Raw genomic sequence first — 48,219 nt, forward strand, 5'->3', positions numbered from 1 at the left:
GATCATTATATTCGGGTACCACAACATGACAAAGGCGTATGATGCAAAATATCGTTATGAAATGAGGCGACGCTGTGCAAAGAATGGACAATAGAACAGAACGTATATTCTCAATGCTTGCTTATAGATATCTTCGGAATAGACATGATAAGGCTATAGTGAGTACATATTATTCTTATTATGAGGAAATATCAGATGGTTTAGTAAAATGCAAAAGGGCAGAAATAACGTACCGAAATAGAATGCTTGTCAGAATAATGGTCAAAAGGCGGTGCAAATTATGAAAAAGCCTGAAATAAAGTACGTAGGCTGGTGCCATGAGTGTAAGCATCTAGGAAGTTTTATTTGTGGTAACTGTAAGCCTAATGAGAAATACAGTTTTGCTAGACCTTCTGAATTTATGCCTAAGGACAAAAAACGTTGGGTAAGAATGGAGGAATAAAAAATGAAATACTTAGACTATTGTTATTTATGCATTAATAACAGAAAGGACAGTGAGTTGAGCGAAACCCCAGAATGTAGCAACTGTATTCAGCTTACTGTTATGTCTATGCCAACTAAGTTTAAATCGCGTAGGATTCCTTGGGCTGACAGAACGGAGTTAGAAAAACATGAAAATAATTAAATTGGCTAACGTAGTAGTACAGATACACGTTAGAGATGAATATTCAAAGCAGAGAGTACTATATTGTCCGTGGGTTAATTGCAAGCATTATAGTAATGGGGAATGCACTTATAAAGATAGCTATAGTTATAATGCCTGTCATTTTGTGCTAATGAACGGTTTTGCTTATTGTCAAGATTACGAGGGGGATGAAAAGAATGATAGCAATTAAAGGAATAGACATGCCTGCAAACTGCGATGAATGCCCGTTGATATATCCAGTTGGCTTTTATAGGAATCTACCATTTTCTATTGATAAGAGCAAAGGCTGCTGTATTCTTGTTCGTGAAATTGAAGATCCAAACATTAGGCTGATAGATTGCCCATTAATTGAGATAAAGGGGTATGAAGAAACGGTAAAGTTTATTTCTTATGACGGCGCGTATCCAAACCTTTGTAGAGGAACTCTTGTTTTAGAGTTTGAAGGTGTGAGATATGAGATTGAGGATTGCTTATTGTCTGGTGGCAGAGTTTGGTTTGATGTTGATTGGAAGGAATACGTCGAAGAAGGTCTATGGAGCGTTGATGATGATAAGTTGCCAGAAATTCTTAAACCTTACGCTAAATACATTGAATGTTTAGTAAATGAAAACGTGCCACTTGGTTGTTGTGGCGGTTGCATATAAGGAGTGTAAAGAACAGTGAATAGCATGGATTTTATTTATTTACTAATGAATTGTGTCGTTACAGCATCTATTATTGTGGCTATAGCGTCAGCTCTTTGGTCTATATTGGTACGTCTGACTGACAGCAGTGACAGACATAGCCGCTTATATGTCATTACTCACATTATAGGGGCTATAACACTTATGTTATTTGGAATAGCATTGCTCACAGATAAGGGAGTGTAAAGAACAATGAAAAAACGTGAACTTTGCGGCATTTATTTCAGAGTAAAGCGAGATGGTAAGTATGAAAATATCTGCTTTACTGATATGACAGAAGAAGAACAAAAAAGAGCAATTTATGATTTTTCGCCAGAATCTCTGCGAAATATGTGTATGGTTTTGGCGGGAGTTGTCAGAAATTTAGGCGATATGTTTGATATTAGTGCTGAGAAAGGTGAAGAACAATGACTAAAGCAGAGCTAATAAAGGCAATAGAAACTTTATCTGACGATACAGAAATTTATATGATTGAAAACTACGAAGATCTTGATAGTTCAGATGAATATCGTTTGCATAGCGTCGCGGTCATTAGCAAAATGGATAGTAGCCCGATTATTTGTTTGAGGTGAAGAAAAATGACTAACGAAAAAATGGAACAGATTGTGAAACTTTTAAAGGATAGCGGCGAAGATTATATTTTGTGTTACCCCATAAAAATTGACGGTGAAGATGGTTGCGATGTTTGTAATAAATCTGCCAGTATTTCACAAATCAAAATGCTTGAATGTATTTTAAACTTTATAATCAGCACTGGTAAAGACAATGGTGTTGATGATATCACCGCTAGGGTGTATTTGCGTCAAACACTAGATAACATAATTGACTATGTGTATAGGTTGGGGTGAATAGATTATGCGATTAATAGACGCTGATAAGGCGAAAGCTGAATTATTAAGAATAGCTAGAGATATACACGGTTGGGGTGAGTTTTTCGACGGAATTAGAAGCGGTTATCAAAGTGCTGCTGATAGGCTTGATACAATGCCTACAGAAGAACGTAAAAATGGGCATTGGCTTACTAAAAAAGCATGGCACGTAGAGTGTTCCGAATGCCATCATGTTTTAGAGTTTATTTGCGACGTTAAAAAATATTGTCCGAACTGCGGCGCAAAAATGGAAGGTGAATAATATGGAATTGATAGATAAAAATGCTTTAGTGGAATATTTAGAGAGAATGGGAAATGAAATATATGCAGGCAATGACGAATATTTTATAGGACAGAAAGCGGGTTTGATGAAAGTCGTTGGCGTTATAATGACCTTTCCTACTGTAGAGGAACGTAAGCACGGACGTTGGGAAGGGGGCGGTGCTTACTACTGTTCTAATTGCAACTCATATGCCGCAACAGATGTATTTGGCGGCGGGTTGGATATTACTGAACAGCATTATTGTTATAATTGCGGGGCTATTATGGACGGTGAACCCGAATGAACATACTAAAGTTAGAAAGATCAATAGCTTTATTAAAACCAATCATTTGGAAAATGCCTATGAATAAGAAAAGAGAGGCTTATATGACTTTATTGACGGCTGCTCAAAAGCAGATACCGCAAGAAGTAAATTTGGTAGTCGAAGAGCATTTTATACCAAACTGTCCTTTTCCACAACAAATACCTAAAGGCTGGGCATGTCCTGTATGCGGACGTGAGGTAGATGATGGTGCTCACTACTGTAAATACTGCGGCCAAGCTATATGTAATGATTAAGGAGTGAAGACATGAATTATCCTGATCTAATAAAATGGATATTTGAATTTGTATATGAACATTGGATATTAACGTTTTTGTTTATATTAGTTTTAAGAAGGTTTAGTATTTTTACAATAAATCTATCAGATAAGAAGGGCGATACAAATGTTATTAACAATAGAAAGCAAGTTTAATATAGGTGATAATGTACATGTGCCTAAGGGAGAACGTAAAGTACTTGGTGTTAAATTAGATTCTAAAGGTATCTTATATTTGCTTGAAAGTGCAGACGGTACGAGAGAATGGGTGCGAGAATATTGGATTGTTGTGGGCGAACAAGAACATAAACACGGAGAGTTTGAGGAGGCTATTTTGAACCAACTCGTAGAAGACAGTATGAATCCTTTTGGAGCATTATTTAGGCGATTTAGAAAGCAAAGCTAGAAGGAGACTGATATGCTAATAGAACAGTATATTAAGCATGTAGAGCGGTACTTTTGGGATCGTAAGCAAATACAAAAAGTTGTTGATGAAGAAAAAGAGCAACGTACTGCAAGGAAAGGGCATACTGGCGGTGGGGGGCATGCTTTTATCAGTAATCCAACAGAAACAGCAGCGTTAAAAAACATTGAGCCAGTACGTATGATATCATTTGGATATGGACCATATCAGTCGATAATAATGAACCCGGAGCTATGGCTTGAAGTTGTCACAGAAACCTATAAGATACATGAGAATCAGCTTACTGGTAAAGTTATGTATCAAAAATATGAAAAAAGGAAGCCGATGAAAATAATTGCAGAATTAACCGGCGTAAATAGAGATACCTGTTATGAATTTCGTAAGGAGTTTCTCCGAGATGCTGTTGGTTTGGCATTGAAAAAAGGTTTGATAAAATAAAAAAGTTTCCGACATATTACCTGTTTTAATGAGTTAAAATAGTATTGTAAGTTAGTAGGCTTACAACAAGCTTGGTGAAACGTTCAAGCTTAGCGCTTGGACATTACCCTGCCGTTGGGGTAATACAGCGGCTTATTTATTGGAGTGTGATTAAATGCTAGTAAAAGAACTAATAGAAAAGCTCAAGGAAATGCCCCAAGATGCACTAGTGATGTATGATTATGATTGTGAACTTGTTCCTGTAGATAAAGTGGAAACGTATCCATTTGAAGGAACTATAGCTGTGGAACTGTCTACAGATTGGAATAAGAATATACGTTAGTCTACATGAATAATTCGGCGTTAAAAAGTCGATAAAACACGGTAATATATATCAAAATTTAGCATAAAGCTTAATATAAAGGCACTTAACTTCGGTTAGGTGCTTTTTTATTTGCAAAGGTGGTGAGTATATGACAAAAGAAAGAACATTAACAGAGAAGGAAGAAAGATTTTGTCTTTCTTTTGCCAAAACAGCGAATGCAACTGCAGCAGCTATAGAAGCTGGATATAGCAAGAATTCTGCAGGAGTAACAGCATCAAGAAAGCTAAGAAAGGCTAATATTAAAGCTCGACTAAAAGAACTTGCAGCAAGGAAAGACAAGAAAAACATAATGGATATAAATCAGCGACAGGAATTACTAACAAAGATCGCCACAGAAGAACCTGATCCAAATGCAAGGATAAGGGCAATAGATACTTTAAATAAAATGGATGGTCTATACATACAAAAGCATGAGGTCGAAATAAAGAAAAGCCTTGCGGCAATTATTGAGGAAATAGATGATGCTTAGCCAACAAGACGCCGAATTTTTGAAAAAGAAAATCCCACAATGGCGAAAAGATCCTGCTCGTTTTGTAAAAGAAGTATGGAGAGTTGAGCCAACAGATCAACAAAAGGAATTTCTGCAGGCAATAGCTAAGCCGGGAGCTAAGGTTAGTGTTAAGTCTGGACATGGTACAGGAAAGACTACTTGTTTTGCTTGGATTATTCCTTGGTTTTTAACGTGCTTCGCAAAAGCTAAGATTCCTGTTACAGCTCCCACAAGCGCACAACTTAAAGATGCTTTATGGGCAGAGCTAAAAATGTGGTGGAATGCTATGCCAGTGCAACTGCATGATTTATTTGAATGGACTAATGACCATTTTACTTGTGAGACAGGGAGCTTTGCTATGGCAAGAACAGCAAGCAAGGATAGACCAGAGGCATTGCAAGGTATACACGCTGATAATATTTTGTTTTTGGTAGACGAGGCGTCGGGCGTGTTTGAAGAGGTCTTTGTAACAGCAGGAAGTGCTTTGTCGGCAGAAAATGCAAGAGTAGCAATGGCGAGTAATCCTACAAGAGTAACTGGTTATTTTTACAATAGCCACAATATAAACCGCCACTTTTGGGAAAAACTTACATTTAATGGCGAAGAAAGTCCAAGGGTTTCAAAACAGTATATAGAAAGTATTGCAAATGAATATGGACGAGACAGTGATGTATATCGAGTTCGTGTTCTTGGTGAATTTCCTAATGCAAGTGATTTACAATTTATTAGCTTAAAAATTGTTGAAGAAGCTAAGAACAGAAATATTAGGAAAGAACAGTTTAACTTTGCGCCTACTATTATTGGGTGCGATCCAGCATGGACTGGACCTGATGAGTTGGTAGTTTACTTGAGGCAAGGCCTCTATAGTAAACGATTATATACTTGTTTAAAGAATGATAACGATATTGTTACAGCAGGTATTATTGCTAGATTTGAGGACGAATATAATGCTGATGCTGTATTCATAGACCAAGGATATGGAACAGGTATATGGAGTGCGGGCGAAACAATGGGCAGATCTTGGAATCTTATTGCATTTGGTGGAAAATCTTCTGATTTGGGTTATGCTAATAAACGGGCTGAGATGTGGGGAAATATGAAAGAGTGGTTAATTAATGGTGGTGTAATTGAAGATGATGAAATTTTAACTAATGATTTGATAGGCCCTGAAGCTGGTGTTAATTTAAAAGGACAAATACAGCTTGAATCTAAGGATGATATGAAGAAAAGAGGTCAACCATCTCCTAATAGAGCGGATGCATTGGCCTTAACTTTTGCCTACCCTGTAATTAAAAAAGAATGTTATTTGGGGAATAATAGGCAGCAGTCGTATGATCCGTTTGCCGGTATGTGAAGGGAGGTGAGACTATGCATAAGATTATGATGCAGTTACACGGTGGCGGCGGTGGAGGTGGCAGTGTTGAGCCTATAAAACAAAGCGCACCTGGCAGTACAGCAGCGGCCACTATTGATAGTGCGACAGAGGGAGAGAGACAAAGCCTGCTTGAAAAACTCTCTAAAGCTCGTGGCAGAAGCTTTACCAATAAGACTGGCGGGCAACTTACTTCTGATAGTGTCAAGAAAATGTTGTTGGGAGAATGATTATGGATATCAAAGATATGCTGCGTGACAGCGATAAATTAACACGAAAACAACATACTATCTCCCAGCTTTATACATTGCGCAGCCAATATGAGCCAACGTGGAGGATGCTTAGCCGGTATATAAATCCGACAAGGGGCAGGTTTGAAGAAGATATCCAAAGCACAGAAGGGCATAGACGTGATGAATACCTTATAGACCCACATCCCCAAAAAGCAGTTGGTAAATGTGCGGCTGGTATCCACAGTGGGTTGACATCGCCGTCAAGGCCTTGGTTTGAGCTTGGTCTGCAAGATGAAGAAAAAGCTAATTACCACGCTGTAAGGATGTGGTTAGATGATTGCCAGGAGATTATGAGCAGCATTTATTCTAAGAGTAATGCTTATAATATGCTGCAGCAGATTGAGGCTGAAATGGCTCAATTTGGTACAGGGGCTTCTCTGATGCTGGAAGACTACAATTATGGCATATGGATGCGGCCGTACACCTGCGGTGAATATGCTGGTGGTGTAGATGCAAGGGGAAGAGTTTATACGTTCGCTAGACGCTTCAGGTTAAGCGCAGACCAAATCGTTAAAGAATATGGTATTGATAACGTATCGGAAAGCGTGAAATCTGCTTATAAGAACGGAAATATCACAACATACTTTGATATTGAAATGCTTATAGAGCGTAATGATGATTATGATCCTAACAAATTGGCTTTAGGCAATTTCCCCTGGCGCTCGTATCACTATGAAAAAGGTGCTAATGACAAATTCCTGAAGATATCAGGGTTTAGGGAATGCCCGTTCCTTATGCCACGCTGGACCTTGATTGCAAATGGTGTATATGGCTCTGGACCTGGACATAATGCTTTGGGCGATTGTATGCAGCTACAGAAGATTGAGAAGAATAAACTTAGGGCTATTGATAATGCTGCAGATCCAGCGATGGCATTTCCTGCTTCAATGAAGAAGCTTGACAGAATGCCAGGAGGACTAAATTTTTATCCTGATGGAACTGTACAGCAGGCTTATCCACTTGTAGACCCAAGAGCAAAGGCCTATGAAGGCATAGGAGCATTGTCTGAGGAGAAACGGCGGTCGATAGCTGAAACGTTCTATAATGATTTGTTTATGATGATTACATCTCAGGACGGACCTCAAATGACTGCGCGTGAGATTGCAGAGCGGCATGAAGAAAAGCTCCTGATGTTGTCCCCGGTACTTGAGCAAATGCACAATGAGGTTTTAGAACCTATGACGCTTCGCACTTTTGATATTTGCTTGAGACATGGGTTGTTTCCGCCTATGCCGGAGGAAATTGACAAAAGCGAATTAAAAGTATCCTTCATTTCTATCTTGGCCCAGGCTCAGAAAATGGTTGAAATACCTGCTATTGAGCGTACAGTTGGATTTGTTGGTAATCTTGCTGCTGCTCAGCCTGAAGTGCTTGATATCATCAATCTTGATGAAGCTGTACGAGGTTTCGCAGAATCTACTGGCGTCAAAGAAAAGATAGTGCGTGATGAAAACGAAGTAGCTGAACTTCGCAAACAACGTGCTCAGGCACAGCAGGAACAAATGCAAGCTGAACAGATGGCTGCTGCTGCGCCTGCTGTTAGGGATTATGCTGATGCGGCCAGGTTGATGAGTGAAACCCCTGCTAATGGTGGCAATGCATTAGATCAATTGCTGGGAGGCGGGATTTAATGAAAAACAAAAAAATGAATATGCTTGCACAACAAGCGCTGGACGACTTGGACGTTATTATGCGGACCGAGAACGGACGGCGTTTTATTTATGCCATTTTGGAAAGCACAGAGGTCGAAACAGCGGTTTTTTCAGCTGAGCCATACTTCAATGCTTTCTTATCAGGTAAACGTGCTGTAGGCGTTGATTTGTTAAAGAATATCCGGATGCTGAACGATGGGCATTCTTTAGAGATGCTGATGCGTAATGAAGCAGAGAGCGCTAGACACCCTCCTGATTTAGAAGATGATGACCTTTTTAAAGTAGATAACGACATAGCGGAGGTAAGACATGAATAAGTTTACACAAATGTTTTTTGAAGCAGATGGTGCTGGTGGAGGCGGTGAACCTGCTCCTTCCGGTGACCCGTTTGTAACAGAACCTGCTCCGGTAGTTGAGCCGAGTGGAGAGCCAACGCCTGCAGGTGACGGTGACCCTGCAACTACACCTAAAAATGTATTTGATGATCTTGTGCAAGAGCCTGCTGTTCCTGATAAATATGAATTCAACCTACAGGAAGGGCTGGAACTTTCGCCTGAACTGGAAGCTGATTTTACAGCGATTGCTAAAGACGCAAAGCTTACTCAGGAGCAGGCTACTAAGCTGATTGATTTGCATAGCAAAGTAGTTTTAGACGTTATGCATAAGCAGGAGGAAATTGTAGACGGTTGGACTGCTGAATGTCAAAAGCAGGGGCTTATTTCTCGTGAGAACATTGCTGCTGCTAAATTAGCTGTTAATACTTTTGGCGGTGGTGAGGCTATGCAGGTACTTGTAAATACAGGTGTAGCCAATCATCCGGCAATACAAAAAATGCTGCAAAACATTGGAGGCTTGCTTATGGAAGACCAACCGCCTGATGGGCAAGCACCTAAATCTAAGGAACTGGACGACGCCGAGTTGTTTTTCCCCGGCGGCGGGTTCAAATAAAAATATTAAGGAGTGGTAAATAATGCCAGATTTGACAGGTTTCGCAACCCTTCAAGACTTTGCGTCTCGTCAAGGGTTCGACAAAAAGTATCAAAGAATTATTGAACTGCAAACCAAAACAAATAAGATTTTAAAAATTATGCCGTTCAAAATGTGTAACTCTAAGGACTATGAGGAAGCTACATTGCGTTATTCTCTGCCGGAAGTAGCGTGGAGAATGATTAACCGCGGGACTAAGCCGAGCAAGTCTAAAACTAAGCAAGTATCTTTTACTTGCGGTGAGATGGAAGCGCTGGCTGAAATCGACGAAAAGCTTGCACGAAAGAATAATATGCAGGCTTCTTGGATGATGAGTGAGAATGCTGCTTTTCTTGAAGCAATGAACCAAGAAATGGCGACTACGCTTTTCTATGGCGATGAGAAGATCAACCCTGCAGGATTCACTGGTTTAGGCGCTTATTTTTACAGTAAGACCAATCAGGAAGATATTTGGGCAGACCAAATCATTGATTGCGGCGGCACAGGTGATAATCTGACTTCTGTATGGTTTGTAGGCTTTGGAGAGCAGCAGGTATACGGCTTGTTCCCAGAAGGCGATACAGCAGGTTTTACGCATGAATATTTGGGTAAACAAAAAGTAACAAATGATAAAGGCGAGGTATTCTTTGCTCATACCAATAAATATAATTGGTCCATGGGCCTTGCGGTTAAAGATCCTCGTTATGTTGTGCGTTTGGCCAATGTTGATTTAAAAGATCCTGCTACTACTACAATCTTCGACAAATTGATCGAGGGTTATTATCAGATTGAAAATCCTGATAATGTCAATTTGCAGATCTTCTGTAATAAACAGTTTGAGGCTTTTATGGCCAAGGCTGCACGTAATGACAAAAATACTATGCTGTCTATTGATACAGTTGAAGGAAAACCTGTTGTTAATTTCTGGGGCGTTCCGTTCCAGCGTTGCGCAGCTATTCTGAATACTGAATCTCAGCTTGTTTAAAAAGGAGGAATATAAAATGGCACGTATTGATGCTCAATTATTGCTGTCTGAGAATCAGGCCGTTACCGGCGCAAGCGCAAACAGCAATGTTATTGATTTAGGAAGTACAGGCGGGTTTATGCATCCGCTGTACTTTGACGTAAAACTGACCACACCAATGACTTCCGGCAAGATTACTAAGGTTAAAGTACAATCTTCTGCAACTGAGGGATTTGATAGTCCTGCTGATGAGGTTGAGGTAAGTGTACCTGATTCTCTGATTCAAACAAGGGCTTGTACTGTGGCACAATTCTTTTCTCCAATCAAATATGGTAATCGTTATATTAGATTGGTTTACACCGCTAGTGAGGCCGTGGGCGGCAAGGTCTTTGCTTATATGACTGACGGCATCCAGGTAACTTTATAATGGCTACTTACAAAGTAAAGCGTAATTGTTTTACTTTGGGTCGTATGTATAGGCGTGATGATATTGTAACGCTTGCAGATAATATTAAGGTTCCTGAACATTTTGTGAAACTTAATAGACCAGCAGCAGTATCTTCCGGTAATGACGATCCGCGTTATCTCCAATATGAAGCAATGAACTTTAATGATTTAAAAGAATTGGCCAAAGAACAGGGAATAAAAACAAGTCAGAAATCCAGGGAAGCTATTATTAATGAATTAGTGGCACTGGCGCAAGATTAAATCAGCCGGGGGCATATGTCCCCGGCTTTCTTTATAACAGAGGTGAAATTATGGATAAGGTTGAGATTTGTAATATTGCACTTAATCATATAGGCGTAGCTACAATAGAACGACTTGACGAAGCCAGCGAGCCGGCACGAGTATGCCGTCGCTGCTATGACTATGTTAGACAGGCCGTGTTAAGGAAATTCCCCTGGACATTTGCTACAAGAAGTGTACAGTTAGCTGCGCTTCAAGATGTGCCTCCTAACTGGAAGTATGCATATCGTTATCCTGCTGATGCAGTATGCCTGAGAATGATGTATAACAAGCATTTTTGTGGCTTGCCGAGGGATAACCAATATAAAATCGTTTCGGATAAACAGGGGAAAGCTATTTATACTAATATCGGCAATGCCTGGATTGAATATACTGTAGATGTTACTGATGCAGATTTATATGATGCTCAATTTGTAGAAGCATTTGGATGGAAGCTCGCTGCAGAAATTGCTTATGCGTTGACTGGCAAACTGGATTTAACGCAGATGTGTATCCAGGCTTATAACGCTTATTTTGCAGAAGCCAGCTCTACTGACGCTGATGAAGAACATTTGCTGGATCCGCACATTGACAGATTAGCGGCAGCAAGATTTACGGGGGCATAATTATGGCACTCTATCAATTAAAATCAAGTTTTGCCGGCGGTGAATTGTCGCCGTCTATGTATGGACGTACTGATATTGCTAAATATGACAGCGGAGCTGCTGTTTTAAGAAATTTTTTCGTTCTGCGTTATGGTGGCGCTGCTAATAGACCAGGCTTTAAGTTCATCGCGCAGACTTATAATAATAAAAAGGCTGTGCTAATACCATTTATGTACAGCACAGATCAAAATTATATTGTTGAAATTACTGCTGGCAGATGCCAGTTTTATACAAATGGTGGTATTGTTGTTAAAGAAGATGGCACACCATATAGCATAGAAAACTTTTTTTCTGATAAAGATTTAGAAGATGCCGCAAAAATAAAATATACACAGAGCGCTGATGTTCTTTTCATTGTTCATCCTGAACATGCGCCAATGACACTTGCAAGATATGGCAGTTTAGACTGGCGGTTTGAGACAATGGATATTACAGGTGGACCGTTTGATTTATCTAATTATAGTGGGTCAAGTGTAATAACTAAAACTTTAAAGTGGTCAGCACCAGGGAAATATACACTTAATATTTCTGATAAAACAACTACAATGAGATTAATTGTTGCTGGTGGTGGCGGCGGTGGGGGTGGTTTTTCTCGTTCTACAGGCGGGACTAATGCAGGCGGAGGAACAGGCGGTAGAGGTGCTTTGATTATAAAAGATGTTTCGGTGGTTCCAAATACATCGCACGAAGTTATAGTGGGTGCAGGTGGTAAGGGTGGAACAGGAACTGTTAGTTATGAAGGAACATGGTCGTCTCCTGGAACTGATGGTGAATCATCATCTGTATTGGGGATTGAAGCTAGAGGTGGTGGGGGCGGCAGCGGCGCACTTGGCGGAAGAACTGGCAGTGATGATTCGCATGATGTCGTATATGGAACTGATGGTATTTCTTACGGAGACGGTGGAGCAGGTGGTGTTACAGGCAGTAAAGGAACAGGGGAAACTTTAAATGGTAAAAATGGTTCGCCGGGGTGGGTTATAGTTGAGTATGGTTTTCCTATTGGTGATAATACTACAGTAAAAGCTTCTGATGTTTATGGAGATATAACTGTAACTTCTACCTCTAGTATTTTTTCAGAAAGTGATAAAGGACAACTTTTTGCCCTAACTCATTTTTTAAAAACAGACTACAAAAAGGGTATTCCAAGTAATAATGGAGAAAATTTACAGGTTAGTGTATTGCCAAAATCTAATGTCTATGTAGAGAGTTTCGGATTTTGGAATGGTAATTTTAGTTTGGAAAAATATGATCCTGTTTCTTTAAAATGGGTGAACATAAGAACACAAAGCGGGAACAGAAGCCAGAATTATAGCTTGACTGAGAAGAACACGTCTGAAAGTATTGCTAACTACAGAGTTACTTCTACTGAATTTAATACAGACGTTTGGAGCGGTGAAAATGAGAAGCAGAGAGGCTATATAACCATTCAAAGCATCGGGGGAGATTATACGGGGCATGTATTGATTACTGAATATGTTAGCCCTACAGTAGTGAAAGGGACTGTAAAAAAACAGTTGGCTTCTACAGATGAAACCCGTGATTTTGCTTTTGCTGCTTGGAATGGTGAAAAAGGGTATCCTTCTGCAACAGGGTTTTATGAAGACAGGTTAGTCTTTGCGGGAAGTAAAGGATTTCCGCAGACATTCTGGACAAGCAAAACAGGAGACTATTATAACTTTGGAACAAGCATACCATCTGCCGATGATGATGGAATTACGGCTACTTTAAACGGTGGACAAATGAATGGCATTAAGGCAATTATAGCTTTTGGTGAAATGTTGCTGTTAACAGCCGGCGGAGAATTTAAAGTAAGCGGCGGAGGCAAAGCCATTACAGGAAGCAATGTTTTAAGTCAACCGCAGGAATATAGGGGTGTGTCAGATGTTAATCCTGTCACTATCGGCAGCAGGATTATTTATGTGCAGCACCAGGGCAATATCATACGTGACCTTGCTTACAGCTATGATGTTGATAAATATACCGGTGATGATTTAAATTTATTGGCTTCACACTTGTTTGAAGGGCATAAAATAATATCTATGACCTATCAACAGATACCTAACAGTATTGTTTGGTGTGTGCGTGATGATGGTTTGCTGTTAGGGCTTACCTACATAAAGGAACAGGATATCTACGCATGGCACCAGCATACCACGGCAGGCGGGAAGTTTGTTAGTGTATGTAATATTGGAGGAGCAACAGAAGATAAGTTATATGCAGTAATTGAGCGCGGCGGGCAGTATTATGTGGAAATAATGGAAAGCCGTGATAAAAGTACTAATGTAGAGGATCAGTTTTTCGTAGACAGTGGTATAACCTATGAAGGAGAGCCGACCGATGAAATATCAGGGCTTGAACATTTAGAAGGGTATACTGTGGCTATATTGGCTGATGGAAATGTACTTCCTCAGCAAACTGTAGAAAACGGTAAGGTTCTTCTTGGAAATAAGTATAAGAAGGTACATGTAGGACTGCCTATAGATGCGGAAATAAAAACACTGCCTATAGATTTTACAGCTCAAGATGGCACATATTTAAGTCGGAAGAAACGAATTGCTACAGTTACATTATTACTTAAAGATAGCCGTGGTGGATTGTTTGGAATGAAGGAGAATGAGTTAGATGAATTTAAATGGCGCAGTAATGAAGACTATGGGGAACCGATTAGTTTACAAACAGGTAAGTTTAAAGTAACGATCAAGTCTGCTACTTATGATGAAACTCAGCAGATAATAATTAAACAGCCTGATCCGCTGCCAATGACTGTATTATCTTTGATTCCGGAAATAGAAGGGTAAGGTGTATTATGGCAAAGTATGAATTTGTAAAGCCAACAAGGGCAGATGCGGAGTATATAGCGACTAATCTTAAACCAGATAATTACAGTGAACTATTTTGTGCTATTGGCCCTAATGCTCTTGATGATATTTTAGATGGATTGAAGCACAGTGATGAAATCGGCTGCCTGCATATCAACGGCGTACCCGCTGCTGTATATGGAGTGAGAAAAGCTTCGATAATGAGCGACGAGGGGCGCGTATGGCTGCTTATGACGAAGGAAACGGAGAACCATAAGGTATTTGTCGGAAGGCAGACTAAAAAGGCTGTAAGAGGGCTTTTAAAGAGATACGACAGGTTATATAACTGGGTCAACGTTGGAAATTATAATATAATGCGTTGGCTTAAATGGCTTGGCGCAGAAATACATGAACCAGCGCCACATGGAGTTTATAATCTGCCGCATCACTTTTTTGAGTTTAGAAAGGATGATGAATAATGGGCGTAGCGGCAACAATAGGCGCCACTCTTTTGGGTGGCTTTATTTCGGGAAGAGCGCAGCAGCAGCAATATAACGCTGCCGCTCAACAGGCAGAGGTAAATGCTCAGATAGCGAATCAGAACGCAGATAAACTGCAGGCGCAGGCTGAAGAACAGTCTAAGTCAAATACTATCAACGAAGAAAACAAACGCCGTCGTATGAACGCTATGTTAAGCCAGCAGAGGGCTAATATAGGTGCTTCCGGTATAACAGCTTCAGGCAGTGCGGCAAACGCTTTAGCTGACAGTGCGTATAATATGGAAACAGAGCTTGCTATCGAACGCTATAATTCAAGGCAAGGCGTTGAGAATATTTTTCAGCAGTCTACTGACCTTGTTAATCAACGTGATATCTATAATCAAAATGCACGCAATTACCGTAAAGCCGGTAAGCGTGCACTTATGAATAATATGCTTATGAGTGGGTTATCCCTTGCAGGTAGTTTATACAGTCCTAAGAGCGCAGGAAAGCAAGGTGCTTCCTCCGGTTCTTCAACTCCTAGTGTAACAACAGGTGCTACATATCAATTCAACAGTAGTGGAACTGGCTATAGACAAGGCAATTACAGTTATTTCCCGATGAAGCCGAAAACTTACTTCTAAAGTGAGTTGATGAAGAGAGCATAGTTAAGTAATACGGACTGTACTTGCATTAGTACGAAATGTATTATATAATAAACAAAAAGAGATAGCTTGATATTGGCGTGTCAGCTCTCTCCTGAATAAGTTAAAACTTGAAGAAAAGGCCGACTACACCGTTAGTGGGTCTTTTGTCTTATATAAGTAAAATTATTTACTTTTAGACAAAATGATAGCAACGAGTGTACCAAAGGTTACCATCAAAGATAATGCTTCGTATACAGTCATGCTATCACCTCCCTTGACAGGGAGAGAATCCGACTATCAAACTATCTCGGACAACATTATAACACACCTTTAAGCGCTTAACAATTTGTTAAAGCGCTTTTTCTATACCCAAAAGGAGGCTGGAATATGGCAATCGACATTTTTCAAGTAGGTGCGCAGTTAGGAGCACCGGCAAGTAAAGTATCTAATGTCCGCTATGATAACAGTGGGCAGCAGGCTGTTGTAAGAGAATCATCTCAGACCGGTAGAATTATTCAGGCCGGTGTTGAGCATGTGAGAGAGCAGATCATAAGAACCGACGTTCTGCAGGCTAATAATGAGTATGTAAAACGTACTAACGATCTAAGAATGCAGTTGATGCAGAAAAAAGAAAAAGGTGCTCTTGACATTGTCGGTGAGTATGAAGCTGGTGAAAGAAAGATCCGCAGCGAACTTATGGCTCAAAGTCCTCAAAGCGTAAAGTACGGCAAAGGTGCTATGTTATTTGATTACAGCACCCAGCAAACTGATAATGCTAATCGCAGAGTTTTGGGGCAATACAGAGCGCAGCAGTTTGAAGCTTGGCAGAATACTACTTTTGCTAATTCTATAAATAGTTCTGTTCAAAAGGCTGTTTTATCTCCTAATGACCCTGCAGTTATAGCCGATGTACAAAAAGAAATTGATTACGCCATAAATTCCAGATATGGAACATATGGAAGAGAAAGGCTTGATTTAGAGTATAGAAAATGGACTGGAGTATTAGGTCAGGCGTTGATAGACAGAAGTTATGCTAATGGCGATATAAATACGGCCGAAGCTTATGTTGAAAAATATGGTCCTTATATGGATCCGGGCGTAACAAGTGCCTATGCTAAAAATGTTTATGCTCGCAAACAAGAAGAACGGCTGTTTAACATGGGACAGAACCTTTATGCTACTTTTGGCGAGGATGAAGGCGCTGCACGTGATTATATCTTTGGCGATAATTTTAAAACAGAGGTTGATGGTAAGGCGATTGTAAAAGCAGCTAGTGCAGATATAGGTAATAATTATGGTGAGAATACTTGCACTATTAGTATCAATAAATGGTTGAGATCTGCTGGAGCTAAAGAAGGAAATACGTGGGCGCCAACCAATATGGAAGATGCAAAGGACAATGGAGTATTTTTTACCCAACGGAATCAGCTTCGAAATGGTGATATTGTTTATTGGGATTGGGAAGATAATGACGACAGCGATCATGTAGGGGTTTATGATGCTTCTACAGGAAAAGTAATTCAAAGCGGTACGCATGGAGTTGCTGCTTTGGATTTAGATCATTATAAAGTTTTAGGTTTTGCTCATCCGATAAGCGATGCGCCTACGTTGGAAGATAGGCAGAAGGCCTGGAACAATTATGTGCAACAGAAAAATATTAATGATGCCATTAAAACTAATCAGCAAAATATGATCATAAAAAATATAGAACAAAGATTATGGGACAATTTTAAAACAGGTATTATTGATTCGCAGGATATGAGAAATATGGTTTTTAGTGCTTCTGGTGGAGATGCGGATGTAGAACGGACGCTATTAAAATTCGGTGATGATTTAATAGGCATTCAGACAAAAGCTGCCGCTGCGGTATCTAATAGTGGCATTTATAAATCAATCAAGGATGCAATTACGAATAGCACTGTAACACCAGCCGAAGCAGTATCATTAATCAACCAAAACGCAACAGTCTTGGGTGAAGCAGATAGAAGCAGGTTATTGGCTTTTGCTAGAAATCAAGATCCAAGAAATAAGGATGTTGATAAACGTTTAGCTATTATAATTGATGAAACTATTGATGATAAAGTGGAACGCGGAGATTTGCAGGCTTTTCTGGATAATGCATTGCAAGATATTACTGACCCTGATGCAAGATTTGCGACAGGGAACGAAGTTCTAAAAGAGGCGTTTAAAAATCGTGCTATTTATAAAAGCTTCAATAGTAAGCAACTTGAATGGGGCTCTTTAAAGAGTAGCCTTTCACCTAATCTTTCCCCTTATATAGATATTTATCAAAAACGTAACGGCAATAATATTGATTTGGGAAGTGCAAAAACATTTTTTGGAGCTATAAACCCTAATGATTTATATCAAGTATCGGCATTGAAAAAAGTTACAGAAGAAAATAGGCCTATGGATATCCAGGAGCTCAATAAGCAGATTGCTGCTATAGCTTTGAGCAATGGTGTAGATGCAGCTCCGCATTTACTGGAGATGCCACAGCAGAATGAAACCGCAGTACAGCAAAATGAAAGTGCTCCGTGGTTCAGTGATTGGGGAGCCAGTGAGCGCACTGGTTTGGCGGCAATGAATTTCAGTGATGCTATTGAATCTATCAAACAACGTCACTTAGCGGCATTAAGAGGAGAAATTAACGAGGAGTGGTAATATGGCAAGGTCTGTATTGTACGATGTAGCAGCGGCAGGAAAGTTTATACCAGACGATTTAAAGAATAAGGCATTACAAGGTGCTAATGCAAATAATATATCGCTTCAAATGGCAGCTCGTAATCCTGATTATTATTTACCTAAAAACTTTGATTATGACTGGAATAAATATGAGAAGATCGCACCGAGAACAGCAGAGGCGTTAAAAGACCCTGTGCTTATGAGCATTGCCGGTACTAAAGCTGCAGAATTTTGGGGCGAGCAAGAAAATAACTGGAAAAGTATTACAGCGCTAAAAAATGGTTTTAAGAATGTTGCTCGCAGCGGTTATGGTGCAGTTGCACTGCTTGCTGATTTGGGTGCAGATAAAAAAGATGTTGACTTGACAACGGAATCCAAGGTTTTTAGCGCAGATACAATAGGACGGCTTTTGTATGCTGTTGGTGGAGATAAGCTAAAAACTATTGGTACAGAAGCCAAACGTATTGGTGGCAGTGAAATATTTAAGCCAGAAGAAGTAAAGGCTGAAACTGCGGCAGGCCAGTTTTATTATGACTTACTGCAGAATGCACCACAATTAGCGGCCCAGGTCGGCGTTGCAATAAGTACTGGCGGCTGGAGTGCTGCTGCCTTTATGGGCAGTCAGATTGCAGGCGGACAATATTTAGACCTTACTGAAGCTGGGGTATCTAATGACAGGGCCAGAGCTGCGGCGTCGTTAAACGCTGTTGCACAGTCTGCTCTTGAAAAAGTTGGCTTGGGCAAAGTCATGGGAGCAGGAGCAAGAGCCGCTAAAATCGCAACTATGGGCGGTAAGACCAAAGAAGTTTTTAAAACTGCATTGACAGAAGGCATTACTGAATGGATTCAGGAATACCCGGATGCTGCTGCTGAAATATGGGCTAAAAATGCGAATCTTTCCACTCAAGAGCAAATACTTAAATTTTATCAGGAGTTTGGAGAAATCACTAAAAGAGGCGCTTATTCCGGTGCTATTGGTGCGGTGTTTGGTGGGCTTGGAGGTTCGGTAAGCATTGCCGTAGACCGTAATGCAAATAGAGTTATGCAGGAGCAGGCTGTACGTACTGCGGAAACGATGAAAAACAGTAAGGACGTAGATATTACCGCCAGCAAACTAGTACTGAACCAAACGACAGAAGAAAAGGCTTATGTAGATGCTGAAACCCTTTTTACATATGCGCAGGCAAATCCTAACCTGGATGTAAAAGATACCTTTGGTATAGAGGTTTCTGAACTGCAGGCGGCTGCTGTTCGTGGTGAGGATATTGAAATGCCAATGGGTACGTATTGTGCGGCAGAGGCTCAAAATCCTGGCTTTTTCCAGGCTGTAAGCAATAACGTAGCTTTTGAACAGGGTGGTTATACAGAAGAACGCGCCAGAAATAAAAAAGCTCTCCAAAGCGCTTATAAAAAAGCGTTGGAGAACGACGAGGAATTTAGAACTGCAGTTGATATTTTTAGAAATGAATTGACCGAAGCGGGACTAAATCAAAAGGAAACAGGTGACGTCCTGGCTATTTTAACCAGCCGTGCTATGATTGCTAATCCTGATGACCCTATGCAGTATTTCAGAGATAACCCTTTAAGCTTCAAACGAGTTGTCAGCACTACTAATGGCCGGTATATGCAAACTAAAAGTGCTAACGAAAAATTGCTTGAGGATGAAAATAACTTTTCTGGTATCGTAGATGAATATAAAGCCGGTACGTTGAACGAAACGAAACCATATAAGGTAATGACTACGCCGCTTGCGATAAACCTTGCAGGCGGTAAAATTTTGCCTGTAACTATTGACGGTGGCAGGATCAACCATATTTTTGAAAAACACTTTGATGGTATGACACCGGACCTTTTGAAACAATTACCACGGGCATTTGCTGATCCTATAATGGTATTAGATTCTTATTCAGGGCGGAAGGTGGTAGTGCTGGATTTGAAAGATGCACAAGGCTCTACTATCATTGTTCCACTTAATCTTGATGTAAGCCGTGACCGTTATAAAGTAAATGCCATTAACAGCGCTTATGGTAAAGGCGGTGCTAATGGCACAAATTATAATTGGTTTATTGAGCATAATATCAAAAAAGGCAGAGTTGCATATGTAAACAAAGAAAAAACCGCCAAGTGGTTACAGTCTGATAGCAGCGATTCCGCTATCAAAGGCACCGACCTTGACGGCTTTCTTAATAATAGTATACCAGATGAAAATGCACTCCGCAAGAGACGAGAAGAAATGCAGGGATACTACCAGTCCGAAGGGAAAACTAAAGGCGCTATCACCTGGGACGAAGAAGGCAAAGCAATTATCAGCCTGTTTGAAGGTGCTGATATGAGTACTGTTATTCATGAAGCTGTCGGACATTACTTTATTGAGAATCTCATGCGTGAAGGGGCTCTCCCTAATGCTACAGAGCAGATGAAAAAAGACCGTCAGACTATGCTTGATTATGCAGGTGTAACTAAAGACTGGGATAGCTTGTCGCAGGAAGAAAAAACAGCAGCACATGAACGCTGGGCAGAGGCCGCAGAAACTTATATGCTTGAAGGCAAGGCGCCCTCAAAAGAGCTGCAGCCGGTATTTAACAGGTTCAAAAAATGGCTGCTTGCTGTTTATAACGCCGTTTTTTCGGATAAGCGCAGTAAAAATGCTGTTCCAATCAACGATGAAGTAAGACAGGTTTTTGACAGGATGCTGGCAAGTGAAGAGCAAATATCAGAAATGGAGCGTATTGACGGTTATTTTTCTGCTTTGCCAGATGTTGTGTTAGATGCACTTTCAGAACCACGTAAGCAAATGCTGCGTAATTTTGCTGCTAAAGCTCACAATAAGGCAGTACAGTTATTAACAAAAGAAAGCCTTGTTAATTTCAATCAGGAGCGTAAAGACCGGATTCAAAAATATCGTGAAGATGTAGAGCCGCAGGTCAAAGAAGCGATTGCAAAACAGCCGTTATATATGGCTTCGGAGCAGATACTTGATATTGCATCTGATTTAAAAACAGCGAAGGGCGTAGCTAACAGATATTTAGAAGGCAATTTTGATGAAAGTAAAATGGCAACTTTTGATATGATCGCTGAAGCTAATGGTTTTACTTCCGGTGACGAGCTGGCTAAAACGATTATGTCAGAACCATCTTTTAATGGTGCGGTTAACAGACATATTGATGAAATGGTGCAAGACGCCTTCCCTGATATTTACAAAGAGAGAGGGCTTGCTGAAGAAGCTGCACGTGATGCTATGTATAATGACGAGAGCGGTCTTTTGATAAATACAGAAGCACAGCTTATTGAGGATAAAGCACAAGGCTTGTTAAAGGGTCAGCGTGATGCTGAAACTCTTAGAAAACTTGCTGTTGCACGCAGGCAAACGGCTAAAATACAGGCACAGATGGACCTGCAGAACAGAGTGAAATTAAAGGAGGCTTTGAATACCCAAAAGTATATTACTGCCGAAAGAAATGCTGCGGCTAAAGCTGCTGTGGCATTGGAAAATGATGATTATTCTGCTGCGGTCCGATATAAAAACGTCCAGGCGTTTAATCATGCTTGTGTAGTTGAAAGCGTAAGACTGCGTAATCAGTATGCTAAGTGGCAGAATTATTTCAGGAAGCAGGCTAAAGCTAAAAGGGAAACGTGGGGTAATGAAAGAAACTTTATTCAAGCAGCAGCAATTATGGAAAGGTTCGGTTATAAGCGTAAAGATTATTCTGATTTTGAAAAGACAGAAACTTTATCAGACTATCTGAATGATATGGATGATCTTTATGACAATGTTGCAGTTGCCGATTGGATAATGGATGAGGATGTTAGCATTACAAATCCTCGTGAACGTATGACGGCAAGCCAGCTTGAAGATGTAGTAAATGCGCTTAAAAATATCAAAGCGATCGCTAAACAGGAAATGAGTATCAATGCTTTACAGAAAGGTGCTACCTATGCTGAATTTAAAGCTGAAGCACAGGAAACACTTAATAAGCTGAAAACTATCTGGAAACCGCAGGTTGGCGTTGCACAGCAGCCTACAGTAATGGAGAAGCTAAAAGCATCTTTGCGCAGTACGGACAATCTTTTTGAAATGATGGACGACTGGCAGTATGGATTTTTCAGCAAACATTTTGGCGCAGCTATTAGAGAAGCGGCCGATAATGAAACAAGAAAAATTTTAGAATATGAGGAAAAAACAGCGCAGGCTTACAGGGAATGGCTGCCGGATAAAGCTGCAGAAAAGGCGGCCGATTATCAGGAAAAATATGACGAGCTAGGTACTTCTGTAGATAAGCATGTTTTATTAAAAATGCTTATGAATTTAGGCAACGAGAGCAGTGCCAGAGTATTGTGCAGCACTAGACCGGTAGGTTTTGAAAGTTCTGCTTTGTGGGTAGATGGCGATATAGTACAGACTAAAATCAATTTGCTTGACTTCTTAGGGCGTAATCTTACTGAAGCGGATATAAAATATGCACAGGCTAAGATAGATATTGCAGAGATGTACTGGTCTGAAATGGAAGCTCTTGAAACTCGTTGGACAGGTTTTAGTCCTAAGAAAGTAGAAGCGTCGCCTGTAGAGCTGACGTTATCAGACGGCAAGACTGTTGTTATGCGTGGCGGTTATTTCCCGCTGATGCGTGACGGTGATACTGGTTCTAAACACGCTGGGCAAGAAGTTATTTCTGATACTGACCCCAGACAAGGCCGCAATATTAGAACAATGAGCACCAGACGAGGCCATTTAAAAGAACGTGTTAAGGCTAAATATCCTGTTAATCTAAAACGTGGAGCAGAGTTTAATGTTGCTATGGATGCGATACATGATCTGTGCTTCCGTGAGGTTATGGGCGATTTCCGCAAAATTATGAACGATCAGGAAATGTATACTCTGATTAAAGAAAAATTAGGACTGGCCGATTTCTCCGCCTTTAAAGAATATCTTGAACGTGCGGCAAATCCTCAAGGTACTAACAGCGGTTCTGTTGGTGAAAGCTGGATGGGCAGTGTTGCTAACTGGCTTAGGGCTCGTACTGTAAATGCTGCTATTATGCTTAATCTTAAAACTGCCGTTCAGAACTTGGGTAATCCCTTGCTTTATGGTAATGCTGTAGATGGTTTTGGATATAGTGATGTCGTTGCCGCTGTGAGTAATTACAGTATGAATATGCAGCTTGCAGAGGGCTATAAATCGGCTAAGGAATTTGTTTACAGCAAATCCCCTTGGATGAAAGAAAGGTCTGTGCTTCCTGATATTTCCCTGCGGGATATGAAAGAAATGGAAAGCCTGAATCCTATAGAAAAGAAAGCTGTTGAATTTGGCACAAGATTGCTGGTCGCTACTGATAATCTTTCTGCTATTCCAGTATGGATGCAGGCGTATGGCAAAAAAATAAGGGCTGGTGCAGGCGAAGCAGAAGCTGTGGACTTTGCCAATACGGTTATTAGACGTACACTTGGCAGCAGCAGAGTTACGGAGGTTGCACCGCTTTTGCGTGGCGGACCTATGCTTAAACTGTTTACTACCTTCCAAGGCTTCTTCAATACACAATATAATCAGTGGGCCAGAGAGTATAATATCTTCTTAAAAGAAAAAGACATAATGCGTCTTACTTCGTTTGTGGGAGCTAAGTTTGTAATGTTTGCTTTTATAAACTTGATGTTGTCGGCCGAAGATCCATTTGAAGAAGATAAGGATGAATATCAAAAGATATCAAAAGAACTGCTTACTTACCCTATGAGTTTAGCCGGACCGGTTGGACAGGTTGGTAATGCTATCTGGAGCAGGGCTTTAGGCATGCAGACTTACGGGTATAGAATGACTGCAGTACAAGGCACGATAGAGCAAATGGAACGTGCTGCCGGTAAGGTACAAAAGGTTTACCAGGGCAAAGCAGATTATGACGAATTGGTTGAGCCTACTGCTACATTTGTTGGAACAGCATTAGGCGTGCCTGCACAGTTAAACAAATTATTCTTTAACGGATATGATATCTTGTTCAATGGTATGGAGCCAGAAGTTGGCGACATCTTTAGACGTCGGCCGAAAAAAGAACGGTAAAATAAAAAACCCCCTCAAATTTGAGGGGGTTTTTTTAGGTGCACAAACTTTTTAAACTTTTTTCTAGGTTTGATTTTATTCTTGCTATATCATTAGCAGTATCTTCTAATATTTTATTTGTAAAACCATCGTTCGGATATTGTGCTGGTAATTTGGCTAATGAATAAGATAAAATTCTAGCTTTTACTCTTGCTAAAACTAATTCTTGAGTTTGTTGAAGGATATGCTCACATAATATCTTATCTTTGATAGATGTAGATGGTGTAAGTTCAGCATTTTTTATAGCTACTTTCATGAGTAATGCCTCTGTATGTAAATTATCTAAAAATGTTATTGGCATGACCCATTCGTTATCAAAATAAGTCGTTTTAGAATCCATATTGTAGTTGAGTGATTTAAACGCTATTTTTATACTTGTATTAACGTCTTGATTTGTAAAATACAGTGATTCATTAGCTAGAACGATATTAGTAAAAGAGAATAGAATAAATAGCATTAGCAATATTTTTTTCACAATAACCCTTCTTTCATCTTTTTCACAATTATAACATAATTGTAATTTGTATGGTATAATCGTGTTGAAAACTGAAAAGCCAATTTTTAGGAGGTCGTTTATATGGAATTTAATAGATTTACTTCATATGCAAAATTTTTATCATCAAAAATGAAAAAAGAGTTTATAGAAGATAAAATAACTTTATCTTTATTAGATTATACAGATAAAGTTTTTAAAATGTATGCTACATCTCCAACGTATACTCCAGCAATGATGTTTGTGATATATGAAAATGTTTATAATAAATTAGGAAAATTGCGTTTTCCTAAAAATGCAGAGTATACTTTTGAAAAATATATGACAATTATATATATGTCATCCGTTGAGGAATTATATGATAGTATCCTTCGGGATTTAGTTGCTATAGATAGGAGCTTAGATATTAGAATAAAAGGACGGATATTTTTCTTTTTTTACTTTTTATATGATGGTGAACGAAAAAAATACTTGACGACAAAGTTTATAGAAGAACATAAAATAAAAATGTATAAAAAATTAGAAATTTTTGATAAAGAATTTGATGAAAGTTTGTTATATGATTAATTCGATAAGACGTACTTTAAAAATATTAGGGTACTTTTATTTTTATTCTTGACTTTCGGCAGACAATAATGTAATATGATTATGGCAGACAAAAGTGAGGTGAAGAAATGGCTGCAAAAATTGGTCGCCCTACTAATAATCCTAAAGAAGAGCGTGTTACTGTTCGGTTAGATCAAGAGAGCATAGAAATTTTAAATAATTATTGCCAAAAAACTGGAGAAAAACGCGCAGAGGCAATTCGAAAAGGGATTAAGGGCCTAAAAAATAAATAAGACTGGCCGCCGTCGAAAGCAAAAACCAGTCTTATAACCAGAAGCTTCAGCTTCTAAGAAATATTGTATCATAGAAGCTGACTTCTTTCAAATTGAAAGGAGTTAAAAAATGAACAATTTGCAAACACTAACTTTAGACAGCCGTGAAGTAGCAGTAATGCTTAACAAAAGACATGACCATTTATTGAGAGATATTGATACTTATATTAGCTATTTAGGTCAAAACCCAAAATTGGGTTCTGATGATTTTTTCAAAGAAACATCTTATAAAGCTGGTACTGGCAGACGTTATAAAATCTATCAAATAACCAAGAAAGGCTGTGAGTTTTTAGCTCATAAGCAAACAGGTCGTAAAGGATCGTCGTTTACCGCATCTTATATCAACCGCTTTCATGAAATGGAAGCACAGCTAGGCAAGAAGCCTTGGGTGTCGGTTAAAGCTACTCCCTTGCAGCAAACACTCATTGAAGAACCTTATAAGCCTACGGTAAAATACTGGAAAGGCGTACCGGTGTTAACTAAGTTAGACGTAGCTATGATTTTAAAGGTTGATGCGTCGTCGATTCAAAATTATATTCGTAGACCGTGGTTTATGACAGAAAACGTAGATTTTTACTTCTTGCGTGGACATGACTTGTTTGAGTACCGCAGAGAGAATAAAATCAAGTCTACAATCGCTGCCTTAATAGTACTTACCGAAAGTGGAGTTAGAAAGATATACGAAGCTAGAAATCGAAAATTTACACCTGCTGAATTGTTCCCAGTAAAATCGTCGTGTGAGCCACAAAGACCTATGCTTGTTAATGCGCCTATGAATATAGAGCTACAGAAGAAGATAAAGGATTTAGAAGGTAAGTTGATTGCTTTGCATGAGGTATTAAAACTTTATAACTACTGTAACACGCCTGAAAAATCGCAATGCTTCGCCACAACAATAAAAGACATAGGTATAAAAATATCGTGTGATGCACTTGATGTAATCAATACAAAGCTTAGTTTAATTCCTGCCGAGGGTGTCGGTTAAAGCTACTCCCTTCCTGTTGGGTATTTAAAATTTTAAAAAGTTTCCGACAAAATGCCATTTAACAAGAGTTAAAATAGTAATGTAAGGTTATTGGATATGAGAGCAGAGGCGATGTAAAAAATTAAAAATGTATCCGACAAAACCACTATAAAAATGAGTTAAAATAGTATCATAAAGTTAGTTAGAACTTAATAGAAAGCGCTTACTTCGGTAGGCGCTTTTTTATTTGGAAGGAGAGGCTTATGGAAACAAAACATAGTAACAAAGAGCAAGTTTTAAATTTATTTCAAAGTATGATTAATGAATTAAGAACTAAAAATTTTAAGAATGAAGATTACAGATTGTTTGGTGAAATTTTTGCAAGATTAGGAAGTATTTGCCATGATCTAAAAGAGTTTGAATCATCTGCAATGCTTTTAGAAAAAGCATTATCTAAAAATCGAGGCGATCTATTAAGCGAATCCGAAGAACATGATTCTTAATGTCATTAATTATTAAAACTGAAAATTTCTAGTATTAATAATTGGAGGTATATTTTTATGCAAAATTTTGCTGCAATCAAAAATGGTCAAGTTATAGGTTGGGCTAATGACAGAGACACTTTGATAAAAGATCTATTGAAAAAAGGGATATTAAAAAACTGTGATATAAGTCAGAAAGCTTTACCAGATGTTCTTAGAATTATTGAAGAACTGACAGAAAAAGTACAGGCTCTGCAAATTGAAAATAAACAACAAAAGCAGATTATAAATGAAATGCAACCTCGAATAAGCTATTGCGATTTTATCCTAAACAATAATATAAAGATGTCGGTAACGCAGATTGCAAAAGACTATGGTATGAGCGCAAAGAAAATGAATAGCCTGCTTCATGAGTTAGGTGTTCAGTATAAACAAGGCGGTATATGGTTTTTGTATGAAAAATATCAGTGTGACGGATATACCCAAAGCAAGACTTTTTCTACTGCTGACGGTGAAAATAGATTTCATACTTATTGGACGCAAAAAGGGCGACTGTTTATTTATCACTTATTGAAGAACAAAGGCGTACTTCCAGTTATAGAACAGGAGTGAAATTATGGATAAAGAGGCTATCATACAAGACCAAATAAATTTACTGTTGGAGGAGCAGAAGAAGGCTGCATCTTTGGACGAGAAGTTAAAGATAGCATCAACCATAGCCAGTATGTTAAATGCTACTGTGGTTAAAGATGCTCCGGCCTCAGCAAAAATATAGGGGGCGAGCATATGACTGTACAGAATACGACAGTTAAAGATATTTATGTTGGTAATGGAGCGACAACGAAATTCCCAATAACATTTCAGATGACGGATCATCCTGAATATATAAAAGTATATATTACAGGTGATGATAGCGTTGCCGTAGAAACGGAGAATTTTTCTGTCGATCTTGGAGCTAAAACAGTTACTTATCCAGCTAATGGCGATCCGCTGCCTGAAGGGCATAAAATAACTATTTATCGTGAGCTGCCATTGTATCAGCTAATGAACCTGGTTAATCAAGGTCCGTTTTTTGCAGAGAATATTGAATTGTCTTTTGACGATCTAATTTTTATATGTCAGCAATTAAATGAAAAATTGAATAGGACATTATCTGCTGGTATTGATGTAAGTAATTTTAATAATACTTTTCCGGTAAAGGCTGGAATGAGTTTTAGAATCAATGATGCTGGTGATGGGCTTGTACTGACGGAGGACCCTGCGAGGGTGTTACCTTTAGCTAAAGATGTATTAGAGCAAACGAAACAGGTCAAAGAGAGCGCCGTTAACGAAACAACAAATATTAAAAATACTGCAATCGAAGAGCTGACCGCTATAAAAGATGCTGCAGTAAATGAGACTACAGAAATAAAGGATGAAGCTGTTGCTGCTAAAAATACCGCTGTTGAAGCTGCGGCTACTGCGGCAGAAGATGCTGTCAATAACGTTCAAACGTTACTTGATGAAAAAGTGGCTGCCGCAGAAAACGCAAAAAGTGCAGCTGTTTCTTCTGCTGAATCTGCATTAGCAAGTAAAAATGCTGCGGCTGCATCACAGTCGTCTGCTGCTGCCAGTGCAGAAACAGCCCAGGCTTCAGCAGAATCAGCTTCTAGCAGTGCTAATGCAGCATTAGCAAGTAAAAATGCTGCATTAACAAGTGAGAATAATGCGAAAGCTAGTGAAACCAAATCTGCAAAAAGTGAAGAAAATGCTAAGGCTGCTGAAACTGCTGCAGAAAATAGTAAAAAAAGTGCTTCAGATTCCGCTAGTGCGGCTTCTAGTAGTGCTGAATCTGCATTAGAATCTAAAACGTTAGCTGCAGCATCAGCAAATTCAGCTTCTGCGAGTAAGACAAGTGCAGAAAGCAGTGCTGAATCGGCAGCATCTTCAGCAACTACAGCTACAAGAGAGGCAGATAGAGCACAGGATATTGCTGACAGCTTAGAAGGTTTAGCTGGCATTACTGGTATAGCAACAACAGATGAAGCTATCGCTGGTGTAGTTGATAACAAAGCAATGACGCCGTTAAAGACGAAAGAAGCTATAGAGCAAGGTACTAATGTTTTTACAGCTTTAAATGCTTTCAGAGCAAACATTATAGTATCAAACGGCACAGCGGCAGGCAGTCAAGGACAAATTGTTTTAGGCGTAAAACCCCGTACAGCAACAGTGCAAGCGAATATCATATCTAGCACAACAGGGGCGTTAAACTATAATGCAACAGAAACCACTGGTCATTACTTCAAAATTGGTAACAATATTGCGACTACATCAATAACTAGTAATGAAAGTGAAACAGCAATCTTTTCACATAATGCCTTTGAATTTGCGCGAATAACAAATGTCGGCGTTGCGAAATGGCTGGGCAATGCAAATACAGCTACGAAACTAGAAACCTCCCGCACAATAAACGGCGTGGCTTTCGACGGAACGAAAGATATAATTGTAGACTCCAACCCAGTGGGAACAATAATCGCCGTGGCATATACAGGGGTGCCGGAAGGATATATGCACTGCAATGGTGCAGCAGTTAACAGAACTACTTATGTTAATCTATTTAATAAAATCGGTACAACTTACGGTGCCGGCGATGGTAGTACTACATTTAATTTGCCAAATACTGTAGCTAGATTCCTAGAGGGCGGCATAGGTGCCGGAACTTACTACGAAGCTGGGCTGCCTAATATTACTGGTAATATTTCAGCATTTAAATCTAGTATTAGTGGTGCGTTTGTAGGAAGTAACAATACTAACAGATACGATGGTTGGAATGATAACGAAGATGAATATGCAGTATCTACCAGTTTTGATGCTTCTCGTAGCAATAGCATTTACGGTGCAAGTACTACTGTGCAGCCGCCTGCTATGACTGTAATTTACTGCATTAAATATTAAGGGGAGAACAAAGATGAAATTATATTATTATGACGAGAACGGATATTATCGTGCAATGTCAGAAGCGTTTTTAGACCCGCTTGAAACAGAACTGCAAGGGAAAGAAGTGTGGCTTATACCACCGCACGCAACAACTATTGAGCCACCATCAAGCGCAGATGGACACATTATAAAATTTAATGGGAAGACATGGGAACTGGAAAAAATGCCTGATCCGGAGCCGGAACCAGAACTTACGTTAGAAGAATTAAAAGCCCAAAAGCTTAAACTTGTTGATGCATGGACAGCAGATAAAATTACTGGCGGTTTTATTTCTCAATGCACCGGTAAACTTGTGAGGTATGATAGCGATAAAGATACTCAGCTTACGATGCAGGGAATTGCACTGAATGTCAGCACAGAACGTTTTGCAAACGAATATCCTTTGGGATGTCCAGTCCGGGGCTATAAAGAAGGAGAAACTGAAAAAACAATACAGTATCTTAACGCTGCTCAGGTATATACCTGGTGTGCTGATTTATCGTCTCATATAGGTGCTTGTAAGCAGCAAGGATGGATTAAACAGGCACAAGTAGAGGCAGCGTTAAGCAAAGAGGATTTGGACGCTATTATATTAGATTAGGCGGTGCAAAGATGGTTGAAATGGCAATGGCCTCAATAACAATCTTTAGCTTTTTATTTGGCATAGTAGGTTTTGTATTTAAGATTTGGATAATAAATCCTTTGTCTACGGCGATAGAGAACCTCCAAAAGACTGTTGACGCTTTAGCTAAGACTATTAATAGGGAACAAGAACGTACAACAGATTTAAAAATAAAATTTGCTGAGATTGATCAGAGGGCAAAATCTGCACATAACAGGATTGATGAAGTTGGTGAACGGCTATTGCTGGTAGAAAACAAATGTAATAACTGTTCATGTAAGGATAAGTGATATTTATGTTTGAGAAAATAAAAAACTTAATAGTAGGTGCTAGAAACAAAGTAGCCTCAATGTCGCCAAAAATAATGGCTGTCATTGTAGGCTATTTTATTGCAGTCGTTTTGCTGGTACTGACCTATTACGCTGCATGGATGTATATGTGGTTATGGCTAGATAAGATTATTATGTCTGACCTGCTGGCGTTGATACGTGAGATCACAGGTCCGGCTATGGTTGCATTTGTGACCTTTATAGCTACAAGTTTAGTAGATAAAGACGGGGACGGTGTCCCTGACAAGTTTGAACAGGAGGCAGAAAACAATGGTGACGAAAAGAATCACTTTAGATGAGCTGCGGCAGTTAGCAGTAAGGGGTAAAGGTAATATTGATAAAATCTATCTACACTGGTCAGCTGGTATTTATCACCAGTTTTTTAGTGACTATCACCTAAACATTGACAGCGACGGCGCTGTTATGGCGACAACCGATGATTTAACTGAATATAAGGTTCATACATGGCGGCGCAATTCTAGAGCTATTGGGATTGCTTTAGCATGCTGTGTAGATGCTGTAGCCTATGCTAATGGGCATATTGATTTTGGCAACGTGCCACCGACAGAGTTACAGATAGATAGTATGGCGAAAGTTGTAGCTGTATTGTGTGAGGAGCTTGGATTGGACATTGATGCCGATACCGTAATGACACATGCAGAAGCAGCAGACTTAGACGACTACGGCCCGGCAACTACTTTTGAACGCTGGGACTTGTGGAAATTGCCAGATGTGCCAGGCGACGGAGAACTGAAACCAGGCGGTGATGTTATTCGTGGTAAGGCGATCTGGTGGCATCATAATTGGTAAAGATTGTATAAGGAGGTGACTAATATGGAAAAACAGCGTATTTTGATTTGGGCTGGTATTGCTCTTGCGATTTTGGTAGGGTGCATTACTTATTACAATCTGTAAGATAAAACCCAGCCACAGAATTAGCCTGTGCGTTGTTTTATCTCTAAAACACTAGGAAATATAAGTGGGAGTATAGAAAACGGCGCACAGGTTGATTATATTGAAAATAGAACTATCTTAATGATAATGAAATAGAATTTAATTTGAAAGAAGGGCAGAAAGTGAATGAAGAAAAACAAATCAGGTATAGCAAGTATCTTATTATTAGTTTTGCCCTTATTGCTGTGCTTATCATTTTCTTTGAATTGTTTTGCGGAGGAACTTCCGGAAACAATAATGATGTCCAGGGAACAGTTCAACGAATTGCAGACGATAATAAACAGACAGGAAAATCTGTTGATAGGGCTATCGAACACGTTGGAACTGCAGCAGATGAACTCGAACGAGCTGAAGAAGCTAATCGAAGAGCAGCGTTTATCTTATCAGAAGATAAGGAGCGAGCTAATGCTTGCGCAGGAATCATTGTCGAACTCCAAAAAAACAATAGCAGAGCAAAACAAATCCTTGCAGACGTTGAGCTTTCAAATAAAACAAGAAAAGTCCAGAAGTGAATTAAAGCAGAGGCAGAAGGCCTTTTGGGGATTTGCAGGAGGGGTATTAGTAGGAGCTATAGCAGCGAGCAGGTGATTATATGGATACTTGCCGTTTGCAGGCAAGAGATTGGCTTTCGCAGTCCACACGAAAGGAATTTGAAGCAATCATTTCAGAAGCCAAACTAACGCCGCGGCAAATAGAAATTATAGAACTCAAGTTTATTCACGATCTTAAAAACTATCAAATAGCGATGAAAATAGATACGTCAGTGCAAACGGTCGAAAGAGATCTGCAGCAGGCGTATAATTCAGTTAAGAGAGCATTAAAGGCAGTCACATAATAGTTGTGGCTGCCTTATTTTTTATGCCTATATTAGGGAATTATGAGGGAATGTTGACGGATTATAAGAGCTGATTTAACGGATAATATAGTTAAGATAAATGAACGGAGGCAAGACTATGAGTGGCAATATGAATTTAGGAATTACAAGCAGTTCTGTACTTACTACATATCCACAAACGATGACTTGTATTGTAGATGGAACAAATATTATTCAGGTTGATTTTTATGGGAACAGGCAGAAGGTTGGAGTTACTCAAAGTGCGTATGATGAGTTAGAAAAAATCAGTAATGAATATTATAACAAGCTTGTTGAACTTAAAGTAATTACCCAACCTAAAACACCAGAACAGCAGATGCAGGAGCAAACGGAACTTATGGCAGATATGCTGAAAGAAATGCAGAATATGAAGCGTGAAATCGAGGTGCTTAAAAATGATCAATCCACAAGCTGTAGCACAAATGCTGAGACTAAACCAGCAGGACACGAACCGCCTTGCGGAAGCATGGGCGACGGCGATGAATGTAGCGAATAAGGTCAATAGTAAGGGTGATGCGCTAAACGCTTTGGCTAAGAATGGTGTTAGTTCAGACATTGTTACTAAGGTCAATGGATATTTAAATAATCCTATGGCTGGATTTATTGCTAAGGCTGCTGGTGTAGATCTTAACAAAGTAAAAAATATAGTCGGTGATTTACAGGGAACCGGCGGAACTGTTCAGCCTGATATTAATCAAGGGCAACAGCCAAATGATAATTTAGCAAGGTTACGTGCAGGGTTACAACAGCTTAAACGCTGATGTGATAAATAAAATATCAAGAAAGGAGTTGTTTGCAGATGGACGAAAAATATTATGGTGGTTTTAACACTTGGGGGATTGCTATCTTCTTGATTATCCTGTTTGCTGCTTTTTTAGGCAATCGTGGTGGTTGGAACAATAACGGTGCTGCTCCTGCATATGGTTGCAATGCTGTATCTAATTGCCAGGTAGAAAAACAGGGAATCATCGACAGCGCGCGTACTCAATATTTGATTGAGAATACTGCTCGTCAAACCCAAGAGCAAACTATGGCTGGCTTCTCTGCACTCGGTACGAAGATTGACTTTTATGAGTATCAAAACCTGCGTGATCAACTTGCTCAGGAACGTACGAAAAATGTCGTTCTGGAAAACCGCGTATACAGTGATGCTAAATTCAACGCTGTAGAAGCTCAACTGGCTTCTATCTCTTGCCGTATGCTTCCGAAACCTGAGGTTACTGGTATTGGCGCAGTTTGCCCGAATGCCGGCATTATCAATGGTTTGGGCATTAATAGCCTGAACGGCGGTTGCAACATGGTTTAAAGGGGTTAAAAAGTAAGGCTCCGTCGTAAGACGTGATACAGGGCGGAGAAATCCGCCCTATTTTTTATAGGAGATGATAATATGTGTGGAAATAATGGATGTAAAGTATGTCCTAATTTAGTTGCCAGTACTGAGGTGGCAGTTGCTGCTAATGAATTGCAAATTACAATTCCGGCGATGACAATAAATAATAATGAAAAGATTTGTTTGTTAATTGCCCAGGCAATCCCCGCAGGTGCTGATGCACTGCCGGTAGTTATTTTAAATGGCACAGGCGGGACAGTAATTCAAATGATTAACCGTTGTGGTGACGGAGTAAGAGCAGATCAAATCCGCAGCAGAAAAATTTATAATTTGCGTGTGATGACAGAACCGCCCTTAGCAGTGGTTCGCAGTAATAATCTTTGCTGCACAGCTTTTGTATGGCCACAAATTACACCGCCTACAGTTACTCCATCGTCTGTTACTTTAAAGAAATGAGGCGTTGGCAATGGGCAATTTATTGATTGGCTTTACAATAGCATTTCTTTCAAGTAGAGAAGGTCAGGAAATAGCTAAAAAGGTTGCAAAGAAAGTGCTTGAAAATCTTTCGGAAAAACCTAAAAAGAAGGACGGTGAAGATAATGCATAAGTACGATCATTATGCAGAGCATATTGACGGTGACAAATTAAAAGAAGAACAGGTTGATGATATTGTTTGCTGTGCATTAGAAAAAATCAAAGTCATCGATGAGGAAGATTACGAAGCTATAATGATGAAAATTCATTGTATAGCTTATGGTCCGCACTTTGATGAACACCTTGCTAAAAAGGCAGTTTCGGAAATGAAAAATGTTGACGGTACTACCGGAGAACATTGGACAGTAGAAGAAACTACCCGTGTTATGGATCAGAACGGTGTACATGCCAATAAGTACGACTGGTATTATTTAATGAATATGCTGCATAGCGATTATTCGAATCTCTGGGGAGAAGATGTTGCGCAATATGTAAAATTTGCCAAGGCATACATCAACGATCCTGATGCTGGAGCAGGTAAAGTTTTTTATCTGTGGAGAGCGGGGAAACATCATCATTAATATGTCAAAAGTGGTCGCAGTTTTGGTCGCACTTTAGTGTTTTTTAATGCCATTTCACGACTTCTTACGGCACTATCAAGAATATGATTCACAAAAAATAAAAACCGTCAAAGCCCTTGAAAACTAGGCTTTGACGGTACTTTTTTGCTGGTACGCCCGAGTGGAATCGAACCACCGCACACGGCTCCGGAGGCCGATGCTCTATCCACTGAGCTACGGGCGCATAGTGTTTGGTGCACAATGCACCATAGCGAATTATAGCATAACGGCAAGCTTCTTGCAAGTTTTATACTGGGTTGATGAAATAAAAAATATAATAAAGAAGCAGGAAGTGCAGTAAAATAAATATTAAATTTTTTCTAAGGGATTTACTTAGTTCTGCGTTTTATATATAATCAAATCATTAGATAATATTGGCGGAGGAAAGCTTTATGAGCTACTGCAGATTGTTATTGACGCCGCGAATGACGTTATTGATTGTTATCGGTTCTTTGATTTATTCTGTAGGTTTGAATCAGTTTATAGTGCCTGTTGGTCTGTATAATGGGGGATTTTTAGGTATTGCCCAGCTCATACGACACTTCATGGAAAGCTGGTTCGGTATCAGTTTTGGCAATACCAATATCGCCGGTATTTTATATTTTATTTTGAATATACCGTTGCTGGCGGTTTCCGTGAAACGTTTTGGGAAGGAATTTCTTGCTAAAACCATTTACTGTGTTTGCTGGTACAGCTTGTTTTTGACTGTAGTGCCGATTGCAGATCATTTACTGGTCGACGAACATTTGACGGCCTGTGTAGCAGGCGGTGTGATCTGCGGTATTGGTGCCGGGATGACTTTGCTTTCTGGCGGCAGCGGCGGCGGTGAAGAAATTTTGGGACTTTTACTGATGCAGAAGCATTCAAATTTGAGTGTCGGTAAGGTTTCAGCGATGCTGAATATTTTTATTTTTGGGACATGTGCGGTAATTTTCAGTATTTCCCAGGCAATTTATTCAGTTTTGTTTACGGGTATCGTTTATTATGTGCTGGATAAGGTACATTTCCAGAATATAATGCTGACGATGCTGATCATTACGAAAAAGCAAGGGTTGGAAAAGATAATCTTCGAAAAAGTCAATCGTGGCGTTACAAAATGGAATGCTTATGGTGCATATAGAAATGAAGAAAGAGAAATTCTGATGACCGTAGTTTCCAAAAGTGAATTTCTGCAGCTGCGGCGTCTGCTTTTGGCTGCCGATCCTGAAGTTTTTATAATTATAGAAGAAAATGTTTTTGTTGTTGGTAATTTTCAAAAGCGTGTCAATCAATAAAAAAAGCTCCTGCTTTGCAGGAGCTTTTTCTTTTACTATATTATTTGGGGACGATATCACCAACACCATTTAAAATATAACGGGGACGATAAGCAAAAACCTGCATATTTTCAAGGTCAGTAACACCTGAAAGTACCAGGACCGTAGTCAGGCCGCTTTCCATTCCTGCAACTATATCTGTGTCCATACGATCGCCTATCATGGCAGCTTCGTCTGAATGGACGCCAAGCATTCTCAGACCGGTACGCATCATCAGAGGATTGGGCTTGCCTACAAAGTACGCCTGTTTTCCTGTAGCAAGTTCGATAGGAGCAACCAAAGCACGGCAGGCGGGAATGATACCGGTCTCAGTGGGACCCGTCAGATCAGAGTTTGTAGCTACTAAACGTGCACCTTTTTGTAGGAGGCTTACAGCTTTTAAAATCATATCATAATTATAAGCGCGGGTTTCGCCGACAACTACGTAGTCAGGATTAGTATCGTTCATCGTGATACCGGCATCATAAAGAGCATTGACAAGTCCTGGTGCGCCAATAACATAAACACTGCATTTTGGAGACTGGCTTGCCAGAAATTTAGCAGTAGCCAAAGCGCTGGTATAAAAATGGCTTTCATCAACGTCAAGTCCCATTCGCGCTAATTTTTGCTGCAGTTCTTTTGGAGAACGCTCACTGGAGTTCGTCAGGAATAGGAATTCTTTTTCTTCTTTATAAAGCCAGTCGACAAATTCTTTTACTCCGGGCAGTAAACGGTTCCCGTGATAGATGACGCCGTCCATATCGCAGATAAAGCCCTTTTTAGCATAAAGTTCCTGTAAAGTATCTATGATGTTCACTTCCTTAATAATGAAAAATTTAATCTTATATTATAATTATCGACTATTAAAGCAATAATTTCAATGTTTTCAGCTGATGAAATTCGTGTTTCAAAGTAAAATTTATGAAAATTTTTCATTGAAGAGATATTTTGTTATAATATTAAGCAAATATAAGACGTAAGTGAGGAGAAGATTATGCGTATCGCTGTGATAGATGGAATGGGCGGCGGACTTGCCGCACAGGTCGTAAGCCAACTGACCGGCAAGCTTCCGGAACAGGTTGAGCTTATCGGGTTGGGCACTAATGCTTTGGCAACGGCAGCAATGCTCAAAGCAGGAGTCAAGCGCGGAGCCACAGGAGAAAATGCGATCTGTATTTCAGCGGCAGCAGCAGATTTGATCGTCGGCCCTATCGGCATCATCATACCCAATGCTATGATGGGTGAGATCACTCCACGTATTGCGGAAGCAGTCGGCAGCGCTGCTGCTAAAAAAGTTCTTTTGCCCGTGAGCCAAAATCATTTTGAAATAGTTGGCGTGGAGCCTAAGTCACTGGCTTCGTTAGTGAAAGAGGCTGTAAGCAGAATTTTGACTTTGGTTGAAGCCTGATGGTAAAAAGTGGTATAATATAAATTAGTTTTGTTTGAAGAAAGTAAGTAAAGGAGAAAGCCGAAATGATTGCTATCCGTGACCGGGTGCGTTTTGTAGAAACAGATATGATGGGCGTGGTGCATCATGCCAATTATCTGCGCTGGTTTGAAATGGGTCGTGTGGCTTATCTGCGTGCCGCAGGTGTTGAATTACTGGATTTAATGGCACACGGTGTTATTTTTCCGATTACAGAAGTGCATGTGAAATATAAAAATTCCTGTACTTTTGATGATGAGTTTGAAGTACAGACGATAATGATTGAATTCAGCCGGGCTAAAATGGATTTTGCTTACAAGGTGATACGGCTTGCTGATGGCGTGGTGCTGGTTGAAGGCAGGACCCGTAATTTATTTACCAACCAACAGGGAAAGATTATTCGTTTAGATGCCTGTTATTTTGATAAAATCAATGCGCTGTTTCAGCAGGAAACAGCCAAGGAGTGAGAAGATGGAAACAAAATTTGAAATCGTGCCGGTTCCGACACGTATCCTGACCCATCACGACGATATCGTAGAAGCCATTGTTGAATATGGCGGAGACAAGATAGGACCTGATGATGTAGTTTGTGTTGCTGAAAGCGTTGTGGCTATTACACAGGGCGGGGCCAAACGCAGTGAGGATTTTAAGCCAGGTTTGCTGGCAAAGGTTTTGTGCCGTTTATTTCCGTCCAAGGGCAGTATCTCTGGCTGGCATAGTATGCAGGCTCTGATCGATGCTGAAGGCGGAATGAGGGTTTTGATTGCTGTTATCTGTGGCTTTGCGGCAAAATGCGTGGGTGTTTCCGGTGTATTTTATCGTATGGCAGGAGAACAGGCACGTTTGATCGATGACGTTACGGGTACGATGCCTCCATATGACAAGCATATTGTTTACGGACCGCATAACCCCAGTAAAGTAGCCGAGGAAATTACCAGCGGCACAGGTGCTTTTGGAGCGGCAGTAGCGGATGTTAACGATTTGAAGCGTTCCTGTGTTCTGGGGGTTTCCAAGGGTGTTAATGCTGATGAAGTGGCACAGATTTTGATTGATAATCCTTTTGGTAATGGCAGTCAGAAAACACCGGTCGTTGTTATAAAAAACTATCGCAGGGCACGCTAAGGAGGCTAAAAAATGCTTTTCATTTTAAAAGTTATTGCAGCACTGATTTTATTGGCAGTTGTTGTAATCGGAATATATATCTTGCTTCAGGGCAAGGAAGAAATGTTTTTTGAAGTTACTCAGCGTACTAAAGCCAGACTGATTAAACGCAGCGAAAATAAGCTGGAGTTTGAAGTTGAGCTGCCGATGCATAACGATGGCAAAGAAGAAGGCATTATCTTGGATGCATTTATCCGTGTGTATCTGCCGCAGGAACAATATGCTGATGCCCAGCTGCGCGGACGCGTCAATTTAAAAGAAGCGCCGCGTGAAGATGACTATTTCGAAGCAATGCTGCTTGGACCTGGTGTAAAGAAGACGATGGTTGTAAAATTTGAGCTGGTGCCGGAACATGGCGTTACTTTGAAGCAGGCTGTCGAAGGCATGCCGGATGTGGACATTGCGCTGTTTCTGGATTGCCGTGGACGAACTGCGCTCTATACTGTCAAAAAAATTATTACTTTGCATAAAGATGAGCTGCAGGCTTTGCTGGCATAATATAAAAATTCAATTAAAACCGCCGTAAGGCGGTTTTTCTTTTTGGAATAATTTTTCTTTTTGGCAGGTTTTTTCAGTATGGATATGGAATTATAAAATGTTAATGAATGTGCGGAAAAGCGGGGTGAGGATATGCTACTGGGAATTGACGTCGGCGGGACATTTACAGATGCCGTTCTGATAGGGAGAGGTACAATAATAGCGCAGGCTAAACGCAGAACAACACATGAAGCAGTATTGCAAGGTATTTTAGAAGCTCTGGATGAGGTTTTGCAGGAGCAGGAAGTTTATAATATTGAACGGGTAGTGATTTCCAGCACAATCGTAACTAACGCTTTAACAGAAGGCCGAACTGATCCGGTATTTTTGGCTGTGATGACAGGACCGGGAATGAATGTTAGTAAGAGCTTTCCTGTAGAGCCTTATTATGTGAGCGGCTATGTCGATCATCGCGGTAAAATAACAGCTCGTATTGACTGGCAGAAGCATCAGGGCTTACTGTCTAAGGCAAAAAACAAAATGGCGGCTGTGTCCGGAAAATTTTCGGTACGTAATCCTGAAAATGAATATGCACTTGCAGGGGAACTGAAAGATTGCGGTTATGAGAAAATTTTTCTCGGTTCGGAGTTATCAGGCGAATTGAATTTTGTGCGGCGTACTAATTCTGCTTATTTTGCAGCTGCTGTTTATAAAACCTTTAAAAATTTTTGCCGTCAGGTACAAGACAGCCTGAAGGAACGCAATATTACTGCACCGGTACATGTGTTAAAGGCTGACGGGGGAACTTTGCCGTTAGATATAGCGCTGAAACAGCCTGTGGAAACTATTTTTACAGGACCGGCAGCCAGCGTTTTGGGTATAGAGGCCCTGGGCGCACCGCAGGTGAAAAGTATTTCGCTGGATGTAGGTGGGACGACTACTGATATTGCTTTTTGGGAAAATGGACTGCCTTTGCTAGCCAGACATGGAGTTAAAGTTGCCGGCTATCCGACAGCTGTACGTTCGTTCCATATGCGAAGCGTTGGCATTGGCGGTGATAGCCGTATCCGTCGGACAGAAACCGGTTTTGAGGTTGGCCCTGAACGTATTGGTCCGGCGATGGCAGTGGGAGGCTGTGAACCGACTTTGTCAGATGCTTTGATAGTAGCTGGGCGCGTTGGTTTTGGTGATAAGGCGGCGGCTCATAAGGGGATGCAGCAGCTGTGCCTGATGGGTGAGACAGCAGCTGAGGTTGCCATGCAGGTTGTCGAAGCGGCAGTGTCTGTTATTGAAGCTACGATTAATGAAATGCTGCATGAATGGAGTATTCAGCCTGTTTACACTGTCAACGATGTTATTAAAGGGACTGAATTTGAGCCGGAGCTGCTTGTAGGAGTCGGCGGTGGCGCAGCAGGTTTGATTATGGCTTTGGGAGAACGGATGGGACTGCCTGTGGAAATACCGGCTGGCGCAACTGTTGCTAATGCAGTCGGAGCGGCACTGGCCCGGCCGACTTTAGCTGCCAGTCTGCGGGCCGATACTACGGAAGGATATTATCTGATCCCGGAGAGCGGACAGCGTGAACGGCTGCCCAGTGGCTTCAGTATGAAAATGGCGGAAGAACTTTTGGCAGCATGGCTGCATGAGCAGGCTAAAGCCTGGCAGCTGCCGGGGCAGGAAGCTGAAGTGATCAGTAAAGAGTTTTTCAGAACTATCCATGGCTATTACGACAGTGGTGAAATTATTTCACTGAGGATGCAGTTGAAGCCTGGTATCCTGCAAACTGTCATTGGCAGGGAGGTGGCATTTTGAAATCGAAGCTTGGCTTGATATTTTTTCCGGCTTTTGACTGGATGATATCGCCTACACACCCGGAGCGGCAGGAGCGTTTGTTATATACGCGTGATCAACTGCTGGAAGAGGGGCTTTTTGATTTGCCGCAGATCAGAGAATACCGCCCCCGTTTGGCAGAAATCAATGATTTGCAGCGTGCACATATCGGTGTGCCGTCCATTGCACGTCTTATCACACCGGCGCACCTTACTTCTGCAGGCGGTTGTTTAGCCGCAGCTGATGCAGTAATGTCAGGTGAAGTAAAGCGGGCTTTTGCTTTAGTCAGGCCGCCTGGGCATCATGCAATGCGCGTAGTTCACGGAATCCGCGGTTTTTGCACTGTTAATATCGAAGCGGTGATGGTGGAGTATCTGCGCAGTGTTTATGGAATCAAAAAAATCGCTGTTGTCGATACTGACGTACATCATGGTGATGGTTCGCAGGATATTTTTTATCATGATCCTGATACTTTATATATTTCTTTTCATCAGGACGGCAGGACCTTGTATCCCGGTACGGGTTTTCCTGATGAAGCCGGCAGTCCGGCAGCCTGGGGTACAAATATCAACCTGCCGTTGCTGCCGGGCACAGGTGATGAGGGACTGCACAGATTATATGATGGTCTGATCCAGCATATTCTTGATGATTTTGAGCCGGAGCTGATCATTAATTCAGCAGGTCAGGATAATCATTTCAGTGATCCTCTGGCTTCAATGGCTGTAACAGCGCAGGGATATGCCAAATTAGCCGATAAATTGCAGGCTGATATTGCAGTACTGGAGGGCGGCTATTCTGTAGAGGCTGCGCTGCCCTATGTTAATACAGGTATCATTTTGGCAATGGCGGATATGGACTACAGCAAGGTGGTAGAACCTGACCAAAGCGATTTGCGGCAGCAGGATGAGCGCTGTAATAAACGTGTCGATCAGCTGATTGCTGAAACAGGTGAATTGTGGCGCAGTCGGTTTAGCACCAGAAAAGAGCTGCTGGCAAAATGCGGTAATAGCTGGAGCAGGAAGAAAAGCATTTATTATGATGAAGAAGGGATCAGAGAAGAACAGATCGAGACCGCTCATTATTGCAGGCAATGCAGCGGTTATCTTACGATCAGGACTGCGGCTGCGGGAACACGTTTCGGAGATCAGAGCGCGTTTATCATTTCGTTGAAACGCGATACCTGCAGTGAATGCCGGCAAACTGCTTATGACGAAGCACAGCTGGAAAAACGTAATGGCAAATGGCAGTATGTTTTAGTGCAGCACATAGCTGATGGTGAAATAGAAAGTTTGTAATTAAAATAGGCTGATGCCTTCAAAGATTAGGAAACGGAGTAAAGAAAACTAATGAAAGAAATTGTTATTGCAACACGTAATCCCGGTAAACTTGAAGAATTCAAAGTATTGATGAAAGATTTGGAGGTGGAATTACGTTCATTGGAAGAATGGCCGAATGTACCTGAACCAGAAGAAACAGGGAAAACTTTTATGGCCAATGCCCGACTGAAGGCTGTTTATTATGCTAAAGAAACAGGGCTGCCATGTATCGCCGATGATTCAGGATTAGAAGTACTGGCGCTGGAGGGGGCTCCAGGCGTGCGCAGTGCGCGTTATGCCGGCGAGGAAGCTACGGACGAAGAAAACAACAAACTGCTGCTGCAGACGATGAAATTTCAGGTAAAACGTACTTGCCGTTTCCGTTGTGCATTAGCCGTGGCAGCTCCTAACGGAAAAATTTTATTGGAAAGCGACGGCATTTGTGACGGTATGCTGCTGCATGAGCCGTTAGGGACAGAGGGATTTGGTTATGATCCTCTGTTTTGGTCAACAGAACTGCATAAGGGTATGGGCGAGGCTACGATGCAGGAGAAAAATAAAATCAGCCATCGCGGCAAAGCTATTAAAAAACTTGTTGCGAATTGGGGGAAAATGAAGTGAAAATCGGTATTACCGGCGATACTCACGGCAGCAAACAAGCCATCAGGCAGGTTCTGCATGCTGTGCCGCCTGTTGAATATTGGTTTCATACCGGAGATTACAGTCAGGATGGACGTTTTTTAGTTGCCGAAACCAAGCTGCCGTTACTGGCAGTATGCGGCAATACAGATCCCGGCGAAGGGAAAGCAAATGTAGACGAATTTATTACGTTGGCGGGGCAGCGTATCTGGCTGACGCATGGACATCGTTATCTGCATGGGTATCAGGTATCCGAACTGGCCTGGTGGGCACGTAAGCTGGAAGCTGATATTGTGGTTTTCGGACATACACACGTACCTTTGGTAAAATGGTTCGGTGATGTACTGCTTGTTAATCCCGGCAGCCCTGTTTTACCGCGCAGCGAAATGGGAGCTACGTTTGCTGTATTAACTGTTAAAGAAGGAGAACGCCCGGAAGCTGAGATTTACAAATTATAGTGCCGTCGTGTCAGGCAAGCTTTTAATTTGTAAAAAAACTTAAAATTCTGACGCTTGCTACTTGAAAAAGCAGTATAATTCATTTACAATATTTAGTATATACTAAATTGAAATTACGGGGGTAATAATGTATGACATTACGTGACGATGCTTTGAAACTCCACTTAGAAAACCATGGCAAGCTTGCTGTTGTGAGCAAGGTTCCCATTAAAACCCGCGAAGATTTGGCCTTGGCATACACCCCTGGTGTTGCTGAACCATGTAAAGAAATCAAAGAAAATAAAGACTTGTCCTTTGAATATACCTGCCGCGGCAATATGGTCGCTATAGTCAGCGACGGTACCCGTGTACTCGGCCTGGGAGATATCGGACCGGAAGCAGCAATGCCGGTAATGGAAGGCAAGGCAGCACTATTTAAAACCTTTGGCGATGTAGATGCTGTACCTATCTGTATCGATACTAAAGATCCTTCTAAAATTATTGAAACTGTACGTTTCCTGCAGCCCAGCTTTGCCGGTATTAATTTGGAAGATATTTCCTCTCCTAAATGCTATGATATCGAATGCGAATTGAAGAAAATCTGCGATATCCCTGTTTTCCATGACGATCAGCACGGTACTGCAATTGCCTGTCTGGCAGCAGTTATCGGTGCTTTGCGCTTCGTGAAAAAAGATATGAAAACAGCTAAATTTGTTGTTAACGGCTGCGGCGCAGCAGGCTCTGCTATCGGCCGTCTGCTTATCAGCATGGGTGCTGAAAATGTAACCATGGTTGATCGTTTCGGCGCTTTGTATGAAGGCATTGACGCTAATCTTGACCGCATCCAGTCTTATCTGGCGACAGTCACTAATAAAGAACATAAAAAAGGCACTTTGGCGGATATAGCCAAAGGCGCTGACGTTTTGATCGGTGTTTCCGCTCCTAACGTCTTTACGAAAGAAATCATCGCCAGCATGGCAGATAAAGCTATAGTTTTTGCACTTGCCAATCCGGTTCCGGAAACTTCTTATGCTGACGCTATCGAAGCTGGTGCTGCTGTTGCAGGTACCGGCCGCAGTGATAGTCCGAATCAGGTCAACAACGTCACTGTATTCCCGGGTGTGTTCCGCGGCGCTATTGATGTACGCGCTAAAGCAATCACTGAAGAAATGAAAGTAGCTGCTGTTTATGCAATTTCCGAACTGATCGACGAGAAAGACCTGCGTGCCGATTATGTTGTTCCGGATGCGTTTGATCCGCGTGTTGCGCCGGCAGTTGCGGCCGCGGTGGCCCGTGTTGCTATGGAAACAGGCATTGCCCGCATTAAAGTCGATCCAGAAGAAGTGCGTGCCAACACTATGAAACGTGTCGGCAGATAAGGAGGCTATCATGCGCGAGATAAAAGTTCAGGAGATAACTGCTGCTGTCAGTAAGCTTTGTAAAGATTCCTGCTATTACCTGCCGGAAGAGCTGCTGGAAAAATTAAAAGCATCTATCGCCACCGAAGAATCTCCTTTGGGGCAGGAAATATTGACGACTATCGTTGAGAATGCCGAACTAGCAAAAGCCAAAGACGTACCGATTTGTCAGGATACCGGTTTGACAGTTGTCTTTATGGAAATCGGACAGGAAGTACATTTTGTAGGCGGAGATCTTTATGAAGCGGTCAACGCCGGTATCGCCGATGGTTATGTTGGCGGTTATCTGCGTAAATCTTCTGTTGATGATCCTTTATTTGTACGTAAAAATACCGGTGATAATACGCCGGCGATCATTCATACAACGATAGTGCCCGGTGAACAGGTCAAAATAACTGTATCGCCTAAAGGCTGCGGCAGTGAAAACATGGGCGCATTAAAAATGCTTAAACCGGCTGACGGCGTTGAAGGCGTTATCAAATTCGTTGTCGACACCGTGCGCAGTGCCGGCCCTAATCCCTGTCCGCCTGTTACCGTAGGTGTCGGTATTGGCGGTAATATGGAAAAAGCTGCACTTTTGGCAAAGTATTCTCTTACTCGTAAGGTAGGGGAGCACAATCCTAATCCTCAGTATGCAGAACTTGAAAAAGAACTGCTGAAACGTGTCAATATGACTGGCGTAGGTCCTTCCGGACTAGGCGGCAGCACTACTGCCGTAGCTGTTAATATTGAATATGCACCGACCCATATCGGCGGTCTGCCGATTGCCGTTAATCTGAACTGCCATGCTGCACGCCGTGCAGAAATGGTATTGTAAGGAGGGGCCTGAGATGAGTGAAGCGATTATCAAATATATCAATGCGCCGTTAAGCGAAGCTACGATCAAAGACCTGCACGCAGGTGATGTAGTACGTATCAGCGGTTACATCTATACTGCCCGTGATGCGGCACATAAGCGTATGACAGAAGCACTGGCCAAGGGAGAGCAATTGCCCTTCGATGTAAGGGATCAGGTGATTTATTACGTAGGTCCAAGCCCTACTAAACCCGGTGAAGTAGTTGGCAGTGCCGGACCGACGACCAGTGGGCGTATGGACAAATATACCCCGACGATGATCGAACAGGGTATGCGTGGGATGATTGGTAAAGGACTGCGGTCGCAGGAAGTTATTGATGCCTGCGTGGAGCATGGCGCTGTTTATTTTGCTGCTATTGGCGGAGCGGCAGCAGTTATTGCAAAATCTATCAAAGGCGAAGAAATGATTGCCTATGAAGATTTAGGGCCTGAAGCTATTCGCCGTTATGAAGTTAAAGATTTTCCTGCTATCGTCTGTATCGACAGCGAAGGCAACGATTTTTATAAAGTTGGCATTGCCAAATACAGTAAAGAGTAACAAATTTAACAAATCTTTAAGGAACTGCAGAAGCAGTTCCTTATTTTTTGCAAAAGTCTTGACAAGCTTATTTAGTTGAGCTATCATAATGCCAATCGAATAACACACTCTTATCGAGAGCGGTGGAGGGACAGGCCCTGTGAAACCCGGCAACCAAGCCTAGCTATGGTGCTAAATCCTGCAAGAACATTCTTGATAGATGAGAGGAAAGCAGAAGCAAGCGCTCTTTCCTCGGAAAGAGCTTTTTTGTTAGTCCGACCGAGCTAAGATAGGTACTGTGTTAAATTCATTTTAAAGGAGAGATTGTTTATGAAAAAGTTATTTCTGGCTTTGCTGGCAGTGTTCAGCATTGCATTAGTCGTTGCCGGCTGTGGCGGCGACAGCAAACCAGCCGCTAACAGCGGCGATAAAAAGGTGGTGCTGAAAGTAGGCGCAACGCCTGTACCGCATGCTGAAATTTTGAATCTGATCAAACCGCAACTGGCTAAAGAAGGTGTTGATCTGCAGATCATTGAATTCAGCGATTATGTTAAACCAAATTTGTCTTTGGCTGATAAAGAATTAGACGCCAACTTCTTCCAGCACACTCCGTATCTCGAGAAATTTGCTTCCGAAAGGAATCTGCCTCTGGTTGCTTATACCAAGGTACATATCGAACCAATGGGGGTTTATTCAAAAAAATTAAAAGACTTAAATAATGTTCCAAGCGGAGCTAAAGTTGCAATCCCGAATGATCCTACTAACGGCGGCCGTGCTCTGGCATTGCTGCAAAGCGCCAAGCTGCTCAAGCTGCGTGACGGTGTAGGTATTTCCGGTACGCCTGGCGATATTGTTGATAATCCTAAAAATCTGCAGATCGTGGAAATAGAAGCAGCTTTGCTGCCGCGTTCCATGGATGATGTTGATCTGTCTGTTATCAATTCCAATTTTGCTATGGAAGCACAGCTGAATCCAGTCAAAGATTCTCTCTTTACTGAACCGAAGGATTCTCCGTATGCCAATATCTTAGCAATACGTAAAGGCGACGATAAGCGTCTGGAACTGCAAAAACTGGATAAAGCTTTAACCAGCCCTGAAGTAAAGAAATTCATCGAAGAGAAATATAAAGGCGCGGTTGTACCCGCATTTTAATGAAAGTTTTGTTTGATTTAAGCAGATAATGATTGTAAGATAGAAGATAAAAATATTCCCCTCTCAGCGGAAGTTGAGAGGGGTTATTTTTTTGCCTGGCTCTATGGGAATAGAGTCAGGCTTTTTGTTGTTGTAGATCAGGTGCTGGCAAGTGAGATTGTAAATATTGCCGCACAGGTACGATGAAAATATAAGTAAGAGCAAAAATAAGACTGAAATATAAATAAAACGTGCTTATGTCTTGCGGGGGGGTACAATCATGATACAATAATTATGAATTATAGGTGAAATATTTTAACATAAACAAAAAATACAAAAGTATTGATTATAGGTGAATTCTAGTGGGATATAATTCTTTGCTGCGCAAGATAATTTTGATCATAGGTGACATAATTTGTTTGTATCTGGCTACCAGCATCGCTATGGTACTGGAACTTGGTAATAAACAAACGGATAAGATAGCTTTCCATCTGGAATTTTTGCCGATCCTGGTCATCATGATGTTCTTTATGTTCAACGTTTATGGCTTGTTCAGTCTGATCCGCAAAAAGCTGGTAGATATTTTTCTTAATCTATTGGTAGCGGTAACCAATATTTACATCATAGCGATGGCCAT

At 40.9% G+C, this 48,219-nt stretch carries 63 protein-coding genes, 1 tRNA gene and 1 riboswitch (1 of these 65 only partly in view); of the genes, 60 read left to right on the forward strand and 4 right to left on the reverse strand.

The genetic code is table 11. The features are described 5' to 3' along the window. The 25 genes from C8D73_RS09390 to C8D73_RS09505 form a co-directional block, all read left to right on the forward strand. Window positions 1-94: the final stretch of a hypothetical protein gene (locus C8D73_RS09390; RefSeq protein ID WP_113078024.1), read on the forward strand. The gene continues 173 nt to the left of window position 1, outside the view; 94 of the gene's 267 nt are visible here — the last part of the coding sequence; its start codon lies beyond the left edge, outside the window; its stop codon occupies window positions 92-94. 186 nt (window positions 95-280) lie between these two features. Continuing rightward, window positions 281-442: a hypothetical protein gene (locus tag C8D73_RS11230; RefSeq protein ID WP_170123201.1), complete on the forward strand. Its 162-nt coding sequence runs from the start codon at window positions 281-283 to the stop codon at window positions 440-442. A gap of 380 nt (window positions 443-822) precedes the next feature. Next, window positions 823-1,290: a hypothetical protein gene (locus tag C8D73_RS09405; RefSeq protein WP_113078027.1), complete on the forward strand. Its 468-nt coding sequence runs from the start codon at window positions 823-825 to the stop codon at window positions 1,288-1,290. Between the two features lie 231 nt (window positions 1,291-1,521). Continuing rightward, a complete protein-coding gene (locus tag C8D73_RS09410; protein WP_113078028.1) occupies window positions 1,522-1,740 on the forward strand; it encodes a hypothetical protein in 219 nt (72 codons plus the stop codon). Next, window positions 1,737-1,901, forward strand: a complete 165-nt coding sequence (locus tag C8D73_RS11235; protein ID WP_170123202.1) for a hypothetical protein — start codon at window positions 1,737-1,739, stop codon at window positions 1,899-1,901. Before C8D73_RS09410 ends, C8D73_RS11235 begins: the two co-directional genes overlap by 4 nt. A 6-nt stretch (window positions 1,902-1,907) precedes the next feature. Beyond that, window positions 1,908-2,177, forward strand: a complete 270-nt coding sequence (locus C8D73_RS09415; protein WP_113078029.1) for a hypothetical protein — start codon at window positions 1,908-1,910, stop codon at window positions 2,175-2,177. Window positions 2,178-2,184: 7 nt separating this feature from the next. Then, entirely contained in the window at window positions 2,185-2,460 is a 276-nt protein-coding gene (locus C8D73_RS09420; protein ID WP_113078030.1) for a hypothetical protein, read from the forward strand. Between the two features lies 1 nt (window position 2,461). Continuing rightward, complete coding sequence (locus C8D73_RS09425; RefSeq protein ID WP_113078031.1) at window positions 2,462-2,764, forward strand: hypothetical protein; 303 nt, start codon at window positions 2,462-2,464, stop codon at window positions 2,762-2,764. After that, on the forward strand, window positions 2,761-3,039 hold the full coding sequence (locus C8D73_RS09430; RefSeq protein WP_113078032.1) for a zinc ribbon domain-containing protein: 279 nt from the start codon (window positions 2,761-2,763) through the stop codon (window positions 3,037-3,039). Before C8D73_RS09425 ends, C8D73_RS09430 begins: the two co-directional genes overlap by 4 nt. Window positions 3,040-3,186: 147 nt before the next feature. Next, window positions 3,187-3,465 (forward strand): hypothetical protein, encoded by a 279-nt coding sequence (locus C8D73_RS09435; RefSeq protein ID WP_113078033.1) that lies wholly within the window; start codon window positions 3,187-3,189, stop codon window positions 3,463-3,465. Window positions 3,466-3,477: 12 nt separating this feature from the next. Beyond that, window positions 3,478-3,921, forward strand: a complete 444-nt coding sequence (locus tag C8D73_RS09440) for a hypothetical protein (RefSeq protein WP_113078034.1) — start codon at window positions 3,478-3,480, stop codon at window positions 3,919-3,921. Window positions 3,922-4,075: 154 nt separating this feature from the next. Then, window positions 4,076-4,243 (forward strand): hypothetical protein, encoded by a 168-nt coding sequence (locus C8D73_RS11240; RefSeq protein WP_170123203.1) that lies wholly within the window; start codon window positions 4,076-4,078, stop codon window positions 4,241-4,243. Between the two features lie 130 nt (window positions 4,244-4,373). Continuing rightward, a complete protein-coding gene (locus tag C8D73_RS09445; protein ID WP_113078035.1) occupies window positions 4,374-4,754 on the forward strand; it encodes a terminase small subunit in 381 nt (126 codons plus the stop codon). Then, on the forward strand, window positions 4,744-6,129 hold the full coding sequence (locus C8D73_RS09450; protein ID WP_113078036.1) for a terminase: 1,386 nt from the start codon (window positions 4,744-4,746) through the stop codon (window positions 6,127-6,129). The genes C8D73_RS09445 and C8D73_RS09450 overlap by 11 nt, the downstream gene beginning before the upstream one ends. A gap of 14 nt (window positions 6,130-6,143) precedes the next feature. Further along, window positions 6,144-6,377: a hypothetical protein gene (locus tag C8D73_RS09455; protein ID WP_113078037.1), complete on the forward strand. Its 234-nt coding sequence runs from the start codon at window positions 6,144-6,146 to the stop codon at window positions 6,375-6,377. A 2-nt stretch (window positions 6,378-6,379) separates the two neighbouring features. Further along, window positions 6,380-8,071, forward strand: coding sequence for a portal protein (locus C8D73_RS09460; RefSeq protein WP_170123204.1), 1,692 nt, complete (start codon window positions 6,380-6,382; stop codon window positions 8,069-8,071). After that, the gene (locus C8D73_RS09465) at window positions 8,071-8,409 is read left to right on the forward strand and encodes a Bbp19 family protein (RefSeq protein WP_113078039.1); all 339 of its coding nucleotides are present in this window, start codon (window positions 8,071-8,073) and stop codon (window positions 8,407-8,409) included. Before C8D73_RS09460 ends, C8D73_RS09465 begins: the two co-directional genes overlap by 1 nt. Next, window positions 8,402-9,040: a hypothetical protein gene (locus C8D73_RS09470; RefSeq protein WP_113078040.1), complete on the forward strand. Its 639-nt coding sequence runs from the start codon at window positions 8,402-8,404 to the stop codon at window positions 9,038-9,040. Before C8D73_RS09465 ends, C8D73_RS09470 begins: the two co-directional genes overlap by 8 nt. Before the next feature lie 22 nt (window positions 9,041-9,062). Continuing rightward, the gene (locus C8D73_RS09475) at window positions 9,063-10,043 is read left to right on the forward strand and encodes a major capsid protein (protein WP_113078041.1); all 981 of its coding nucleotides are present in this window, start codon (window positions 9,063-9,065) and stop codon (window positions 10,041-10,043) included. A 16-nt stretch (window positions 10,044-10,059) separates the two neighbouring features. Then, window positions 10,060-10,449, forward strand: a complete 390-nt coding sequence (locus tag C8D73_RS09480) for a hypothetical protein (RefSeq protein WP_113078042.1) — start codon at window positions 10,060-10,062, stop codon at window positions 10,447-10,449. Next, window positions 10,449-10,730 carry a hypothetical protein gene (locus C8D73_RS09485; RefSeq protein ID WP_113078043.1) on the forward strand — a complete coding sequence of 94 codons (282 nt, stop codon included), beginning with the start codon at window positions 10,449-10,451 and terminating at the stop codon, window positions 10,728-10,730. Before C8D73_RS09480 ends, C8D73_RS09485 begins: the two co-directional genes overlap by 1 nt. 50 nt (window positions 10,731-10,780) lie before the next feature. Beyond that, a complete protein-coding gene (locus tag C8D73_RS09490; protein ID WP_113078044.1) occupies window positions 10,781-11,374 on the forward strand; it encodes a phage connector family protein in 594 nt (197 codons plus the stop codon). A gap of 2 nt (window positions 11,375-11,376) precedes the next feature. Continuing rightward, window positions 11,377-14,211 carry a glycine-rich domain-containing protein gene (locus C8D73_RS09495; protein WP_113078045.1) on the forward strand — a complete coding sequence of 945 codons (2,835 nt, stop codon included), beginning with the start codon at window positions 11,377-11,379 and terminating at the stop codon, window positions 14,209-14,211. 8 nt (window positions 14,212-14,219) lie between these two features. Continuing rightward, window positions 14,220-14,690, forward strand: coding sequence for a phage protein Gp13 family protein (locus C8D73_RS09500; RefSeq protein ID WP_113078046.1), 471 nt, complete (start codon window positions 14,220-14,222; stop codon window positions 14,688-14,690). Then, on the forward strand, window positions 14,690-15,334 hold the full coding sequence (locus tag C8D73_RS09505; protein WP_113078047.1) for a virion core protein, T7 gp14 family: 645 nt from the start codon (window positions 14,690-14,692) through the stop codon (window positions 15,332-15,334). Before C8D73_RS09500 ends, C8D73_RS09505 begins: the two co-directional genes overlap by 1 nt. Window positions 15,335-15,520: 186 nt before the next feature. Here C8D73_RS09505 and C8D73_RS11550 read toward each other — a convergent pair whose 3' ends face one another. Further along, the gene (locus C8D73_RS11550; RefSeq protein ID WP_421949930.1) at window positions 15,521-15,598 is read right to left on the reverse strand and encodes a putative holin-like toxin; all 78 of its coding nucleotides are present in this window, start codon (window positions 15,596-15,598) and stop codon (window positions 15,521-15,523) included. Window positions 15,599-15,724: 126 nt separating this feature from the next. On the opposite strand from C8D73_RS11550, the gene C8D73_RS09510 reads away from it, so the two are divergent. After that, the gene (locus tag C8D73_RS09510; protein ID WP_113078048.1) at window positions 15,725-18,001 is read left to right on the forward strand and encodes a C40 family peptidase; all 2,277 of its coding nucleotides are present in this window, start codon (window positions 15,725-15,727) and stop codon (window positions 17,999-18,001) included. Between the two features lies 1 nt (window position 18,002). Further along, window positions 18,003-24,068, forward strand: coding sequence for a MuF-C-terminal domain-containing protein (locus C8D73_RS09515; RefSeq protein WP_113078049.1), 6,066 nt, complete (start codon window positions 18,003-18,005; stop codon window positions 24,066-24,068). A 34-nt stretch (window positions 24,069-24,102) separates the two neighbouring features. On the opposite strand, the gene C8D73_RS09520 is transcribed toward C8D73_RS09515, so the two are convergent. Further along, window positions 24,103-24,582, reverse strand: coding sequence for a hypothetical protein (locus tag C8D73_RS09520; protein ID WP_113078050.1), 480 nt, complete (start codon window positions 24,580-24,582; stop codon window positions 24,103-24,105). Window positions 24,583-24,684: 102 nt separating this feature from the next. On the opposite strand from C8D73_RS09520, the gene C8D73_RS09525 reads away from it, so the two are divergent. The 19 genes from C8D73_RS09525 (at window position 24,685) to C8D73_RS09605 (ending at window position 35,043) form a co-directional block, all read left to right on the forward strand. Next, window positions 24,685-25,167 (forward strand): hypothetical protein, encoded by a 483-nt coding sequence (locus C8D73_RS09525; protein WP_113078051.1) that lies wholly within the window; start codon window positions 24,685-24,687, stop codon window positions 25,165-25,167. Window positions 25,168-25,274: 107 nt separating this feature from the next. Further along, window positions 25,275-25,439 (forward strand): ribbon-helix-helix protein, CopG family, encoded by a 165-nt coding sequence (locus C8D73_RS09530; protein ID WP_113078052.1) that lies wholly within the window; start codon window positions 25,275-25,277, stop codon window positions 25,437-25,439. A gap of 109 nt (window positions 25,440-25,548) precedes the next feature. Continuing rightward, on the forward strand, window positions 25,549-26,463 hold the full coding sequence (locus C8D73_RS09535) for a Rha family transcriptional regulator (RefSeq protein ID WP_113078053.1): 915 nt from the start codon (window positions 25,549-25,551) through the stop codon (window positions 26,461-26,463). Window positions 26,464-26,705: 242 nt separating this feature from the next. Further along, window positions 26,706-26,945 carry a hypothetical protein gene (locus tag C8D73_RS09540; RefSeq protein ID WP_113078054.1) on the forward strand — a complete coding sequence of 80 codons (240 nt, stop codon included), beginning with the start codon at window positions 26,706-26,708 and terminating at the stop codon, window positions 26,943-26,945. 57 nt (window positions 26,946-27,002) lie between these two features. Next, on the forward strand, window positions 27,003-27,536 hold the full coding sequence (locus C8D73_RS09545) for a phage antirepressor KilAC domain-containing protein (RefSeq protein ID WP_113078055.1): 534 nt from the start codon (window positions 27,003-27,005) through the stop codon (window positions 27,534-27,536). Between the two features lie 4 nt (window positions 27,537-27,540). Continuing rightward, window positions 27,541-27,699: a hypothetical protein gene (locus tag C8D73_RS11245; RefSeq protein ID WP_170123205.1), complete on the forward strand. Its 159-nt coding sequence runs from the start codon at window positions 27,541-27,543 to the stop codon at window positions 27,697-27,699. Window positions 27,700-27,710: 11 nt separating this feature from the next. Beyond that, on the forward strand, window positions 27,711-29,858 hold the full coding sequence (locus tag C8D73_RS09550) for a tail fiber protein (protein WP_113078056.1): 2,148 nt from the start codon (window positions 27,711-27,713) through the stop codon (window positions 29,856-29,858). A gap of 13 nt (window positions 29,859-29,871) precedes the next feature. Next, a complete protein-coding gene (locus tag C8D73_RS09555) occupies window positions 29,872-30,480 on the forward strand; it encodes a DUF4376 domain-containing protein (RefSeq protein WP_113078057.1) in 609 nt (202 codons plus the stop codon). Window positions 30,481-30,491: 11 nt separating this feature from the next. Further along, window positions 30,492-30,791, forward strand: coding sequence for a hypothetical protein (locus tag C8D73_RS09560; protein ID WP_113078058.1), 300 nt, complete (start codon window positions 30,492-30,494; stop codon window positions 30,789-30,791). 59 nt (window positions 30,792-30,850) lie between these two features. Next, window positions 30,851-31,129: a hypothetical protein gene (locus C8D73_RS09565; protein WP_113078072.1), complete on the forward strand. Its 279-nt coding sequence runs from the start codon at window positions 30,851-30,853 to the stop codon at window positions 31,127-31,129. Beyond that, window positions 31,101-31,640 (forward strand): peptidoglycan recognition protein family protein, encoded by a 540-nt coding sequence (locus C8D73_RS09570; RefSeq protein ID WP_249033593.1) that lies wholly within the window; start codon window positions 31,101-31,103, stop codon window positions 31,638-31,640. Before C8D73_RS09565 ends, C8D73_RS09570 begins: the two co-directional genes overlap by 29 nt. A gap of 266 nt (window positions 31,641-31,906) precedes the next feature. Continuing rightward, window positions 31,907-32,296: a hypothetical protein gene (locus C8D73_RS09575; protein WP_113078059.1), complete on the forward strand. Its 390-nt coding sequence runs from the start codon at window positions 31,907-31,909 to the stop codon at window positions 32,294-32,296. Window positions 32,297-32,376: 80 nt separating this feature from the next. Beyond that, window positions 32,377-32,619, forward strand: coding sequence for a sigma factor-like helix-turn-helix DNA-binding protein (locus tag C8D73_RS09580; RefSeq protein ID WP_113078060.1), 243 nt, complete (start codon window positions 32,377-32,379; stop codon window positions 32,617-32,619). A 118-nt stretch (window positions 32,620-32,737) separates the two neighbouring features. Further along, the gene (locus tag C8D73_RS09585) at window positions 32,738-33,154 is read left to right on the forward strand and encodes a hypothetical protein (RefSeq protein ID WP_113078061.1); all 417 of its coding nucleotides are present in this window, start codon (window positions 32,738-32,740) and stop codon (window positions 33,152-33,154) included. Continuing rightward, entirely contained in the window at window positions 33,138-33,419 is a 282-nt protein-coding gene (locus C8D73_RS09590) for a hypothetical protein (RefSeq protein WP_113078062.1), read from the forward strand. The genes C8D73_RS09585 and C8D73_RS09590 overlap by 17 nt, the downstream gene beginning before the upstream one ends. Before the next feature lie 38 nt (window positions 33,420-33,457). Next, the gene (locus C8D73_RS09595; RefSeq protein ID WP_113078063.1) at window positions 33,458-33,964 is read left to right on the forward strand and encodes a hypothetical protein; all 507 of its coding nucleotides are present in this window, start codon (window positions 33,458-33,460) and stop codon (window positions 33,962-33,964) included. Between the two features lie 81 nt (window positions 33,965-34,045). Beyond that, complete coding sequence (locus C8D73_RS09600; RefSeq protein WP_113078064.1) at window positions 34,046-34,444, forward strand: hypothetical protein; 399 nt, start codon at window positions 34,046-34,048, stop codon at window positions 34,442-34,444. A gap of 10 nt (window positions 34,445-34,454) precedes the next feature. Beyond that, window positions 34,455-34,595, forward strand: a complete 141-nt coding sequence (locus tag C8D73_RS11250) for a hypothetical protein (protein ID WP_153816654.1) — start codon at window positions 34,455-34,457, stop codon at window positions 34,593-34,595. Beyond that, on the forward strand, window positions 34,588-35,043 hold the full coding sequence (locus C8D73_RS09605; RefSeq protein WP_113078065.1) for a DUF7841 family protein: 456 nt from the start codon (window positions 34,588-34,590) through the stop codon (window positions 35,041-35,043). Before C8D73_RS11250 ends, C8D73_RS09605 begins: the two co-directional genes overlap by 8 nt. A gap of 148 nt (window positions 35,044-35,191) precedes the next feature. Here C8D73_RS09605 and C8D73_RS09610 read toward each other — a convergent pair. Next, window positions 35,192-35,266, reverse strand: a tRNA-Arg gene (locus tag C8D73_RS09610). Window positions 35,267-35,474: 208 nt separating this feature from the next. Here C8D73_RS09610 and C8D73_RS09615 point away from each other — a divergent pair. Then, complete coding sequence (locus C8D73_RS09615) at window positions 35,475-36,356, forward strand: YitT family protein (RefSeq protein WP_021717039.1); 882 nt, start codon at window positions 35,475-35,477, stop codon at window positions 36,354-36,356. A 40-nt stretch (window positions 36,357-36,396) separates the two neighbouring features. Here C8D73_RS09615 and C8D73_RS09620 read toward each other — a convergent pair whose 3' ends face one another. Next, window positions 36,397-37,182: an HAD-IIA family hydrolase gene (locus tag C8D73_RS09620; protein WP_197715020.1), complete on the reverse strand. Its 786-nt coding sequence runs from the start codon at window positions 37,180-37,182 to the stop codon at window positions 36,397-36,399. A gap of 186 nt (window positions 37,183-37,368) precedes the next feature. Between C8D73_RS09620 and C8D73_RS09625 the strand changes: the two genes are divergently transcribed. From C8D73_RS09625 to C8D73_RS09685, 13 genes are all read left to right on the forward strand, one after another. Then, window positions 37,369-37,782, forward strand: a complete 414-nt coding sequence (locus tag C8D73_RS09625; protein ID WP_021717041.1) for a DUF3842 family protein — start codon at window positions 37,369-37,371, stop codon at window positions 37,780-37,782. A 65-nt stretch (window positions 37,783-37,847) separates the two neighbouring features. Further along, window positions 37,848-38,267, forward strand: coding sequence for an acyl-CoA thioesterase (locus tag C8D73_RS09630; protein WP_046430350.1), 420 nt, complete (start codon window positions 37,848-37,850; stop codon window positions 38,265-38,267). 4 nt (window positions 38,268-38,271) lie between these two features. Further along, window positions 38,272-38,922 (forward strand): coenzyme F420-0:L-glutamate ligase, encoded by a 651-nt coding sequence (locus tag C8D73_RS09635; protein WP_021717043.1) that lies wholly within the window; start codon window positions 38,272-38,274, stop codon window positions 38,920-38,922. 12 nt (window positions 38,923-38,934) lie between these two features. Further along, complete coding sequence (locus C8D73_RS09640) at window positions 38,935-39,459, forward strand: hypothetical protein (RefSeq protein WP_021717044.1); 525 nt, start codon at window positions 38,935-38,937, stop codon at window positions 39,457-39,459. A gap of 132 nt (window positions 39,460-39,591) precedes the next feature. Next, on the forward strand, window positions 39,592-41,250 hold the full coding sequence (locus tag C8D73_RS09645) for a hydantoinase/oxoprolinase family protein (protein WP_113078066.1): 1,659 nt from the start codon (window positions 39,592-39,594) through the stop codon (window positions 41,248-41,250). Window positions 41,251-41,291: 41 nt separating this feature from the next. Next, entirely contained in the window at window positions 41,292-42,563 is a 1,272-nt protein-coding gene (locus C8D73_RS09650; protein ID WP_044491504.1) for a histone deacetylase family protein, read from the forward strand. A 51-nt stretch (window positions 42,564-42,614) separates the two neighbouring features. Beyond that, window positions 42,615-43,205 carry an XTP/dITP diphosphatase gene (locus tag C8D73_RS09655; RefSeq protein WP_021717047.1) on the forward strand — a complete coding sequence of 197 codons (591 nt, stop codon included), beginning with the start codon at window positions 42,615-42,617 and terminating at the stop codon, window positions 43,203-43,205. Next, window positions 43,202-43,681 carry a metallophosphoesterase gene (locus C8D73_RS09660; RefSeq protein WP_170123206.1) on the forward strand — a complete coding sequence of 160 codons (480 nt, stop codon included), beginning with the start codon at window positions 43,202-43,204 and terminating at the stop codon, window positions 43,679-43,681. The genes C8D73_RS09655 and C8D73_RS09660 overlap by 4 nt, the downstream gene beginning before the upstream one ends. A gap of 131 nt (window positions 43,682-43,812) precedes the next feature. Continuing rightward, entirely contained in the window at window positions 43,813-45,039 is a 1,227-nt protein-coding gene (locus C8D73_RS09665) for an NAD(P)-dependent malic enzyme (RefSeq protein ID WP_021717049.1), read from the forward strand. 10 nt (window positions 45,040-45,049) lie between these two features. After that, entirely contained in the window at window positions 45,050-45,895 is an 846-nt protein-coding gene (locus C8D73_RS09670; RefSeq protein ID WP_046430357.1) for a fumarate hydratase, read from the forward strand. Between the two features lie 13 nt (window positions 45,896-45,908). Beyond that, window positions 45,909-46,472, forward strand: a complete 564-nt coding sequence (locus C8D73_RS09675) for a Fe-S-containing hydro-lyase (protein ID WP_021717051.1) — start codon at window positions 45,909-45,911, stop codon at window positions 46,470-46,472. 107 nt (window positions 46,473-46,579) lie between these two features. After that, a riboswitch (SAM riboswitch) is annotated at window positions 46,580-46,678 on the forward strand. A 103-nt stretch (window positions 46,679-46,781) separates the two neighbouring features. After that, complete coding sequence (locus C8D73_RS09680) at window positions 46,782-47,603, forward strand: MetQ/NlpA family ABC transporter substrate-binding protein (RefSeq protein WP_113078067.1); 822 nt, start codon at window positions 46,782-46,784, stop codon at window positions 47,601-47,603. A 341-nt stretch (window positions 47,604-47,944) separates the two neighbouring features. Next, the coding region (locus C8D73_RS09685; RefSeq protein WP_211305808.1) for a hypothetical protein at window positions 47,945-48,219 on the forward strand (275 nt) is incomplete at its 3' end.

This window comes from Phascolarctobacterium faecium DSM 14760, from assembly GCF_003269275.1.
In the GTDB taxonomy this organism is placed as follows: domain Bacteria; phylum Bacillota; class Negativicutes; order Acidaminococcales; family Acidaminococcaceae; genus Phascolarctobacterium; species Phascolarctobacterium faecium.

Bases quoted from the DNA above. Each gene is read 5' to 3' on its own strand.
- C8D73_RS11230 (WP_170123201.1), top strand. From the start codon at position 281: ATGAAAAAGCCTGAAATAAAGTACGTAGGCTGGTGCCATGAGTGTAAG.
- C8D73_RS09405 (WP_113078027.1), top strand. From the start codon at position 823: ATGATAGCAATTAAAGGAATAGACATGCCTGCAAACTGCGATGAATGC.
- C8D73_RS09410 (WP_113078028.1), top strand. From the start codon at position 1,522: ATGAAAAAACGTGAACTTTGCGGCATTTATTTCAGAGTAAAGCGAGAT.
- C8D73_RS11235 (WP_170123202.1), top strand. From the start codon at position 1,737: ATGACTAAAGCAGAGCTAATAAAGGCAATAGAAACTTTATCTGACGAT.
- C8D73_RS09415 (WP_113078029.1), top strand. From the start codon at position 1,908: ATGACTAACGAAAAAATGGAACAGATTGTGAAACTTTTAAAGGATAGC.
- C8D73_RS09420 (WP_113078030.1), top strand. From the start codon at position 2,185: ATGCGATTAATAGACGCTGATAAGGCGAAAGCTGAATTATTAAGAATA.
- C8D73_RS09425 (WP_113078031.1), top strand. From the start codon at position 2,462: ATGGAATTGATAGATAAAAATGCTTTAGTGGAATATTTAGAGAGAATG.
- C8D73_RS09430 (WP_113078032.1), top strand. From the start codon at position 2,761: ATGAACATACTAAAGTTAGAAAGATCAATAGCTTTATTAAAACCAATC.
- C8D73_RS09435 (WP_113078033.1), top strand. From the start codon at position 3,187: ATGTTATTAACAATAGAAAGCAAGTTTAATATAGGTGATAATGTACAT.
- C8D73_RS09440 (WP_113078034.1), top strand. From the start codon at position 3,478: ATGCTAATAGAACAGTATATTAAGCATGTAGAGCGGTACTTTTGGGAT.
- C8D73_RS11240 (WP_170123203.1), top strand. From the start codon at position 4,076: ATGCTAGTAAAAGAACTAATAGAAAAGCTCAAGGAAATGCCCCAAGAT.
- C8D73_RS09445 (WP_113078035.1), top strand. From the start codon at position 4,374: ATGACAAAAGAAAGAACATTAACAGAGAAGGAAGAAAGATTTTGTCTT.
- C8D73_RS09450 (WP_113078036.1), top strand. From the start codon at position 4,744: ATGATGCTTAGCCAACAAGACGCCGAATTTTTGAAAAAGAAAATCCCA.
- C8D73_RS09455 (WP_113078037.1), top strand. From the start codon at position 6,144: ATGCATAAGATTATGATGCAGTTACACGGTGGCGGCGGTGGAGGTGGC.
- C8D73_RS09460 (WP_170123204.1), top strand. From the start codon at position 6,380: ATGGATATCAAAGATATGCTGCGTGACAGCGATAAATTAACACGAAAA.
- C8D73_RS09465 (WP_113078039.1), top strand. From the start codon at position 8,071: ATGAAAAACAAAAAAATGAATATGCTTGCACAACAAGCGCTGGACGAC.
- C8D73_RS09470 (WP_113078040.1), top strand. From the start codon at position 8,402: ATGAATAAGTTTACACAAATGTTTTTTGAAGCAGATGGTGCTGGTGGA.
- C8D73_RS09475 (WP_113078041.1), top strand. From the start codon at position 9,063: ATGCCAGATTTGACAGGTTTCGCAACCCTTCAAGACTTTGCGTCTCGT.
- C8D73_RS09480 (WP_113078042.1), top strand. From the start codon at position 10,060: ATGGCACGTATTGATGCTCAATTATTGCTGTCTGAGAATCAGGCCGTT.
- C8D73_RS09485 (WP_113078043.1), top strand. From the start codon at position 10,449: ATGGCTACTTACAAAGTAAAGCGTAATTGTTTTACTTTGGGTCGTATG.
- C8D73_RS09490 (WP_113078044.1), top strand. From the start codon at position 10,781: ATGGATAAGGTTGAGATTTGTAATATTGCACTTAATCATATAGGCGTA.
- C8D73_RS09495 (WP_113078045.1), top strand. From the start codon at position 11,377: ATGGCACTCTATCAATTAAAATCAAGTTTTGCCGGCGGTGAATTGTCG.
- C8D73_RS09500 (WP_113078046.1), top strand. From the start codon at position 14,220: ATGGCAAAGTATGAATTTGTAAAGCCAACAAGGGCAGATGCGGAGTAT.
- C8D73_RS09505 (WP_113078047.1), top strand. From the start codon at position 14,690: ATGGGCGTAGCGGCAACAATAGGCGCCACTCTTTTGGGTGGCTTTATT.
- C8D73_RS11550 (WP_421949930.1), bottom strand. From the start codon at position 15,598: ATGACTGTATACGAAGCATTATCTTTGATGGTAACCTTTGGTACACTC.
- C8D73_RS09510 (WP_113078048.1), top strand. From the start codon at position 15,725: ATGGCAATCGACATTTTTCAAGTAGGTGCGCAGTTAGGAGCACCGGCA.
- C8D73_RS09515 (WP_113078049.1), top strand. From the start codon at position 18,003: ATGGCAAGGTCTGTATTGTACGATGTAGCAGCGGCAGGAAAGTTTATA.
- C8D73_RS09525 (WP_113078051.1), top strand. From the start codon at position 24,685: ATGGAATTTAATAGATTTACTTCATATGCAAAATTTTTATCATCAAAA.
- C8D73_RS09530 (WP_113078052.1), top strand. From the start codon at position 25,275: ATGGCTGCAAAAATTGGTCGCCCTACTAATAATCCTAAAGAAGAGCGT.
- C8D73_RS09535 (WP_113078053.1), top strand. From the start codon at position 25,549: ATGAACAATTTGCAAACACTAACTTTAGACAGCCGTGAAGTAGCAGTA.
- C8D73_RS09540 (WP_113078054.1), top strand. From the start codon at position 26,706: ATGGAAACAAAACATAGTAACAAAGAGCAAGTTTTAAATTTATTTCAA.
- C8D73_RS09545 (WP_113078055.1), top strand. From the start codon at position 27,003: ATGCAAAATTTTGCTGCAATCAAAAATGGTCAAGTTATAGGTTGGGCT.
- C8D73_RS11245 (WP_170123205.1), top strand. From the start codon at position 27,541: ATGGATAAAGAGGCTATCATACAAGACCAAATAAATTTACTGTTGGAG.
- C8D73_RS09550 (WP_113078056.1), top strand. From the start codon at position 27,711: ATGACTGTACAGAATACGACAGTTAAAGATATTTATGTTGGTAATGGA.
- C8D73_RS09555 (WP_113078057.1), top strand. From the start codon at position 29,872: ATGAAATTATATTATTATGACGAGAACGGATATTATCGTGCAATGTCA.
- C8D73_RS09560 (WP_113078058.1), top strand. From the start codon at position 30,492: ATGGTTGAAATGGCAATGGCCTCAATAACAATCTTTAGCTTTTTATTT.
- C8D73_RS09565 (WP_113078072.1), top strand. From the start codon at position 30,851: ATGTCGCCAAAAATAATGGCTGTCATTGTAGGCTATTTTATTGCAGTC.
- C8D73_RS09570 (WP_249033593.1), top strand. From the start codon at position 31,101: ATGGTGACGAAAAGAATCACTTTAGATGAGCTGCGGCAGTTAGCAGTA.
- C8D73_RS09580 (WP_113078060.1), top strand. From the start codon at position 32,377: ATGGATACTTGCCGTTTGCAGGCAAGAGATTGGCTTTCGCAGTCCACA.
- C8D73_RS09585 (WP_113078061.1), top strand. From the start codon at position 32,738: ATGAGTGGCAATATGAATTTAGGAATTACAAGCAGTTCTGTACTTACT.
- C8D73_RS09590 (WP_113078062.1), top strand. From the start codon at position 33,138: ATGAATGTAGCGAATAAGGTCAATAGTAAGGGTGATGCGCTAAACGCT.
- C8D73_RS09595 (WP_113078063.1), top strand. From the start codon at position 33,458: ATGGACGAAAAATATTATGGTGGTTTTAACACTTGGGGGATTGCTATC.
- C8D73_RS09600 (WP_113078064.1), top strand. From the start codon at position 34,046: ATGTGTGGAAATAATGGATGTAAAGTATGTCCTAATTTAGTTGCCAGT.
- C8D73_RS11250 (WP_153816654.1), top strand. From the start codon at position 34,455: ATGGGCAATTTATTGATTGGCTTTACAATAGCATTTCTTTCAAGTAGA.
- C8D73_RS09605 (WP_113078065.1), top strand. From the start codon at position 34,588: ATGCATAAGTACGATCATTATGCAGAGCATATTGACGGTGACAAATTA.
- C8D73_RS09615 (WP_021717039.1), top strand. From the start codon at position 35,475: ATGAGCTACTGCAGATTGTTATTGACGCCGCGAATGACGTTATTGATT.
- C8D73_RS09625 (WP_021717041.1), top strand. From the start codon at position 37,369: ATGCGTATCGCTGTGATAGATGGAATGGGCGGCGGACTTGCCGCACAG.
- C8D73_RS09630 (WP_046430350.1), top strand. From the start codon at position 37,848: ATGATTGCTATCCGTGACCGGGTGCGTTTTGTAGAAACAGATATGATG.
- C8D73_RS09635 (WP_021717043.1), top strand. From the start codon at position 38,272: ATGGAAACAAAATTTGAAATCGTGCCGGTTCCGACACGTATCCTGACC.
- C8D73_RS09640 (WP_021717044.1), top strand. From the start codon at position 38,935: ATGCTTTTCATTTTAAAAGTTATTGCAGCACTGATTTTATTGGCAGTT.
- C8D73_RS09645 (WP_113078066.1), top strand. From the start codon at position 39,592: ATGCTACTGGGAATTGACGTCGGCGGGACATTTACAGATGCCGTTCTG.
- C8D73_RS09650 (WP_044491504.1), top strand. From the start codon at position 41,292: ATGATATCGCCTACACACCCGGAGCGGCAGGAGCGTTTGTTATATACG.
- C8D73_RS09655 (WP_021717047.1), top strand. From the start codon at position 42,615: ATGAAAGAAATTGTTATTGCAACACGTAATCCCGGTAAACTTGAAGAA.
- C8D73_RS09665 (WP_021717049.1), top strand. From the start codon at position 43,813: ATGACATTACGTGACGATGCTTTGAAACTCCACTTAGAAAACCATGGC.
- C8D73_RS09670 (WP_046430357.1), top strand. From the start codon at position 45,050: ATGCGCGAGATAAAAGTTCAGGAGATAACTGCTGCTGTCAGTAAGCTT.
- C8D73_RS09675 (WP_021717051.1), top strand. From the start codon at position 45,909: ATGAGTGAAGCGATTATCAAATATATCAATGCGCCGTTAAGCGAAGCT.
- C8D73_RS09680 (WP_113078067.1), top strand. From the start codon at position 46,782: ATGAAAAAGTTATTTCTGGCTTTGCTGGCAGTGTTCAGCATTGCATTA.